Genomic DNA, 57,671 nt, shown 5'->3' on the forward strand with positions numbered 1-57,671 from the left:
GATCGTCTACAACTCGAATCCGCTGGCGGTGGCGCCCGATTCCTCGAAAGTGGCGCAGGGTTTTGCCCGCGAAGACTTGTTTACGGTCGTGCTCGAGCACTTCCAGACCGATACCGTCGACTACGCCGACATCGTGTTGCCCGCCACCACGCAGCTGGAGCACGTCGATACGCATGCCACCTATGGCCACCTGTACATGATGGCGAACAATGCGGCCGTGGCGCCGCTGGGTGAAGCGAAGGCGAATACGGAAATCTTCCGCCTGCTGGCCCAATACATGGGCTTTGACGACCCGTGCTTCCAGGAAAGCGACGATGCGCTGGCGGCCAAGGCATTCGATGCGACGGATGCGCGCGCCGTGCATTTCGACTGGGAATCGCTGAAACGCACGGGCTGGCAAAAGCTGGCCATGCCGGAAGCGCCATTTGCCGAGGGGCGTTTCCCCACGCCATCGGGCAAGTGCGAGTTGTATTCGGAAGCCATGGCGCTGGCGGGCCTCGATCCCTTGCCCACGTATATCGCGCCCCACGAATCGCTGGCCAGCAATCCCGCGCTGGCGGCCCGCTATCCGCTGGCCATGATTTCCCCGCCGGCGCGCAATTTCCTCAATTCCACCTTCGTGAACGTGAAAAGCCTGCGCGCGGCCGAAGGCGAGCCCCACCTCGATATCCATCCCGACGATGGCGCCGCGCGCGGCATCGTGGCCGGCGACATGGTGCGCATCTTCAATGACCGCGGCAGCTTTGTGGCCAAGGCCAGGGTGACGGACAAGGCGCGACGGGGCCTGGTGGTGGGCTTGTCCGTGTGGTGGAAGAAACTCGCCAGCGACGGCAAGAACGCCAACGAAGTGACCAGCCAGCGCCTGACGGACATGGGCCGCGCGCCGACCTTCTACGATACGCTGGTTGAAGTGGAAAAGGCTGCCTGACCATGGCGCGCTGGCCGGCCCGCTTGCTTGTCGGCACGGTGTGCCTGCTGCTGGGCGGCTGCACGCAATTGCGCTACTACACGCAAGCGGCGCAGGGGCAATATGCCCTGTGGTCCGGCGCGCGCCCTATCGGCGACTGGCTCGATGACCCGGCTACCGAGCCGCGCCTGAAAGTGCGCCTGGCTAAGGCGCAGCAAATCCGCCGCTTTGCCGTCAGCGAGCTGGACCTGCCAGACAATGGCAGCTACAAGAACTATGCGGCGCTGCGGCGCCCGTTCGTGCTGTGGAACGTGGTGGCCACGCCGGAATTGTCGCTGCAGCCGCTGCAATGGTGTTTTCCCATTGCCGGCTGCGTCAGCTATCGCGGCTATTACAGCAAGGAGGAGGCGCTCGCGTATGCCGACGAGTTGCGCGCCCAGCATTACGACGTCCAGGTGGGCGGCGTGCCCGCGTATTCCACCCTGGGCTGGTTCGACGATCCCCTGCTGTCGACCTTTATCAATTACAACGATGCGGAGCTGGCGCGCCTGATCTTTCATGAACTGGCGCACCAGGTGGTGTACGTGCCTGGCGACTCGGCCTTCAACGAGTCGTTTGCCAGTGCCGTGGAAGAGGCCGGCGTGCAGCGCTGGCTGGCGCGCGAGGGCAACGACAGCATGCGCACGGCGTACGCCCAGTATGCGGCGCGGCGGCAGGATTTCCTGGCCTTGCTATTGAAATACCGGGGCGAACTGGAGTCCGTGTATGCGAGCGACGCCAGCGATGCGGACAAGCGCGCGCGCAAGGCGCAGGTATTTGCGGCATTGCAAGAAGCGTATCAGGTCCTGAAGAAAAACTGGGGTGGTTTTGCCGGTTACGACCGCTGGTTCGAGCAGCCCTTGAGCAATGCGCACCTGGCTTCCGTGTCTACCTACAATGAATTTTTGCCTGCCTTCAAAAAATTGCTGGAAGAAAAAAAGAACTTTCGTGCTTTTTATGCTGCAGTGCACACAATGGCCCAGATCAAGAAGCCTGAGCGCAGGCAGGCGCTGGAACAATTGTCCAGCCCGTGACCCGTAAAGATTGTCCCGGACGTCAAGGCGAACGATCCTGCAACAGCGTATTTATCATGTTGCAGTGCAGCACAAAATACCCCTAGAGTTGCCGCTCGAATACTGTTGAAAGCGCTTGCATGGAAGCCCGGCGCCCGATAGCATCGCATTAGTAGCATAGAGCAATTGCTCGTCAGAATGCTCAAACTGACTGCAGGACGACAGAATCCGCAGCAATGATCCGCGCCGGCAGGGTGCGCCGGCTCCCCCACGATTATTCGAGACAAGAGGCACAGGATGGAAAAAATTTGGCTGAAGTCGTATCCTCCCGGCGTCCCCGCCGACATCGATCCTGATCAATATCGTTCGCTGGTGCATTTGCTGGAAGAAGCGTTTCAAAAATATGCGGATCGCAATGCCTATGTCTGCATGGACAAATTTCTCACCTATGCCGAACTCGACACCTATTCGCGCCAGCTGGGCGCCTGGCTGCAAAGCCGCGGCCTGAAGAAGGGCGCGCGCGTCGCCCTGATGATGCCGAACGTGCTGCAGTATCCGGTGGCGATCGCTGCCGTACTGCGCGCCGGCTACACGGTAGTCAACGTCAACCCTTTATATACGCCGCGCGAACTCGAGCATCAGCTCAATGATTCGGGCAGCGAAGCCATCATCGTGCTGGAAAACTTCGCCCATACCCTGGAACAGGTGCTGGGCAAGACGGCCGTCAAGCATGTCGTCGTCGCCAGCATGGGCGAAATGCTCGGCGGCTTGAAGGGCATGATCGTCAATTTTGTCGTGCGCAATGTCAAGAAGATGGTGCCCGCGTATTCCTTGCCGAACGCCATGCGCTTCAAGCAGGCGCTGGCGCTGGGCAGCCGCATGAAACTCACGCCCGTCGAGCTGAGCGTCCATGACGCTGCCTTCCTGCAATACACGGGCGGCACGACGGGCGTGTCGAAAGGCGCGACCTTGAGCCACCGCAATGTGATCGCCAATGTGCTGCAGAGCGAAGCGTGGTCGGGTGCGGCGCTCGACCAGAACAGCAAGGAACAGATGATCGTCGTCTGCGCCTTGCCGCTGTACCATATCTTTGCGCTGACGGCGTGCGCGATGTGGGGCACGCGCGTGGGCGCCCTGAATATCCTGATCCCGAATCCGCGCGATATTCCGGGCTTGATCAAGGAGCTGGGCAAGTACAAATTCAACCTGCTGCCAGCGGTCAATACTTTGTATAACGCGCTGGTGAACCACCCCGACTTTGCCAAGCTCGATTTCTCGGGCTTGAAGATCGCCAATGGCGGCGGCATGGCGGTGCAGCAAGCCGTCAACGACAAGTGGCTGCAAGTGACGGGCGTGTCCATCATCGAAGGCTATGGCTTGTCGGAAACGTCACCCGTCGCCACCTGCAACCGCGCCGACAGCACGGCGTTTTCCGGCACCATCGGCTTGCCCGTGCCCTCGACCGACATTGCCATCCTCGACGACGACGGCAAGGAAGTGCCGCTGGGCCAGACGGGCGAGATCGCCATCCGTGGGCCGCAAGTGATGAGCGGCTACTGGAACCGTCCCGACGAGACGGCCAAGGTGATGACACCCGATGGCTACTTCAAGTCGGGCGACGTGGGCATCATGGACGAGCGCGGCTACGTGAAGATCGTGGACCGCAAGAAAGACATGATTCTCGTCTCCGGCTTCAATGTGTATCCGAACGAAGTCGAAGCCGTCATCGCGGCCCATCCTGGCGTGCTCGAGTGCGCCTGCGTGGGCGTGCCGGACGAACACTCGGGCGAAGCCGTGAAAGTGTTTGTCGTGCGCAAGGATCCGAACCTGACCCAGGCAGTGCTGGCCGCGTACTGCAAGGAACAATTCACGGGTTACAAGCGGCCGAAATACATCGAGTTCCGCGATGAACTGCCGAAGACCAACGTCGGCAAGATTTTGCGTCGCGCCCTGCGTGACGAAACAAAGATAGCAGCATAAACAGTGTGGGATGCGCCAGGAGGCGCGTCCCTTTTACAGATAAAGATGAGGCGAGATGGACAAGATTTGGTTGAAGTCGTACCCGGACAGCGTTCCCGCAGAGATTGATTGCATGCAATACCGTTCCGTCACGCATTTGCTGGAAGAGTCGTTCCAGAAATATGCGGACCGCAACGCCTTCGTGTGCATGGATAAATTCCTCACCTACCGCGAGCTTGACCAGCTGTCGCAGCAGATGGGTGCCTGGCTGCAAAGCAAGGGCCTGCAAGCGGGCGCGCGCGTGGCGATCATGTTGCCGAACGTGTTGCAGTATCCGGTGGCCATGGCGGCGATCTTGCGCGCCGGCTACACCGTGGTGAACGTCAATCCGCTGTACACGCCGCGCGAATTGCAGCACCAGCTGATCGATTCGGGCAGCGAAGCGATCATCGTGCTGGAAAACTTCGCCACCACGGTGGAACAGGTGCTGCCGCACACCCAGGTCAAGCATGTCATCGTCGCCACCATGGGCGACTTGCTCGGTGGCTTGAAGGGCACCATCGTCAACTTCGTCGTGCGCAAGATCAAAAAAATGGTGCCCGCGTTTTCCTTGCCGGGCGCCATCAGCTTCAACAAGATGCTGGCCGAGGGCTCCCGTTTGACCCTGACGCCGGTGCAGCAGGGACATGACGATATCGTCTTCCTGCAGTACACGGGCGGCACGACGGGCGTGTCGAAAGGCGCGATGTTGTTGCACCGTAACGTGATCGCCAACGTGCTGCAAAACGAGGCGTGGATGTCGCCCGTGATGACCAAGGAAATGCGCGCCACCTCGATGGGCTTCATGTGCGCCTTGCCCCTGTATCACATCTATTCGCTGACGGTCAGCGCCCTGATGGGCATGCGCCTGGGCGGCATGAGCGTGCTGATCCCCAACCCGCGCGATATTCCCGGTTTCGTCAAGGAATTGTCCAAGCACAAGATCGTCGTCTTCCCGGCAGTTAATACTCTGTACAACGCGCTGCTGAACAATGCCGACTTCGCCAAGCTCGATTTTTCCAGCTATAAAGTGTGCAATGGCGGCGGCATGGCCTTGCAGCGCAATGTGGCCGAGCGCTGGCTGAAATTGACGGGCTGCCCGCTGATCGAAGGCTATGGCATGTCGGAAACGTCGCCTGTGGTGACGGGTAACCGCGTCGATATCACGGAATTCACGGGCACCATCGGCTTGCCTTTCCCATCGACGGAAGTGGCGATTTTGAACGACGATGGCGTGGAAGTGCCGCTGGGCGAACCGGGCGAGATCGCCGTGCGCGGCCCGCAAGTGATGGCGGGCTACTGGCAGCGTCCGGACGAGACGGCCAAGTCGATGACGGCCGACGGCTATTTCAAGACGGGCGACGTGGGCGTCATGGACGAGCGCGGCTACGTGAAGATCGTGGACCGCAAGAAAGACATGATCATCGTTTCCGGCTTCAATGTGTATCCGAACGAAGTGGAAGACGTGGTTGCGTCGTGCCCGGGCGTGCTGGAATGCGCCTGCATCGGCGTGCCGGACGCCAACTCGGGCGAAGCCGTGAAAGTGTTTGTCGTGCGCAAGGATCCGAACTTGACGGTAGAACAGATCCGCGAGCATTGCAAGCATGAGTTGACGGCGTACAAGAAGCCGAAATACATCGAGTTCCGCGATGAATTGCCGAAAACCAATGTCGGCAAGATCTTGCGCCGTCAATTGCGCGACGAAAAGAAAGCGGCTTAACTCGCCGCCAAGGCTGTGTCCGCCGCCACGGCTTGCCGTGGCTGGGCGGGCAAGCCGAAGCAGGGACGCAGCCAGCTCACCTTGCTGATCAGCAGCGACGTCCCCAGCCAGCAGATGGCCACCGTGCCCGCAAGTACCAGCAGCGGCTCGAGCACGGGACCCAGTTTTAACGGCACCACCCAGTAGGCCAGCAGTACGATTGCGCTCTGGTGCAGTATGTACCAGGGAAAGACGGCCTGGCGCGCCCATGGCAGCCAGGCAAACGGTTTATTCAGCAAGGTGTGCGACCAGCCCAAGATGGCGCAGATGGCCAGCCACATGTACAGGTTGCGCATGGGCCAGGAACCAAACGAGGCCCAGGTCAGCAGGTTTTCCGAAGCCACCAGGTCAAAACCCAGATACACGGCAAACGCGCAGGGCGCCAGCAGCAGCGCCTGCCAGCGCAAGCGGGCCAGTTCCTGCCACACTCCCTTGTCATTGCCCAGCCACCAGCCATACAGATACATGGTGAAATAGATGGCGTGCGCGTACCAATCCTTGAGCAGCGCATGGGTTTCCGGATAGCGCAGCTTCAGGAAGGCCGTTGCCGCCAGCGTTGGCAGGGCGGGCAGGACCAGCAGGCGCCAGCCGCGCAGGCCCGCAAACAGCGGTCTTGCCTTGGCCAGCAGCGGCTGCAAGGCCACCAGCACGATGGTGTACAGCAACAGGTACACCAGATACCACAGATGGTTCCACGTAAAACTGGTCTTCCAGCCCGTAAATGCGCCGGCCGGCCAGGCATGGCCGCCAAAGTAATGCAGCAGGAATGGTCCATAGCCAGGCTCGACCAGGCCGTTGCTGACGCCCTCGCAATACGGTTGCACGGGGATCACTACCAGCATGCCAAACAGCAAGGGCAGCAACAGGCGCTTGATCCGGCGCCGCAGGAACGCACCGCTGGACGGGTGCGTCATCATGGCGCAGGACACGCCGGAAATCAGGAACACGATTTCCATTCGCCACCGGTTGATAAAGACCATGGGAAAGTTCAATGTTTCCGTCAGGTAAGTACTTTTTATGTGGAAGGCGGCGCCATCCAGGTACAGCATGGCCGTGTGGTAGACGATCAGCAGGCTGAAGACAAGAAAGCGCAAGGCATCGATATCGTAACGGCGGGAATCTGTGGTCATGGTCGTGGGGTCCGTCGGTCAGGGAATGCCCTAGCATAGGCAGGCCGCACGGGGCGAACCAGCGAAAAGTGATCAATCGCTGTCTGTTTGTGACGAGCGGTGGCGCTGGGACGGCTTTGGGACCTTACAATCATGCAACTTATTCACTGTCCGCCGCCATGCGCCTGTCTTCCACCGATTTGTTGCAACGATATCAACGCTGGCGCCAGATCGCCGAGCCAGCTTTTTGGATCGTCCTGTATCTGCTGCAAACGTCGCTCAACTGCTGGATTAGCTGGGCCGACCGCGTGCGCGCCGGGCTCGATACGCCCTTCTGGGAAGTGGCCGTGTGGGAGTGGAGCAGCAACCTGGTGCTGCTGGCGCTGGTACCGGTGGTGATCCTGGCTAACCAGTTTCGCCCCTTGCACCTGGTTTTCCAGCGCCAGAACCTGCGCTGGCACCTGGCCGCGTCGCTCGTCTACAGCCTCGTGCATGTGCTGGCCATGGTGGCCTTGCGCAAACTGGCTTACTGGAGTCAGGGCAGCGACTACGATTTCGGTAACTGGTGGCGCGAGTTGCCGTATGAATATATCAAGGATGTACGTACTTACTTCTCCATTTTATTGTTCACGGGCTTTTACCAGTTGCTGCTGATGCGCTGGCAAGGCGAGGCGACCCTGCTGGGCGAACCCGACGAAGGGCCTGCCGTGGAACCGGTGCAGCAGCCGGAGCGCTTTCTGGTGCGCAAGCTGGGCAAGGATTTTCTGCTGCCGGCCTTTGAAATCGAGTGGATACAGGCGTGGGGCAATTATGTGAATCTACATGTGCGCGGCCACGACTATCCGCTGCGCTCGACCATGGCCGCCATCGAGCGCCGCCTCGACGGCAAGCGCTTCCTGCGCGTGCACCGCAGTTACATCGTCAACCTCGATTTTGTGCGGAGCATCGTGCCGCTGGAATCGGGCGATGCGCGCGCGGTGCTGTCCACGGGCGGCGAAGTGCCCGTCAGCCGGCGCTACCGCGACGCCTTGAAAAGCATAGGCTAGACGCGTTGTACGCCAGCCTTGCCGTCCTGGACGGTGAAACTGGCCAGTGTCGCGATGGCCGACGCGCTGTCGCGCACATTCTCCAGGCCCTGGAACAGGGCCGTGGTTTTCTCCGGTGTGATGTCCAGCAACATATAGCCGCGCTTGTCGCTGCGTCCGTAGCGGATGTGCGGGTTCATCGCCACGTACTGTTCCGTGCGTGCTTGCGGGCGGGAACTCGACGTGATTGAGGTACCGCAAAACTCGGTGGCCAGCACGGGATTATCCTTGCCGGCAGGGCGCATGGCGTTGCGGCTCAGTTCGGTGGCATAAAAGGTGTGCACGTCGCCCGACAGTACCAGCGGGTTGCTGGCCTTGCTGCTGCGCAAGGCGTCGAGCAAGTGCTGGCGCGCCATCGGATAGCCATCCCAGCCATCGGTCCAGATGCGTTCGTCGCCGGGCCGCAGGATGGGCACCTGGCTCGATTGCGCCATCAGGGTTTGCTGGGCCAAAATGTTCCAGCGCGCAGGCGAATTGTCGAGGCCGGCTTGCAGCCAGCGCTGCTGTTCCTCGCCCAGCATCGTGCGGTCGGGCTTGCGCAAGTCGGGACAGTTACGCGTGGTAACGGAATTCGAGCCGCCGCGGCCCGGCTTGGCGCACGCATGGTAGGCGCGGTATTGCCGGTCGTCCAGCACGTGAAAGCGCGCCAGGCGGCCCCAGTCATAGCGCTGGTAGATGCGCATGTCGACAAAACCCCGCCCGCCCAGCGGCAGCAGGCGCAGCGGCATGTGTTCATAGAATGCCTGGTAGGCGGCCGCGCGGCGCTGCAAAAAGGCAGGCGTGAGCAATTCGTCGCGGTCATTGCCGTAATCGTTGGCCACTTCATGGTCGTCCCAGGTGACGATCCACGGCGCGGCCAGGTGTGCACCCTGCAAGTCGCGGTCGCTCTTGTATTGCGCGTAGCGGGCGCGGTAGTCGTCCAGAGTAAAACTTTCATGCGTGCGCACGGCCCGGCTCGGGTGCTGCAGCTGGTATGGACCCCATTCGTAGATGTAGTCGCCAAGGAAGGCTACCAGGTCGGGCGCGGCGGCGGCGATGTGCCGGTGCGCCGCGTAGGCGCCGAATTCCCAGTGCTGGCACGAGGCGACGGCCAGTTTCAGCGAAGAAGGCATGGCGCCGGGCTCGGGCGCCGTGCGCGTGCGGCCCACGGGGCTGACGGCGTCGCCCAGCATGAAGCGGTACCAGTACCAGCGTCCGGGCGCCAGGCCGCCCACATCGACGTGCACGCTATGCGCGAGGGCGGGCGTGGCCGTGGCCTGGCCCTTGGCGGCGATGCGCCGGAACGCCTCGTCGTCCGCCACTTCCCAGCGCACGTTCAGGACGATGGCGGGCGTGGCGCTGGCATGCAGCGGGTCGTAGCAGATGCGCGTCCACAGCACGACGGCGTCCGGCAAGGGCGAGCCGGAAGCGACGCCGAGCGCAAACGGGTAGCCGGCGCCATTCAGGCGCGTGGCGGCGCTCGCGCTGGAGCCGGACAGCACGCTGCCGGCGGCGGCCAGCGCACCGATGCGGGCGGCGCTCTGCAGGAAAATGCGGCGCTGGCTATCCATGCCGTCTGAAAATAAAACGTGGGATTAATGTAACAGCGACAATCAAGGCGACAGCAAGGTCTCGATCGGCGGCACTTTGCGCGGTTTGCGGTCGGAGTCCGTCGCCACGTAGATCAGGGTGGCTTCCGTGACTTTCACGATGCACGCCTGCAGGCGGTTGCGCTCGGCATACACCTCGACATTGACGGTGATCGAGGTATTGCCAACCTTGACGATGTCGGCGTAGAAGGAGAGTAGATCGCCGACGAAGACGGGGTTTTTGAAGACGAAGGAGTTGACGGCGATGGTGGCGACACGGCCGTTGGCGCGCCGCGTGGCCGGCAGGGAACCGGCGATATCGACCTGCGCCATGATCCAGCCGCCGAAGACGTCGCCGTACACATTGGCGTCGGACGGCGCGGGCATCATGCGCAATTCCGGCATTTTTCCGGCGGGCAGGCCGGAGGCGAGGCAGTTGTCGGGACGGTCGGGGGAGGTGCTCATCTTTTATTCTCATGAAAGGCTACAATTGCCCCGATTGAACCATAAAAAGCCGACCTTCGCCATGCGCCGTTCCCAGACTCCCCCTCCGCCCCGCTCGCCAGCCTCCGCCAGCCACAGCGATTTCGCCACCATCAAGACCTTGCTGCCGTATCTCTGGGTCTACAAATGGCGAGTGCTGCTGGCGCTGCTATGCCTGGTGGGCGCCAAGCTGGCCAACGTGGGCGTGCCCCTGATCCTGAAAAAACTCGTCGACGCCATGACGATCACGGCGGCCCATCCGCAAGCGCTGCTGGTGTTGCCGGTCGGCTTGCTGGTGGCGTATGGCTTGCTGCGCCTGTCGACCACCCTGTTTACGGAGTTGCGCGAATTCCTGTTTGCCCGCGTCACGCAGCGGGCCGTGCGCACCATCGCCCTGCAAGTGTTCCGCCACCTGCATGCCTTGTCCCTGCGCTTTCACTTGAACCGCCAGACGGGCGGCATGACGCGCGACATCGAGCGGGGCACGCGCAGCGTCGGCTCGCTCATTTCCTATACCCTGTTCAACATCCTGCCGACCCTGGTGGAAATCACCCTCGTGCTCGGCTACCTGGTCTTGCATTACGACATCTGGTTCACCGTGATCACGGCGGTGGCGCTGGTGTCCTACATCGCGTTTACCGTGCTGGTGACGAACTGGCGCACGCATTTTCGCCGCACCATGAACGACCTCGATTCCAAGGCGAATACCAAGGCCATCGATTCGCTGATCAACTATGAAACCGTCAAGTATTTCGGCAACGAGGATTACGAGGCGAAGCGCTACGACGAAGGCTTGCAGCGCTATGAATCGGCCGCCGTGAAATCGCAGACTTCCTTGTCCCTGCTCAATACGGGTCAGTCGCTGATCATCGCCACGGCCGTTACCCTGATCCTGTGGCGCGCCACCGTGGGCGTCATCAACGGCACGATGACTTTGGGCGACCTGGTGCTGGTGAACGCCTTCATGATCCAGCTGTACATTCCCCTCAATTTCCTCGGGGTGATTTACCGCGAAATCAAGCAAAGCCTGGCCGACATGGAACGCCTGTTTTCGCTGCTGAACGAGAACCGCGAAATCGCCGATACGCCGGAAGCCAAGCCGCTCGTCACGCGGGGCGCGGCCGTGCGCTTTGCGCATGTGGATTTCAGCTATGAAGCCAAGCGGCAAATCCTGTTCGACGTGGATTTCCAGATTCCCGCCGGCACCACGACGGCCGTGGTGGGGCATAGCGGCTCGGGCAAGTCGACCCTGTCGCGTTTGCTGTTCCGCTTCTATGAAGTCGATGGCGGCGGCATCACCATCGATGGCCAGGACTTGCGCGCCATCTCGCAGGATTCCCTGCGCGCGGCCATCGGCATCGTGCCGCAGGATACAGTGCTGTTCAACGACACCATCGAATACAACATCGCCTACGGCAAGCCGGGTGCCAGCAAGGAAGCCATCGTGGCGGCGGCGAAAGCGGCGTCGATCCATGATTTTATTGAAAGCTTGCCAGATGGCTACAACTCCATGGTGGGTGAGCGAGGGCTAAAACTGTCGGGCGGCGAAAAGCAGCGCGTGGCCATCGCCCGCACCTTGCTGAAAGACCCGGCCATCCTGATCTTCGACGAAGCCACGTCGGCGCTCGATTCCAAGGCCGAGCAGGCGATCCAGTCGCAGCTGAAGGACATCGCCAAAAACCGCACCACCCTGGTCATTGCGCACCGCCTGTCGACGGTGGCGGATGCCCAGCAAATCCTGGTGCTCGACCATGGCCGCATCGTCGAGCGGGGCACGCATCCGCAATTACTGGCGCTTGATGGCTTGTACGCGCAGATGTGGCAACGCCAGCAGGCAAATATGGACGACGAGGTGCAAGAGGACGAGTTGGCGGGGCTGGCGCCGGCAAAATAAATCGGGAAGGCGAAATCAGTAGGAAAAATGCTACAGCCGCGCCGATTCAGGCGCGCGTATAGCGCCTATTTGCGGGCAATCGCAGAAAACGGCTAGTCCAGCGCTGAAAATGAAATAAAATTAATTCCATTGGTGGCGTCTGCACCACAGTTGTTTCGTTCGGAGTCCATCCGGTTTGTCCGCCCAGGAGAATTTATGAAATTGACCAAAATCATCGCCACGCTGCTCAGCGTCGGTGTCATCAGCAGCATGTCGCCAGTCCAGGCTCAGGAATTGACCGGCACCTTGGCCAAGATCAAGAAAGCCGGCTCCGTCACCCTCGGCGTGCGCGACGGCTCCGTGCCTTTCTCCTATCTCGATGACAAGCAGCAATACCAGGGTTATTCGATCGACCTGTGCATGAAAGTCGTCACGGCCCTGCAAAAGCACCTGGGCCTGAGCGAACTGAAAGTGGTGATGAGCCCCGTCACGTCGGCCAACCGCATCCCGCTGATGGCCAACGGCACCATCGACCTCGAATGCGGCTCGACGACGAACAACCTGGAACGCCAGCAGCAGGTGGCATTCGCCCCTACCATGTTCGTCATCGGCAACCGCGTGCTGTCGAAAAAAACCTCGAATATCAAGACCCTGGAAGACTTGCGCGGCAAGACCCTGGTCGCCACGGCCGGCACGTCGACCATCAAGCAGATGACCATCCTGAACAAGGAAAAAAACCTGGGCATGACGATTGCCGTCGGCAAGGACCACCCTGAATCGTTCCTGATGCTGGAAACGGGCCGCGCGGTTGCCGAAGCCAATGACGATATCCTGCTGGCGTCGCAAGTGGCCAACTCGAAAAACCCGAACGACTACGAAATCACCAAGGAAGCGCTGTCGGTCGAGCCGTACGGCATCATGCTGCGCAAGGGCGATCCAGCCTTCAAGAAAGTGGTCGATGACGCGCTGATCCGCCTGTACAAGAGCGACGACATCAACCGCATCTACGCGAAATGGTTTACCTCGCCGATCCCGCCGAAAAACATCAACCTGAAATTCCCCATGCCGCCGCAATTGAAGGCGGTCTTCACGAATCCGACCGATTCGGGCGACCCGGCTGCTTATGCGGCCGTACCGGAAGCGCAGAAGACCTCGGACAAACGGAAAAAATAACAAGAGTGCGTAACAAATCGGGGGGCGCAAGCCTCCCGTTTTATTTACGGGACGGGTGGCGGACAAGCCGCTTTCCTTGAGCTGCATGGAAGGATGATCATGAATTACAACTGGAATTGGCGCATTTTCTGGGAGATTTCTCCCGATGGCGTGGGCACGTACATGGACACCCTGTGGTCCGGCCTCGTCTGGACCCTGGCCACGGCCGGTGCGGCGTGGATCATGGCGCTGATATTGGGCCTGGTGATCGGCACCATCCGCACCCTGCCGAACAAATGGCTGGTGGGCGTGGCCAATGCCTACGTCGAATTGTTCCGCAACGTGCCGCTGCTGGTGCAGATGTTCCTCTGGTATTTCGTCATGCCGGAGCTGCTGCCGCCTGACCTGGGCGCCTGGGTCAAGTCGCTGCCGAATGCGCCGTTCGTCACGGCCGTGCTGTGCCTGGGATTTTTTACGTCCTCGCGCGTGGCCGTGCAGGTAACGACGGGCATCGAGGCGCTGCCGCGCGGGCAAAAACTGGCCGGCACGGCGCTGGGCCTGACGCTGCCGCAAACCTACCGCTTCATTTTGCTGCCGATGGCCGCGCGCGTCATCATGCCGCCGCTGACCAGCGAATTTTTGAACATCATCAAGAACAGTTCCGTGGCGCTGACCATCGGCCTGATCGAACTGACGGCCAGCGCGCGCGCCATCCAGGAGTTTTCCTTCCAGGTGTTCGAGGCGTTTTCGGCCGCCACCATCATCTATGTCGTCGTCAACCTGCTGGTGGTGGTGCTGATGCACCTGATCGAAAAAAAGGTCGCCATCCCGGGCTTCATCGTCGCCGGCGCCAAGACGGGAGGACATTGACATGTTCGGTAATTTCGACTTCGATGTCATCTCCCGCTCGTGGGTCTACCTGTTCCAGACCGGCATGGTCTTCACCCTGAAACTGACGGCGCTGGCCATGGTCGGCGGCATCGTGCTGGGCACCCTGCTGGCGCTGATGCGCCTGTCCGGTAACCGCATCGTCTCGGGGGTGGCATCGAGCTACGTCAACCTGATACGCTCGATCCCGCTGGTGCTGGTGATCTTCTGGTTCTACTTCCTGGTGCCGTACATCGCCGCCTGGGTCATCGGCGCGAACGAACCCGTGAAAGTGGGCGCGTTTCCTTCCGCGCTGATCACCTTCATCATGTTCGAGGCAGCCTACTATTGCGAGATCATGCGCAGCGGCATACAGTCGATTCCGCGTGGCCAGGTGTGGGCCGGCCAGGCGCTGGGCATGAATTACCGGCAAACCATGGGCAGCATCGTGCTGCCGCAAGCGTTCCGCAACATGATCCCCGTGCTGCTGACGCAGACCATCGTGCTGTTCCAGGACGTGTCGCTCGTGTACGTGCTGTCGATTCCCGATTTTGTCGGCGCCGCCTCGAAGATCGCCCAGCGCGACGGCCGCCTGGTGGAGATGTACGTGTTTGTCGCCGTCGTGTATTTCGTGCTGTGCTATGCCTTGTCGTTCCTGGTAAAACGCCTGCAGAAACGCGTCGCCATCATTCGCTAACCGTAAAAGAAAGAACAAGATGATTGAACTCAATAACGTCAGCAAATGGTATGGCCAGTTCCAGGTACTCACCGACTGCACCACCAATGTCGCCAAGGGCGACGTGATGGTCATTTGCGGCCCTTCCGGCTCGGGCAAGTCGACCCTGATCAAGACCGTCAACGGCCTTGAGCCGATCCAGCAGGGGCAGATCATCGTCGACGGCATCAGCGTCAACGATCCGAAAACGAATTTGTCGAAACTGCGCGCGCGCATCGGCATGGTGTTCCAGAATTTCGAGCTGTTCCCGCATTTGTCGATCCGCGAAAACCTCACCATCGGCCAGATCAAGGTGCTGGGCCGCAGCGCCGACGAAGCCAATGCCAAGGGCTTGAAATACCTGGACCGCGTGGGCCTGCTGTCGCAGCAGGATAAATTCCCGGGCCAGCTGTCGGGCGGCCAGCAGCAGCGCGTGGCGATCGCCCGCGCGCTGTCGATGGACCCGATCGCCATGCTGTTCGACGAACCGACATCGGCGCTGGACCCGGAAATGATCAACGAAGTGCTCGACGTGATGGTGGGCCTGGCGCAGGAAGGCATGACGATGATGGTCGTCACCCACGAAATGGGCTTTGCCAAGCGCGTGGCCAACCGCATCGTCTTCATGGATCAGGGCAAGATCATCGAAGATTGCAGCAAGGATGACTTCTTCAACACGACGCGCTCGGACCGCGCGCGCGATTTCCTCGCCAAGATCATCCACTAAATTTCCATCACTTTGAAGTAGAGTACCAATGCATGTCATGAAAAAAATAGCCGGCGCCATGCTGGCGCTGGGTTTGCTCGCCCAAGCCCACGCGGCGGACAAGATCGCCGTCGACATCGTCCTGCGCGACGCCACCCTGATCGATGTTGCCGGCGGTCGCGCCGTCAACGGCAAGACCGTGCTGCTCAAGGGCGACAGCATCGTCGCCGTCGTCGACGACGCGCAGTTGCGCAGCTACGCGCCGAAGCAGACCATCCGCCTGCCCGGCAAATACCTGATGCCGGGCCTGTGGGACACGCATGTGCACTTTGGCGGCGGTCCCGAGCTGATCGACGAGAACAAGCAGTTGCTGCCCCTGTACCTGGCGCACGGCATCACCACGGTGCGCGACTGCTCGGGCGACTTGCCCGATACGGTGCTGGCATGGCGCCGGCAGATCAACGCAGGCCAGTTGCAAGGCCCGACTATCTTCACGTCGGGCGCCAAGCTGGAAGGCATCAAGCCGCTGTGGAAGGGCACCATCGAAGTGGGCACGCCGCAGGAAGTCACGCGCGCGCTCGACGGCCTGCAGGCGCAGCAAGTGGACTTCGTGAAGATCACGGAAAACACGCTGAAGCCTGAGTTGTACCTGGAAGCGCTACGCCAGGCGCGCGAACGGGGCATGCGCACCTCGGGCCATATCCCTGTGCAGCTCACACTGGAGCAGATGGCCGATGCGGGCCTGGGCACGATCGAACATCAATCGTATTTGCTGCGCGCCACCACGCCGCGCGAGCAGGAGCTGACGGACAAAGTGGCCGCCGGCGCGATGACGGGCAAGGAGGCCATGCACGCAAGCGTGCAAAGCTACGACGAACCGACGGCGCGCAAGGCCTTCAGCTATCTGGCCGCGCGCGGCACGGCCATCGTGCCTACCCTGTGGGGTTCGCGCGTGACGGCTTACCTGGACCGCGAAGATCACACGCACGATCCGGCCCTGCAATACATCGGCAAGGGCTTGCGCGCCACCTACGACTGGCGCGTGCAGCGCGCCGCCAAGGATGGCCCGGAAGCCATCGCCCAGCGCCACGCGCAGTTCGAGCAATCGGCAAAGCTGCTGCCGATCTTGCAGCAGCAGGGCATGAGCATCATCGCGGGCACGGATGCGGGCTTTTTGAATTCCTTCGACTACCCGGGCCAGGCCTTGCACGATGAAATCGGCCTGTACGTGCAGTATGGCTTGACGCCGCAGCAGGCCTTGCAGTCTGCCGTCATCAACGGTCCCCGCTTCCTGGGCAAGCTGGATCGCTATGGCAGCGTGGCGGCGGGCAAGGCGGCCGATCTGCTGGTGCTCGACGCGAATCCGCTGCAGGACATCGGCGCCACGCGCCAGATCCGCCTGGTGGTCAGTCGTGGCCAGGTGTACGACCGCGCCGCGCTGGACCGGATGCTGGCCGATATCCGCGCCTGGGTGGCGAAGCAGGAAGAGCCGCAGGCCAAATCCTGATTCGCGTGTACTCTTGATATTGAAAACGGCCGGCGCATACCGGCCGTTTTGTCGTCCGGGAGGCCGCGCATACAGGTGATCCTGGCCGGCGGGTCGGCCCCGCGGCTGGTAAAATGGCGCTATCCGCAATGACCGCCTGAGAGCAGCCGCCATGTCCACACTCGATCACACCCCCGCTTCCATCACCATCACCCGTCCGGATGACTGGCATTTGCACCTGCGCGACGGCGCCGTCATGGCCAGCGTGCTGCCGCACAGCGCGCGCCAGTTCGGCCGTGCCATCGTCATGCCGAACCTGAAGCCGCCCGTCACCACCACGGCCGATGCCGCCGCTTATCGCGAGCGCATCCTGGCCGCCGTGCCGCAAGGCGTGAACTTCGATCCGCTGATGGTGCTGTACCTGACGAACAACACCTCGCCCGACGAAATCCGCCGCGCGCAGGATAGCGGCATCGTGCAGGCCGTCAAATTGTATCCGGCCGGCGCCACGACGAATTCCGACCTGGGCGTGACGGATTTGAAAAATTGCTACAAGGTGCTCGAAGTGATGCAGGAAGTGGGCATGCCCTTCCTCGTGCACGGCGAAGTGACGGATCCGGAAATCGATATTTTCGACCGCGAAGCCGTCTTCATCGAGCGCGTGATGCGCCCGCTGCGCAGCGCCTTCCCGGCCCTGTCCGTCGTGTTCGAACACATCACCACCAAGGATGCGGCGCAGTATGTGGCCGAAGCGGAAGGCCCCATCGCCGCCACCATCACGGCGCACCATCTGTTGTACAACCGCAACGAGATTTTCAAGGGCGGCATCCGCCCGCATTACTACTGCCTGCCCATCCTCAAGCGCGAAGAGCATCGCCTGGCGCTGATGACGGCGGCCGCCAGCGGCGACGAGCGCTTCTTCCTCGGCACGGATTCTGCACCGCACGCGCAAGGCGCCAAGGAAATGGCCTGCGGCTGCGCCGGCTGCTACACGGCCCTGCATGCGATGGAAATGTATGCGGAAGCGTTCGAACGGGCCGGCGCGCTCGACAAGCTGGAAGCGTTCGCCAGCTTCCACGGCCCCGCCTTCTACGGCGTGCCGCGCAACACGGACACCATCACCCTGAAGCGCGAAAGCTGGACCTTGCCAGCTTCGCTGCCGCTGGGTGACAGCCATGTGATTCCGCTCAATGCGGGCGAGCAGATTAACTGGAAAATGGTGTAATTACTCCATGCTGCCATCGATAGACTGGACCCGCCCCTGGTTTGCCACGGTGCTGCCAGCGCGACGGCAGCTGGACCTGCAGCGCGACACGGTGATCGCCGCGCTGAACGGACGGGCGCGGGCGCTGGACTTGCGCAATCCCTCCGGCCTGCCGCTGGCTTTCGTGCCGCAAGCGGACCTGCCCGAAGGCGTCGCCTACGAGGAGTTCATCGGCGCGACGGGCGGCGTACCCACGCGCGACAATCTGCACGATTTTTTCAACGCGCTCGTGTGGCTCACCTTCCCGCGCATCAAGCGGCAATTGAACGCACTGCAGGCGGCGCAGATCGCCCTGTCCGGCGTCGGCAAATCGCGCGGTCCCGCACGCGATGGCGCGACGATTTTTGACGAAAATTCCGCCTTGCTGGTGCTGCGCGACAGCGATGCGGGGCGCGCGCTGGAAGCGGCGTTGCGCGGGCATGACTGGCGCAGCGCGTTCATTGCGCAGCGCGACAAGTTTGACGCGGGCGGCGACGCCGAGGTCTGGCTGTTCGGCCACGCGCTGATGGAAAAACTGGTGGCGCCGCGCAAGGCCATCACGGCGCATACGCGCGTGATCTTTGCCGGCGACGCCTACTTTGCGCTCGATGATGCGGCACGCCGCGCCTGGCTCGACGAGCGGGTGGCGCAGGACCTGGCGCAGCAAGGCCTCACCACGGCGGACTTCACGCCGCTACCCGTGCTCGGTTTGCCCGGCTGGTGCGAGGGCCAGGACGACGATTTTTACAATGACGCGGCGGTGTTCCGCCCGAAGCGCAAGGTGGCTGGCGCAGAAAGAGAGCAATAGCATGGAAAATACCGTCCGCTGGGGCATCCTCGGCACCGGCAAGATCGCCCGCGCGATGGCCAATGGCCTGCGCGATGCGCCCGGTGCGCAACTGGTGGCGGTAGCTTCGCGCAGCGAGGTTGGCGCACAAGCCTTCGGCGCCGAATTCGGCATCGAGCGTTGCCACGGTTCCTACCAGGCCCTGGCCCTTGACCCCGACGTGGACGTGATCTACATCGCCACGCCGCACACCCTGCATGCGGAAAATGCCATGCTGTGCCTGGCCGCTGGCAAGCACGTCGTGTGCGAAAAACCGTTCACCATGAATGCGCGCGAAGCGCAGGCCGTGGTCGATATGGCACGCGACAAAAAACTGTTCTTGATGGAAGCCATGTGGAGCCGTTTCCTGCCCGCCGTGCAGGAAGCGCAGCGCATCATCGCCAGCGGCGAAATCGGTGTGCAGCAGCAGGTGCAGGCCGACATCGGCTTTGTCGCCAATTTCCCGCCCGAGCACCGCATGTTCAATCCCGAACTCGGCGGCGGCGCGCTGCTCGACGTGGGCATCTATCCGCTGTCGATGGCGGCCTTCTTCCTCGGCCCCGTATCGCAGGTACAGGCGCTGGCCGAGATGGGCGCCACCGGCGTCGATGAACAGGTCGTGTTTTCGCTGTTGCACGCGGGCGGCGGCACCTCGTCCTGCGCCTGCAGCCTGCGCGCGCAAACGCCGACGGAAATGACCATTTCCGGCAGCCTGGGGCGGATTCGCCTGCCCAACCGTTTTTATAAGCCCGACCACCTGATCGTCGAAGCGATGGATGGCGCACGCCGCGTCGTCGCCGCGCCCCATCTGGGCAATGGCTATGCGCACGAGGCGATCGAAGCGATGCGATGCATCCGCGCCGGCTTGCTGGAAAGTCCCGTCATGCCGCATGCGGACAGCGTGGCGCTGATGCACAACCTTGACACCATGCGTGGCCAGATCGGCCTCGTGTACCGAGCCGACCAGGCGTGAACAGGAACCCCATGACATTGCACCCATCCCGTCCCAGCCTGAAAACCGTCCTCATCGCCAGCGGCGTCGTGCTGACCCTGGCGATGGGCGTGCGCCATGGCCTGGGTTTCTGGATGCAGCCGATCTCGCAAGCGAATGGCTGGACGCGCGAAACGTATTCGCTGGCGCTGGCCATGCAAAACCTGATGTGGGGCGTCTTCGGCCCGTTCGCCGGCATGGCGGCCGACCGTTTCGGCACCATGCGCGTCGTCATCGTCGGCGCCATCAGCTACATGGCGGGCCTGGTGTGGATGGCGCTCGTGACGCAGCCCACGCTGTTCATCATCGGTTCCGGCATCTTCATCGGCCTGGCGCTGGCCTGCACTGCCTTTGGCGCCATCAGCGGCATCATCGGCCGCAGCGCGCCGCCCGAGCAGCGCTCGTGGGCCTTCGGCATCTCGTCGGCCGCCGGCTCGTTCGGCCAGTTCCTCATGATGCCGGTCGAGCAGCAACTGATTTCCGCCGTGGGCTGGCAAAACGCCTTTTATGTGCTGGCCGCGCTGGTGCTGCTGGCCATGATCCCGATGGCCTTCTACTTGCGTGAGCCGCCCGTGTCGCACGCCGGCGGCCCGCAGCAAAGCGTGGGTGCCGCTTTCCGCGAAGCCGTTGCCAGCCGTTCGTTCTGGCTGCTGCTGGCAGGGTATTTCGTGTGCGGCTTCCAGCTGGTGTTCATCGGCGTGCACTTGCCGGCCTACCTGAAGGACCAGGGCCTGATGAATCCGAATATCGCCGTCACGGCGCTGGCGCTGATCGGCCTGTTCAACATCATCGGCTCCTACTATGCGGGCAAACTCGGTGGCAAGATCGCCAAGCGCTACCTGCTGTCTGCCATCTACGTGACGCGCGCCGTGGTCATCACCGTGTTCCTGCTGGCGCCTTTGTCGGCGTGGTCCGTGTACCTGTTCGCCGCCGGCATGGGTGTGCTGTGGCTGTCGACCGTGCCGCTGACGAACGGCATCATCGCCGGCATCTTCGGCGTGAAGCATCTGTCGATGCTGGCGGGGATGGTGTTCTTCTCGCACCAGGTGGGCAGTTTCCTTGGCGCGTGGCTGGGCGGCTATCTGTACGAGCACCAGGGCAGTTACCACATCGTGTGGATGATCACCATCGGCCTGGGCTTGCTGGCCGCGCTGATCAACCTGCCCATCGACGAGCGCGCCGTCAAGCGCGTGGCGGTGGCCGCGTAATGGCCAGCTGGCGCACCTGGCTATGGCGCCTGGCTGGCGCCGCGCTGCTGGCTCTCGTCTTCCTGGCCTATCTGCGTCCCGATTTCATGCTGGACCTGGCGAACCGCTTCTGGATGTGCATGTAGGGCGCTCCTAGACTTTCAGGAACTCCTCTTTGCCGCCCAACCAGCGGGCCAGGTGCGCTTCCACGGTGGTCGCGGCGGCCGTCGTGGTGGCGTGCAGCAGGTCGTGCGCCACGTCGCGCGCCTGATCGACCAGCCATTGATCCGTTTCCAGGTCGGCGAAGCGCAGCATGGCCTGGCCGGACTGGCGCGCGCCGAGGAATTCGCCGGGGCCGCGGATTTCCAGGTCGCGGCGGGCAATTTCAAAACCGTCCGTCGTTTCGCGCATGGTCATCAAGCGCTGGCGTGCCACGCCGCCTAGCGGACCCTGGTACAGCAGCAGGCAGACGCTGGCCGCCGAGCCGCGGCCCACGCGCCCGCGCAGCTGGTGCAGCTGCGACAAGCCGAAGCGCTCGGCATGCTCGATCACCATCAGCGAGGCGTTCGGCACGTCGACGCCCACTTCGATGACGGTGGTGGCCACCAGCACGTGGATATGCCCGGCGATGAAGGCGTCCATCACTTCCTGCTTTTCCGCCGGCTTCAGGCGGCCGTGCACGAGGCCCACCTGCAGCGCGGGCAGGGCTTCGGCCAGCATCATGTAGGTGTCGGTGGCCGTCTGCAGCTGCAGCGCTTCCGATTCCTCGATCAACGGGCAGACCCAGTACACCTGCCGGCCTTCCAGCGCGGCCGCATACACGCGGGCGATGACTTCGTCACGCCGGTTCTGGTCGATGGCGCGCGTGACGATGGGACTGCGTCCGGGCGGCAGCTCGTCGATCACCGATACTTCCAGGTCGGCGTAATACGTCATGGCCAGGGTGCGCGGAATCGGCGTGGCCGACATCATCAGCTGGTGCGGCACGGCTGCGCTGTCGCCCTTGTTGCGCAGGGTCAGGCGCTGGCCCACGCCGAAGCGGTGCTGCTCGTCGACGATCACCAGGCCCAGTTTGGCAAACAGCACATTGTCCTGGATCAGCGCATGCGTGCCGATCACCAGCTGCGCTTCGCCCGATTCGATCAGGGCCAGCGCCGCCGTCTTTTCTTTTTTCTTCAGGCTGCCCGTCAGCCAGGCCACCTTCACGCCCAGCGGCTCCATCCAGGCGGCGATCTTGCGGAAGTGCTGCTCCGCCAGGATTTCCGTGGGCGCCATCAGCGCGGCCTGGTAGCCGCTGTCGATGGCTTGCGTGGCTGACAGGGCGGCGACGACCGTCTTGCCGCTGCCGACGTCGCCCTGCAGCAGGCGCTGCATCGGGTAGGGCTGGCGCAGGTCGGCGCGGATTTCCTCGAGCACGCGCGCCTGCGCACCCGTCAGCTTGAAGGGCAGGGCGGCGCCGAAGGCGTTCGATAAAGTCCCGACGACGGGCAGCGAGGCGGCGCCTTTCGAGCGGCGCGCGCGCTGGGCGCGTTTGAGCGACAGCTGCTGCGCCAGCAGTTCATCGAACTTCATGCGCACCCAGGCCGGGTGCGAGCGGTCCATCAGCGCGCTTTCATCGATATCCTGCGGCGGATAGTGCAGCAGGTGCACGGCGGCGCGGAACGGCGACAGCTGCATGTCGCGCAGCAGATGATCGGGCAAGGTGTCTTGCCAGTCGATGCGGCGCATGGCGTCGGCGATTTCGCGCCGCAGCACGTGCTGCGACAGGCCTTCGCCGGACGGGTACACGGGCGTCAGGGCCGTGGGCAGCGGCGCGCCTTCGTTGACCACCTTATACGTCGGGTGCACCATCTCGGCGCCGAAGAAGCCGTGTTTGAGTTCTGCGCGCGCGCGTACCCGCGTGCCTTCGGCCAGTTGCTTGACCTGGCTGCCATAAAAATTCATGAAGCGCAGCAACAAATTGCCCGTTTCATCGGCGATCGTCACCAGCAATTGCTTGCGCGGCTTGAAATTGACTTCGCACTTGGTGACGACGCCCTCGACTTGCCACGACTCGCCGCCGCGCAGGCAGGCGTCGCGTATCGTGTAGACCTTGGTTTCGTCCTCGTAGCGCATCGGCAGGTGCAGCACCAGGTCCATATCCGTGCGCAAGCCCAGTTTGGCCAGCCGGCTTTCCGTGCTGACCACTTTTTTGGCGGCTTTCGGCTTCGCGGCGGGCTTGGCTGCGGGAGGAAGATCGGGCTTTGGATCGGACATATGCAAGGTTTTGGTGCCGCTAGCGTAAAATAGAGGGTTGTCCGGCACACCCTGTGCGTACCGCAGTCGTAGTTGTTGCGGCGGATTATTGTAATGCCTGTATAGGCGCACAGTATAGTGCCAGATGTTCCATTGCGCACTCCTAATCATTTTTGACGTACTTTTGAAGCAAAACGCATGTATTCGCTTTCCGATTTCGATTTTAATTTGCCGCAAGAAAACATTGCGCAAACTCCGTTGGCCGAGCGCAGCGCCTCGCGCCTGTTGCATCTGGACGGCGACGCCCTGGTTGACCGCAGCTTTGCCGATATCGTCGGGCTGTTGCAGGCGGGCGACCTGCTGGTGATGAACGATACGCGCGTGCTCAAAGCGCGCTTCTTCGGCGTCAAGGAAAGCGGCGGCAAGATTGAGGCGCTCGTCGAGCGCGTGCTGGACGACCGCACCGTGCTGGCCCAGGTGCGCGCCTCGAAGTCGCCGCCGCCCGGCTGCCGCATCCGCCTGGCCGATGCCTTCGACGTGACCGTCGGCCAGCGCGCCGGCGAATTCTTTACGCTGCACTTCGACGCCGACGTGTTCGAGCTGATCGAGGCGCATGGCCGTTTGCCGCTGCCGCCCTATATCGAGCACGATGCGGACGAATTTGACGAAACGCGCTACCAGACCGTGTTCAACAAGGTGCCCGGCGCCGTGGCGGCACCGACGGCCGGCCTGCATTTCGACCAGGCCCTGCTCGACCAGCTGAAAGCGAAGGGCGTCAACTTTGCCTATGTGACCCTGCACGTGGGCGCCGGCACCTTCCAGCCCGTGCGCACGGAGGTGCTGGCCGAACACAAGATGCATACCGAGTGGTACACCATGCCGCAGGAAACCGTCGACGCCGTGCGCGCCGCCCAACTTGCCGGGCGCGACGTGGTGGCCGTCGGCACGACCAGCCTGCGCGCGCTGGAATCGGCCTCGCAAAGCGGCCAGCTGGTGGCGGGCAGCGCCGATACGGCCCTGTTCATCACGCCCGGCTATGCATTTAAAACGGTAACGCGCCTGATCACCAACTTCCATTTGCCGAAATCGACCCTGCTGATGCTGGTGTCGGCCTTTGCCGGTTATGAGCCGATCCGCAGCGCCTACGTGCATGCGATCGCGCAGAATTACCGTTTCTTCAGCTATGGCGACGCGATGCTGCTCACCACGCAATCGCGCGCTGCGCTGAACCTTGATACTCCCGTGAAAGACTGACATGCTGGAATTTAAACTACTCAAGACCGACACGAGCGGCCTGACCAAGGCACGCCGCGGCACCTTGAAACTCAACCATGGCATCGTGCAGACGCCGATCTTCATGCCAGTGGGCACTTACGGTTCCGTGAAGGCCATGTCGCCGCTGGAACTCAACGAGATCGACGCGCAGATCATCCTGGGTAACACGTTTCACCTGTGGTTGCGTCCAGGCAACACCGTCATGGAGAAATTCGGCGGCTTGCATGGCTTCATGGGCTGGAACAAGCCGATCTTGACGGATTCGGGCGGCTTCCAGGTGTTTTCGCTGGGCGCCATGCGCAAGATCACGGAAGAGGGCGTGCATTTCAATTCGCCCATCAATGGCGATAAACTGTTCCTGTCGCCAGAAGTGTCGATGCAGGTGCAGCGCGTCTTGAATTCCGACATCGTCATGCAGTTCGACGAATGCACGCCGTACGAAATCCAGGGCCGTCCGGCCACCATCGAGGAAGCGGCCAAGTCCATGCGCATGTCGCTGCGCTGGGCGCAGCGCTCGAAGGATGAGTTCCACCGCGGCGAAAACCCGAATGCGCTGTTTGGCATCGTGCAGGGCGGCATGTTCGAAATGCTGCGCGATGAGTCGCTGGCCAAGCTGGAAGAGATCGATTTCCCCGGCATCGCCATCGGCGGCCTGTCCGTCGGCGAGCCGAAGGAAGACATGATGCGCATGCTGGCCCACGTGGGACCGCGCTTGCCGGCCAACAAGCCGCATTATCTGATGGGCGTGGGTACGCCGGAAGACCTGGTCGCGGGCGTGTCGAACGGCATCGACATGTTCGACTGCGTCATGCCGACGCGTAACGCCCGCAATGGCTGGCTGTTTACCCGTTTTGGCGACATCAAGATCAAGAACGCCAAGTACAAGGAAGACCAGGCGCCGCTGGACGAGACCTGCAGCTGCTACGCCTGCCGCAATTTCTCGCGCGCGTACCTGCACCATTTGCACCGTTCCAAGGAAATCCTCGGCGCGCGCCTGAACACCATCCACAACCTGCATTACTACCTGGACTTGATGCGCCAGATGCGCGAGGCGCTGGACGAAGACCGTTTCCACGCGTTTACCCTGCAATTCCATGCGGAACGCGCACGCGGAACTTAAGAAAAGCTTAGCTTGAGCCCTGGCTGCGGCATGGCCGGAAGTTTTGTGTATTGGTGCTTGGACTGGGGCGATAAAGCATTGCATAATGCTTTTTTAGCCCCATTTAAAGTTGCCATGGCTGCAATTCGGGTTATGACGTATAGCCAATGCTAGAATACAGCGCTATTTTTTCAAACTGATTAGAACTGGAGTCACCGTGTTTTTCATTTCCAACGCTTATGCGCAAGCCCCAACCGAAGCCCTGGGCCTCGGCGGCAACCTGACCAGCTTCCTGCCGCTGGTATTGATGTTCGTGGTCATGTATTTCCTGATGATCCGCCCACAGCAAAAACGCGCCAAAGAACAACGGGCGATGATGGACGCGCTGGCCAAGGGTGACGAAGTCGTCACCGCCGGCGGCATGCTGGGCCGTGTTTCCAAGGTAGTGGACGCTTACGTCACCATCGAAGTGGCGGCCGGCACCGAAATCACGGTGCAAAAGAGTTCCATCACCACCTTGCTGCCTAAAGGCACCCTGAAGGCGCTGTAATTCCTCGCTGTCATTGCCTTGGCAATGATAGATCCGGGGCGGCTATCCGCCGCCCCTCGCGACGCCTCCGACGCTCAACACTGAACGCTGAATCACTATGAATCGCTATCCTGCCTGGAAATACATCATCATCGTCGTCGCCTTATTGCTGGGCGCACTCTATACGGCGCCCAACTATTTCGGTGAGTCACCGGCGCTGCAAGTAACCAGCGGCAAGTCGACCGTCAAAGTGACGGGCGAGCTGATGACGCAAGTCGAGCAAATATTGACGAAAGAGAACGTCAAGTCGGAAGGTGTCACCATGGATGGCGCCGGCAATCTCGCCTCCGTGCGCGTGCGTTTTGCCGATCCCGATACCCAGTTCAAGGCAAAACTGGTGCTGGAAAAGGATCTGAACCCCGATTCCACCGATCCCGCGTTCATCGTGACGGTCAACCTGCAAGCCAATACACCGATGTGGATGCAAAAATTGCATGCCTTGCCCATGTTCCTGGGCCTGGATTTGCGCGGTGGCGTGCACTTCCTGATGCAGGTCGATGCGAAAGCCGTACTGAACAAGAAAGTCCAAGGCGTCCAGTCCGCCGCGCGTAGCGTGTTGCGCGACAAGAATATCCGCCATGCCGGCATCGAGCGCGTGGGCGACAGCGTGCAAATCAACTTCCGCGACGCCGAGACGCGCCTGAAGGCAAAAAATGTCCTGTCCGACCAGATGACGGAACTGGCGTTCGCCGATGCGGGCGAAGGCAGTGATTTGAAACTGAACATCACCCTGAAACCGGCGGCCCTGAAGGCAACCATCGACGAAGGCGTCAAACAGAATATCTCCACCCTGTCCAAGCGCGTCAACGAGCTGGGCGTGGCCGAGCCGCTGATCCAGCAGCAAGGTCCTGACCGCATCGTGGTGCAATTGCCTGGTGTGCAGGACGTGGCCCGCGCGAAGGCCATCATCGGCCGCACGGCGACCCTGGAAGTGCGCCTGGTCGATGAAACCATCGTGCCTGGTACAGAACTGTCGAGCGCCATCCCGTTCAACTCGGAACTGTTCACCGTCGGCAAGGGCGTCCCTGTCGTGCTGGCGAAAGACGTGATCCTGACGGGCGACTATATCTCCAGCGCCACGGCCAGCTTCGACCAGAACCAGCAAGCGGCCGTGTCGATCGACCTGAATGGCGACGGCGGACGCAAGATGCGCGAAGCGACGCGCGAACGCGTCGGCAAGCGCATGGCCATCGTGCTGTTTGAAAAAGGCAAGCCGGAAGTGCTGTCGGTTGCGACGATCCAGCAGGAACTCGGTTCGCGCTTCCAGATCACAGGCATGGGCGGCGCGGAAAACGCGAATGAACTGGCGCTGCTGCTGCGCTCGGGCGCCCTGTCCGCACCGATGACCGTCATCGAAGAACGCACGATCGGACCGCAGCTGGGCGCGGAAAACATCGCCAAGGGCTTCCACTCGACCCTGTACGGCTTCATTGCCATCGCCATCTTCATGATCGCCTACTACATGCTGTTCGGCGCCTTCAGCGTACTGGCCTTGGCCACCAACCTGCTGCTGCTGGTCGGCTTGCTGTCGATGATACAGGTGACGCTGACCTTGCCAGGTATCGCCGCTATCGCGCTGGCGCTGGGCATGGCGATTGACGCCAACGTGCTGATCAATGAACGTATCCGCGAAGAGCTGCGCGCCGGCAATACGCCGCAAGCGGCGATCGCCGCCGGCTTCGACCGCGCCTGGGCCACGATTCTCGATTCGAACGTGACCACCCTGATCGTCGGCCTGGCGCTGCTGGCCTTCGGCAGCGGCCCGGTGCGCGGCTTTGCCGTCGTACATTGCCTGGGGATCCTGACCTCGATGTTCTCCTCCGTTTTCGTCTCGCGCGGCGTGGTCAACCTCTGGTATGGCCGCAAGAAAAAGCTGACGACCTTGTCGATCGGCACGGTCTGGGTACCGGGCACCAGCAAATAAGCCAGGGCTCCGACTTACCGAATAGCGTCAACAGCGATAGCGTCCGGCGGCCCAGCCGCCGGACGCACAGAACAGAACTCAGAGGATTTCATGGAATTTTTCCGGATCAAAAAAGATATTCCCTTCATGCGCCATGCGTTGATTTTCAACGTCATTTCGGCCGTGACCTTCATTGCCGCCGTCTTCTTCTTGTTCCACAAGGGCTTGCACCTGTCCGTGGAATTCAAGGGCGGCACCCTGATGGAGGTCAAATACCCGAAAGCGGCCAACCTTGAAGGCATACGCGGCACCCTGATCGGCCTCGGCTATGAAGAGCCGGGCGTGACCAGCTTCGATACGGCGCGCGACGTGATGATACGCCTGCCGGTGGAAAAGGGCGTGACTGCCGCGAATACCTCGCAGCGCGTGTTTGAAACGCTGTGCAAGGCCGAGCAAGGCACGACCAAGGGCATCGATACCGTCACCGACAAGGGCGAGCACGTCATCAAGACCGCCTGCGTGGACCCTGCCGGCAACGAAGCGCTGGTGCTGCAGAAAGTCGAATTCGTCGGCCCGCAAGTGGGCGAGGAACTGACGCAGAACGGCTTGAACGCGCTGGTGATGGTTGTCGTGTTTGTGATGATCTACCTGGCCGTGCGCTTCGAATGGAAATACGCCGTGTCGGCGATTATCGCCAACTTGCATGACGTGGTCATCATCCTGGGCTTCTTTGCCTTCTTCCAGTGGGAATTCTCACTGACGGTGCTGGCGGCCATCCTGGCGGTGCTCGGTTATTCCGTCAACGAATCGGTGGTGATCTTTGACCGTATCCGCGAAAACTTCCGCAAGCAGCGCAAGGCTTCCGTGCATGAAGTGATCGACAACGCGATCACCAGCACCATTTCGCGTACCATCATCACCCACGGCTCGACCCAGATGATGGTGCTGTCGATGCTGGTCTTCGGCGGCCAGACCCTGCACCATTTCGCGCTGGCGCTGACCATCGGTATCTGCTTCGGTATTTACTCCTCCGTGTTCGTCGCGGCCTCGATCGCCATGTGGCTGGGCGTCAAGCGCGAAGACTTGATCAAGCCGGTCAAGGAAAAAGACGAAACCGACGGCGCCGTGGTGTAAGCGCAGGGTTTTTTGCAGGTCGAATGAAGAACGATCACCGTTTGCGGTGGTCGTTTTTTTTATGGCGGATGACGATGAAGCGTTTTTTATGGGTAGGTTTGATGGCGGGCATGACGGCGCTGGCCGGCGCCGCCGATTTCAGCCGCACTGGCAGCGATAGCATCGCCATGCGCGGCCCGATCGCCGCGGGCGACGTGGCCAAGCTGCAAGGGTTGGCAGCGCCAGGCACCATGCTGTTGCGCGTCAATAGCGATGCAGGCGACCCGCAGGCGGCCATGCAACTGGGCCGCTATCTGCGCCAGCAGCAATGGCGTCTCACCATCGACACCGTCTGCGCGGGCAGCTGCGCGCTGTACGTCTTCCCGGCCGCGCGCCATGTGCATATCCCCGCCGGTGCCGTGCTGGCGCTGCAGGAATCGGCGTTCCTGCGCGCGCAGGCTGGCCCGGAGCGCATGCGCCGCAGCCTGGTCGAGGCGGGCGTGCCTGCCGATGCGCTTGACCGTGAAACGGCGGCGCTGGCGGCCCAATTGGCAGAGACGGCAGCGCTGGAAACGGCGTTTGCCGCGGAGCTGGGCATCGCACCCGCCTTTTACCGCGATTTCCGGCAAGTGGCGGTGCAGGCCGAGAGCGTGCGCCAGCGCTTTCCCGACCAGGAGGCGGCTGTCTACTGGTGGCCAGCCGCCGCCCGGCTGCAGCGCTGCTACGGCATCGCCGGCGTGCAAGAGGGGACGCGCGCGGCGCGCCTGGCGTCCGACGGCTATCTGTACGTGCCGGCCCTGTCGGCCCTGGTCATGGGCGACCAGGCTTTGCAGGCCTGTCCATGAGCCGCAGCGGCCGCCTGTTCCTGCTGATGGACGCCATGCGCGCCAGGCGCGTGCCCGTCACGGCGGCCCAGCTGGCGCAGCAGCTGGGCGTTTCCGAGCGCACGATTTATCGCGATATCCAGACCCTGGCCGAATTGGGCGCCCCCCTGCAGGGCGAGGCCGGCATCGGTTATGTGCTGCGCCGTGGCGCCTTCTTGCCGCCGCTGATGTTTGGCGCCGATGAACTGGAGGCGCTGGTGCTGGGCGCGCGCTGGGTGCGCCGGCAGGGCGATGCCGGCCTGGCGCAGGCGGCCAGCAATGCCCTGGCGAAGATCGCGGCCGCCTCGCCGCGCGACCTGCGCGACAGCATGGCCGAGACCAGCTTGTGGGTGCCGCTGGGGCGCCCCGCCGATGGCACGCAGCCGGCCGACCGCTACGTGCAGCCCGTGCGCGAGGCCATCCGCTACGAACAGAAGCTCACCCTGGGCTACCAGGATGAGCATGGCAGCGCCACCTCGCGCACGGTGTGGCCGTTTGCCCTGGCGTTTTTCGAAGGCAAGCGCCTGCTGGCCGCGTGGTGCGAGCTGCGCGGCGATTACCGGCATTTCCGCATCGACCGCATCGCCAGCGTGCAGCAGCATGACGAACGCTATCCCACGCGGCGCCATGTGCTGCTGGATGCCTGGCGCAAGGCGCACGAGATTGATCCGGAAAGCTAGCGCCCCGGAATCCTGACATCCGCTCCTGACAAAAACTGTCAGTGACGGCGACTACGATGGTGGCTTCTTCACTCACCGGAGCCATCTGCCATGCGCCTGTACCACCACCCCATGTCCTCGAATGCCCGCCGTGCCCTGATGACGGCGATCCACCTCGGCTTGCCGCTGGAACTGGCGGAAGTCGACCTGATGAATGCGGATGACCGCCGCCGTCTGTCCGAGCTGAACCCGAACGGCAAGGTCCCCGTGCTGGCCGATGGCGCTTTCCTGCTGTGGGAATCGTGCGCCATCATGCAATACCTGGCCGAGCAGATGCCGGGCCAGACGATTTATCCGCAGGCGCCGCAAGCCCGCGCCGACGTCAACCGGTGGCTGTTCTGGGCCGCGCAGCACTTCGCGCCCGCCATCAGCGTGCTGGCCTGGGAACGCGCCTGGAAGGGCATGACGGGCAATGGTCCGGCGGATCCGCTGGAAGAGGCGCGCGGCGAGCGCGATCTGCATGAATGCGCCGTGGTGCTGGATGCGCATCTGGCGGGACGCGGCTGGCTCAGCGGAGAAGATGTGACCCTGGCCGATTTCGCCGTGGCCGCGCCGCTCATGTACAGCGAGGCCGTGCGGCTGCCGCTGGCGCAGTACCAGCATATCCAGGCGTGGTTTGCCCGCGTGCGGCAACTGCGCGCCTGGCAGGAAACGGACGTGCAGCTATCGCCGGGATAATCTGCGCGCTAAGTGTGCCAGCGCACGGAGCTGGCGCGGCGCACGGCATAAGATAGGGCTGTCTCTTTCAGGACATCCCTAGCTTTGGACTTTACCCGCTTTCGAGCGGGTTTTTTTTGTCCGGTGTTTGAGGGTGGCTTGATAATTTGATACTTGCTGCACATGTGGGGCCTCTCCCACTGCCAGCAGGTACGCCATGTTCATGCCACGCCACCCGAAACCCCTGTTGAGTACCAAGGCGGTTGCCACGCAAGTCGTCCAGCAAAAGCAGGAAATGAAGGCCATGGACAAGCATGTGCTGATCGTCGACACGGTCAAGCCGGCAGCAGCACCGCCAGCGGGCAAGAAGCCTGCTGTTTGATGGACGAGCACCTTCAGCAGCGACGGCACCGCATCGTCCCATTCTTGATTTTTTCCCAGACCAGGGGGATGGTCCGGGCGCAGCCATGCAGGGATGCGCAATTACCCAATTCGAAACGGAAGTCATTTTTGAACCTGGTGGGGTATTTAAAATAAAATCCTGGTGATTTTTAAATTTACCATTCTGTGATAATTTGATAGATTTCTTTGGTGGGATTAATGTAGAATTTTCTTTTGATTGTCAAATTTTCAAAGATGTTTTTCGTGACATGAAAAAGAGGTAAATTTCAAATGGCCTGAAAATCAGGATATTTTTCGCATATTTTTTTAAAAAGATATGGTTTGCTTATGCATGAGACCTTTCTTGATTTTTGGATTCCATTTTGATAAATTTTAATATTTTATGCCAATGAAAATAATCATCGTATTGCATTCTGAAAGACAGGGGCATATGGTTTTGGAATGCGAGGTCACGGTCTGATTTGTAAAGTGCAGCACTCTTGCATAACAAGGTTCAGTTTTGGCTGATTAAAACTATTTTTCGAAAAGCAAATCATCTTGCGTGATCAACCCAGCGCCCCGGCTATCGAGACCAGCCCCGTCCAGCCAGTCCAGCAACTGTTCCGCCAGCAAGCCATCGAGCATCTGGGCAATAAACAATACGGCACCGTATTGCTGGCGCGGCCCGTCAGCCATGTATTCCTGACCTGGCTGTTCCTCGCTCTCGCGCTGGCCATCGTCGCTTTCTTCATCTTCTTCAGCACCACCCGCAAGGCGCAGTCGCAGGGCGTGCTGCTGCCGACCAGCGGCGTGATCCGCGTCATGCCGGGCCAGGCGGGCGTCATCGCCGGGGTGCGCGTCAAGGAAGGGCAGGCCGTGCGCGCGGGCGAAGTGTTGTTCGTGCTGTCGGGCGAGCGCAGCAGCGCCAATGCGGGGGCGCCCCAGCAAGTTGTCTCGACCCTGCTGAAAAGCCGGCGCGACAGCTATGACGCGGAATTGCAGCAGTCGCGCCTGCAATCGCGCCAGCGCATGGCGGCGGGACAGCGCCGTGCCAGCGACCTGGCGGCGGAAATCGCCCGCATGGACGACCAGATCACGCTGCAGCAACGCCGCATTACCTTGGCGGAACAGTCCTACCAGCGCTACGGCGACCTGCACGCCACCCATTACATTTCGTCAGCGCAACTGCAGGATAAGCAAGCCGAGCTGCTGGACCAGCACCAGCGCCTGGCGGAATTGCAGCGCATCAAGTCGGCCAGCCAGCGCGACCTGGCCACCACGGAAGCGGACGTGCGTGACTTGCAGGTGCAAGCCCAGCGCGACACGGAAGGCTTGCAGCGCAATGTCTCCGCCATCGAGCAAGACCTGACGGAGAACGAGGCGCGCCGCGAAATCCTCGTGCGCGCGGCGCAGGATGGCATGGTCACGGCCATCACCACCGAACTGGGGCAAACCGTGGCGGCCAACAGCGTGCTCGCCTCCGTGCTGCCGCAAGGCGCCCAGCTGGAGGCGGAAATCTACGCGCCGTCGCGCTCGGTCGGCTTCATCAAGCCGGGCATGACGGTGTTGCTGCGCTACCAGGCGTATCCGTACCAGAAATTCGGCCAGTATCCGGCGCTGGTGCGCGAAGTGGCCAGCACCTCGCTGCGACCCGAAGAGCTGGCGGTGCCGGGCGCCGTCAGCGGCACGAATGGCGAACCCTTGTACCGCATCCGCTTGAGCTTGCAGCGCCAGAGCGTGCAGGCGTATGGCGAAACCCTGCCCCTGAAGTCGGGCATGCTGGTCGATGCCAGCGTGCTGCTGGAACAGCGCCGCCTGTTTGAATGGGTGCTCGAACCCCTGTTCAGCATTTCCGGGCGCCTGTAAGCCCACCCGCTCTCTTTTCACTTTTTACGTCTGCGCCGCATGCATTTTCCTGATCTCGCCCACCTGTCCTTCTGGCGCAGCCAGCGCCTGCCCGTCCTGCTGCAAACGGAAGCGGCCGAATGCGGCCTGGCCTGTTTGTCCATGGTGGCCAGCTACTGGGGCCACCAGACCGACATTTCCAGCATGCGCCGGCGCTTTTCCGTGTCATTGAAAGGCGTGACTTTAAAAGGGCTGATGGCGATGGCGCAGGGCCTGGCCCTGCATACGCGCCCCTTGAAACTCGACATGCAGCATTTGCCCGAGCTGAAACTGCCCGCCATCCTGCATTGGGATTTGAACCATTTCGTCGTGCTCAAGTCCGTCTCCGGCAGCCATGTGGTGATTCACGACCCGGCCGTGGGCGAGCGCCGCCTGCCGCTGGCTGAAGTGGCGAAACATTTTACGGGCGTGGCGCTGGAGCTGACGCCCACCGCCGAGTTCAAGAAGGCCGAGGAAAAGCAGCAGTTTTCCCTGCTGTCGCTGATGGGGCGCGTGGTGGGCCTGAAGCGCGGCTTGCTGCAATTGCTGGTGCTGGGCCTGGCCTTGCAGGTGTGCGCGCTGGTGGCGCCGTTCTACATGCAATGGCTGGTCGATGAGGCCTTGCTTGCCGCCGACCGCGACCTGATCACCGTGCTCGGTTGCGGCTTCCTGTTGCTGGTGCTGGTGCAGACGGCCATCGGCGCCGTGCGTTCCTGGATCACCACGGTGCTGGCCACGAATTTGAATCTGCAATGGCTGGGGAATGCCTTTGCCCATCTGCTCAAGTTGCCGCTGCCGTACTTCGAGAAGCGCCACACGGGCGACATCGTTTCGCGCTTCAATTCCATCCAGACCATGCAGCGCAGCCTGACGACGCAATTTGTCGAGGGCGCCATCGATGGCGTGCTGGTGCTGGCCACCCTGGGCATGATGCTGGTCTACAGCCCGCTGCTGGCGGGCGTGGCCTGCATCGCCGTGCTGCTGTATGTGTTGCTGCGCTGGATCTTGTTCAAGGCCATGCGCGAAGCGACGGCCGAACAGATCATCCATGCGGCCCGGCAGCAGACGCACTTCCTGGAATCCGTGCGCGGCATCCAGAGCATCCGCCTGTTCGGCCGCGCCACGGAGCGCCGCGCCAGCTGGACCAACGCGCTGGCCGACCAGTTCAATGCCGACCTGCGCATCGCCAAGCTGTCCGTGTCTTACCAGACGGCCAATACTTTGCTGTTCAGCGCCGAACGGGTGATCGTCATCTGGATGGCGGCGCTGGCCGTGCTGGACAACCGCTTCTCGGTGGGCATGCTGTTCGCGTTCATCAGCTACAAGGACCAGTTCAGCCAGCGCATGGCCAGCCTGGTCGATAAATTATTTGAGCTGCGCATGCTGCGCCTGCATGGTGAGCGCGTGGCCGACATCGTCCTGACCGATGCGGAAACCGATGGCAGCGACGTCGAGGTCGACATGGACGATATCTCGCCATCGATCGAGATCCGCAACCTCACCTTCCGCTATGCCGCCAGCGAACCGAATGTCTTGAGCGGCCTCAATCTGAGCATTCCCGCCGGCCAGTGCATCGCCGTCACGGGCCCGTCCGGCTGCGGCAAGACGACGCTCATGAAGTTGTTGCTGGGTTTGCTGGAACCGACGGAAGGCGAAATCCTCATCGGCGGCATCCAGCTGGGCAGCCTGGGCTTGACGAACTACCGGCAATTGCTGGGTACGGTCATGCAGGAAGACACCTTGTTTGCCGGCTCGATCGCCGACAACATCAGCTTTTTTTCCCCGTCGCCGAACGACCAGCAAATCCAGGTCTGCGCGCACCTGGCCGCCGTGCATGCGGAAATCGCCGCCATGCCGATGGCCTTCAATACCCTGGTGGGCGACATTGGCAGCGGCCTGTCCGGTGGCCAGAAACAGCGCATCCTGCTGGCGCGCGCCCTGTATAAGAATCCAAAGCTGCTGGTGCTCGACGAAGCGACCAGCCATCTGGACGTGTGGAACGAGCAAGCTGTCAATGCCGCGATCCAGAAAATCCAGCTCACGCGCGTGATCGTTGCACACCGCCCGGAAACCATCGCCATGGCGCAGCGGGTGGTGATATTACAGCAAGGAGTAATCGTTCAGGATGTGATGCAACAGGTTCAAGAAGCTGCATAGCGTACGCTGCCGGATAAAACATGAGACTGGCATTCCATTATAGTCAAGTACAGCTTACGCTATGTATTGGGATGAAACTGATGTATTTGTTGTGTGTCTTGCTTGCAACGTGAATTTTTTATTGAAAAAAATAACATATTCATTGAGATTGATGGCTATTTTTCAGGATGCCAGGTGCGCAGCCACTTCAGCATGGCCTGCTGGGTGGGATCGATGAAAGTCTTGGTCAATATGTCTAATTAAAAAATTTCCAATGAGGATTGAGTGGCCAATATCCTCCAATTTTATATTCTACTTTCTATATTATATTTAAAAAAGAAAAGTTAAATATTTTTTCATCATTGCTTAAAAATATTCTTTTTATGCTACTATTATTCTGCCTTGAGAATACTTCCATGGCATATAACCTTAGACAAAAGGAAATAGAATCATGCAAGAAATGAATATCAGTGAAGTTGAAGCTGTATCTGGTGGCTTGGGTCCTCTTGCTGCATTGGCAGTTGTTTGTGTTGTATTCGCTGTTGCAAAAATGATACTCGATTAATTGGTTTTTTCAAGGGATTCAAGTATGGATCCCTTGAATAGAGAATTTTCTATCCAATAAGTTACATGTTATCCATAGGCTATGGTTTATCTATGGTTCGGATTTTTATATTCAATATCAGATAAGCCACCAAGAATTAACGATGCCAAGAGCTGGTTTGGTAATCTGGTAAAAATGTGATGTGGTAGATGACGCATTGCCAGAGTCATGCATCCCTCATGAAGCAATGAGATGCGCCAAGCGTCGATACGTTCAATGAGCAGGCGTCTACCGTGAGCGCGAGAAATAAGGCTATGCCCGTGAGCTGCATGAGCCAAGTATGGGCAGCCAGATGGGGCAGGAACTCAGCCGGCAGGCATCCGCCATGCCCGCTGAACCATGCCTAGTGCACGAGCACCTTCAGCAGCGACTGCACTTCATCGTCCGATTCTTCCATGATGCTCGACAAGGTCGCATCGTCGCCGATCAGGCAATCGATGCTGCGCGCGGCGCGGGCGGCGCGCACGGCGATGGCGGCCGGGCTTTCGTTGAGGGGCGACGAGACGGGCGCCAGGTCATTCGCCAGCAGCAGGGTATCGCCCAGCGATTCGGGCGGGATGGCGCGCAAGCCTTCCCACAGCGCATCGATGGCGCCCATCACCGCTTCCGGCACCTTCAGTTTGGTCAGGACGCCATGGCCGATCGCTTGTTCGCCATGTTCGACCCAGTCTTCCGGTTCGCCGTCGAGGATGCCGGGGAATTCGGCCGCGCGCGACAGCAGATAAAAGCCGCCCACTTCATGCATGATGCCGGCAAACAGGGCCGTATCGGGGTCCACCTTGGTGACGCGGCGGGCCAGTACCTGCGACAGGGCCGCCACGTGGGCCGTATGCTCCCACAACTGGTTGGCCTTCGCTTGCAGCACGGGATCAGTGATGGTGCTGCCCAGCTGGCGCACGATCAGCGATGCCACCACCGACTGCAGGGTACGCACGCCGAGCCGTTGCACGGCGTTGCGCACGCTGGTGATTTCATTGCCGGACCGGTTGAACGCCACGGAATTGGCGATGGCCACCGTGCGCGCCGCCAGCAGCGGGTCAGCCTGCACCAGCTTGGCTGCGGCTTCGATATGGCAGTCGGGATCGGCCAGCGCCTCTTGCAGCTTGAGCGAAGCGTCCACATTGGCAGGAAAGGTCAGCTCGCCACGAGCGGCTTGTGCGGCGATGCTTTTAAAGGCGTCGAGTCTGTTCATTGAAAAAATTATACTCGCAATATTTCCGTGCGGAACTTTTTAACCATGATCTTTTCGCAAACAGCTTGGCAAAAGGCAAGCAAATGCCCCGGAAGCGAAAAAAGGCATGCCCCTGTATCGGTGGCATGCCTTTTTTCTAACGACAGCGTTCGTCACGGCGCTGGACCGGACCATCGCGAGCGGATGGGATTTGTGGCCGAGAAGCGCAACCGTACTTTAGTACGGGGGCGCCGAGCCGGTGAGCATCGCCGGCCGCAAAGCGCACCGCGCAGCAGGTCCTGTTTAGCGCTACTACAGAGCTTCGCTGAAGATGGCGTCACAGCCTTCAACCAGCTCGTCGCTGTCTTCCAGTTCATCCGTCAGGCCCAGGTCGAACAATTCCTCGACGGCGTTCATGAAGCTGTTGTGCTTGGTGGCGCCGATCAGGCGGTAGATTTCGCCGTCTTCGTTGCGCACGCCGATGATCAGTTTTTCCTGGCGCACCAGTTCCGGCGTGCTGGCGTTGAGCAGCAGGTTGCCGATGATGTGTTTATCGAAATGAGCTGGCTTTTTGCCTTCGAGCAGTGTGGTTTTCAACTTGGTTTCCTTTGTCTTGTTTGAATGTCTGTGCTTGGTGTATGGTCAGCCGTGGCCGTTGGCGATGGCGTGCTTCAAGCCCGCCAGGGTGGTTTCCAGGCGCATGAAATCGTCTTCGGTATAGCCGTCGAACAGGCGCTGGCCCTGCTTTGTCAGCTTGGGGAACACGTCATGGAACACGTGTTCGCCCTCGCAGCTCAGGCGCACGTAATAGGAACGCTTGTCGCGTGGACAACGTTCGCGGATCACCAGCCCCTTTTGTTCCAGCCGGTCCACCACGCCCGTCAAGGTACCCTTGGTGATCAGGGTTTTCTGGCCCAGTTCCTTGTAGGACATGCCACAGGTGTTGCCGAGCGTGGCGATGATGTCGAATTGCGCATGCGTCAAGCCGTACTGGCGCACGAAGTCGCCAGAAAACCGCTCGAAGCCTTGCATGCATTCGGCCAGCAGCCGGATACTTTTTAAATATCGTTCACCCATGGGGGGGATTATATCCTTCCGCCCCGCTTTTTTCCGCCGCGCCAGGATGTGCCCTTGCATGAGGGGCTCGATGGGGCGGAAGTCCGGTATCATGTGGGCAACTCAGCCCTTGCCCCTGGCCCGCCTCGCCGATGTCCTTCGCTAATCTTTCCCGTATCGGCCTCGACAAACCGCTGCGTTTGCTGCTGGTCCATGCCGGCGATGCCGAATCGATTACCTGGGCAGGCCTGGTGCAGCCGCTGCGCCTGTGCGCGCGGGCGCTGGGACCGGAAGCCCTTCAGCTGGACGTGCGCACGCCGGAACAGGTGGCCGCGCAGGGCGGCAACTGGCATATCGCACTGCTGGTGGCCGATGAAACGGAGGCGCCGCTGCGCGTCGAGCTGTGCCGGGCCGTGATCGAACGCTGTCGCTCGGCGCCATTCTGGGGCGGCGTGGGCGCTGCCGTGCTGTGGCTGGCCGACGCGGGCGTCATGGATGGCGTGCGCATCGCCTTGCCGTGGGCCTTGTATGCCGATGCGGAAGCGAAGGCGGAACGGGCCATCCTGACGCCGCACCTGTTCGACATCGACGGTCCGCACGTTACCTGCTGCGGCGGCGCGGCCAGCATCGACTTTTCGCTGACCCTGATCGAGACCATCTTTGGCGCCGACGTGCAGGCGCTCGTCAAGGAGGCGTTGTGCGTGGACAAGGTGCGCGGCAAGGAAGAGCGCCAGCGCGTGGCCCTGCAGGCGCGCTTTGGCGTGCTGCAGCCGAAATTGTCCGAAGCGGTGACCTTGATGGAGGCCAATATCGAGGAACCGCTGTCGACCGACGACATCGCCAGCCTGGTGGGCCTGTCGCGGCGCCAGCTCGAGCGCCTGTTCAAGCAATACCTGGGCAGCCTGCCGTCGCGCTACTACCTGGAGCTGCGCCTGCAGCGCTCGCGGCAATTATTGCTTGATACACATTATTCCATCGTGCAAGTTGGCCTGATGTGCGGCTTTTCCTCCGGTTCGCACTTTTCCACGGCTTTCGGCACCCTGTTTGGCAATACCCCGCGCGAAGAGCGGCAGCGCAAGCTGATGCCGCCGGCCTAGCCCCGCGTCAAGGCAGCTGTGATGAATTGTGAAAATCCTTGTCGCAGATTCAAAAGAGTTTTAGCATCCCGCTTTTTATAATGCAGTACACACGTAGCTGTCGTAGCTGCGGAGTACCTAACATATTGATGGGGAAATGCTATGAATGCCAAGCTTGATTCGACCGTAACGGCTCGTCCAGTCACCCGGGAAACCTTTGACCAGGTCCTCGTTCCTACCTACGCCCCTGCTGCCATGGTGCCCGTGCGCGGTTCCGGTTTGGATCTGTGGGACCAGTCAGGCAAGCATTACCTCGATTTCACCTCCGGCATCGCCGTCAACAGCCTGGGCCATTGCCATCCGGCCCTGGTCGATGTGCTGACCAAGCAAATCAATAATTTGTGGCATTTGGGCAACGGCTACACCAATGAGCCTGTCCTGCGCCTGGCGCTGGCCCTGACGGAAGCGACCTTCGCCGACCGCGCCTTCTTCTGCAACTCCGGCGCGGAAGCCAACGAAGCGGCCCTGAAACTGGCGCGCAAGTATGCGCACACCAAGTTTGGCGCGCACAAGTCGCGCATCATCTCGTGCTTCAGCTCCTTCCACGGCCGCACCCTGTTTACGGTCTCCGTCGGCGGCCAGGCCAAGTACACGGAAGGCTTCGAGCCGCTGCCGCCGTCGATCGACCACATCGCCTACAACGACATCGAAGCGGCGCGCGCCGCCATCGGCGATGACGTGTGCGCCGTGATCGTCGAGCCGGTACAAGGCGAAGGCGGCGTGGTGCCAGGCAATCCGGAATTCCTCAAGGAGCTGCGCGCCCTGTGCGACAAGACGGGCGCCCTGCTGATTTTCGACGAAGTCCAGAGCGGTATGGGCCGCACTGGCGCGTTGTTCGCCTACATGGGCTACGGCGTCACGCCGGACATCCTGACGGCCGCCAAGGCGCTGGGCAACGGCTACCCGATCGGCGCCATGCTGACCACGAATGAACTGGCGCAAACCCTGGCCGTCGGCACCCACGGCACCACCTACGGCGGCAACCCGCTGGCCGCCACCGTGGCCCTGACCGTGCTGGAAACGATCAACACGCCGGCGTTCCTGGCGCGCGTGAAAGAAGCGAGCGTCAACACCATCGCCATGCTGCAAGGCTTGATCACGGATTACCCGCAAGTGTTCTCCGTCGTGCGCGGCAGCGGTTTGCTGCTGGGGCTGGTAGTTACCGATGCCTTCAAGGGCCGCGCGAAAGACATCCAGAAAGCGGCCGAAGCGCAAGGCTTGATGGTGCTGATCGCCGGCATGGACGTGGTGCGCCTGGCGCCGGCCCTGATCGTCTCGGACGAACAGATCGCCGAAGCGGGCCGTCTACTGCGCGTCGCCATCGACGGCATGCTGAAAGCCTGAGGCTAGCCTCGCTCCCTGTTTGATCACCGGCCCGCCGCTTTGCTGCGGGCCGGCTTGGTTCTACCCGGGTTTTCAGCCCATGTATCGTCAGCATTGAAGGAGTACCCATGTATGTTGTCCGTCCGGTAGAAATCGCGGATATTGCAGCCCTCGAAGCGCTGGCCGCGGTAACCATGCCGGGTGTCCATACCCTGCCGAAGACGCGCGAAAAAATCGCCGCCTCCGTCGAGCGCTCCATCGCCTCGTTTGCCGCCCATGTCGACATCCCCAGCGAAGAATCGTATCTCTTCGTGCTTGAATCCCTGCTCGACAAGAGCATCGCCGGCACGGCCGCCATCTTCGCCTCGGCCGGCTCGAACGGCACCTATTTTTCCTTTCGCAACGACGTCATCCAGCAAGTCTCGCGCGACCTGAATATCAGCCACAGCGTGCATGCGCTGACCCTGTGTTCGGAGCTGACGGCGTATTCGCAGCTATCCGGTTTCTATGTGCGCAACATGGAGCAGGCGGGCCTGGAAGCGGCCCTGCTGTCGCGCGCGCGGCTGCTGTTCGCCGTGCTGGCGCCGCACCGCTTCGGCGACCGCTTCTTCGTGCCGCTGGCCGGCATCACGGACGCCAACGGCCAGTCGCCGTTCTGGGATGCGCTGGGCCGCAAGTTCTTCCAGATGGATTTCCTCGATGCCGAAAAAGTCATCGGCGGTGCCCGCAACCGCACCCTGATCGTCGAACTGATGCCGCACTACCCTGTCTACGTGCCGTTGCTGCCTGGCGATGCGCAGGCGGCCATGGGCCAGATCCACCCGAGCGGCGAACTGGCTTTCAATCTGCTGACGGAAGAAGGTTTTGAAGCCGACGATTACATCGACATCTTCGATGGCGGCCCGATCCTGCAGGCGCACAAGCATGCGCTGCGTTCGTTTACGGGCTCGCTCACGCGCCGCGTCGTCGCTGGCGTCACGCCCAGCCGCACGGGCCTGAAAGTCAATTATGCGGTCGCTTCCGGCGCCGAGCGCAATTTCCGCGCAGTCACCTTTGCCTGCGATGCGCTCGAAGCGCAGGACAGCGTCGGCTTGCCGGCCGATCTGCTCGAGGCGCTGGCCGTGGCCGAAGGCGACAGCGTCATTTGCGTGCGCATTTAACCGAGAGAACATTATGCTAGTAGTACGCGCCATCAACGCTTCTGACCTGGACGCCCTGTACGGCTTGGCCAGCCAGGTCGGCACCGGCATGACCACCCTCAAGCCGGACATGAAAATGCTGGGCGACCGCCTGGCCATCGCCTGCGCATCGTTCGCCGAAACCATCCCGCCCGAAAAGCGCGACTACATGTTCGTCATGGAGGATACGGATACAGGCCGCCTGGCTGGCGTGTGCGCCATCAAGGGCGCCGTGGGCCTGGAAGAACCGTTCTATAACTACCGCATCGGCACCCTGGTCCATTCCAGTCGCGAACTCGACGTGTTTACGCGCATGGAAACCTTGTACCTGTCGAACGACCTGACGGGCAGCACGGAACTGTGCTCGCTGTTTTTGCACCCCGATTACCGCAGCGGCAACAACGGCAAGCTGCTGTCGAAAAGCCGCTTCCTGTTCATCGCCCAGTTCCCCCACCTGTTCACGGAAAAACTGATCGCGGAGATGCGCGGCTACCAGGCGCCGGACGGCAGCTCGCCATTCTACGAGGGCCTGGGGCGCCACTTCTTCAAGATGGATTTCCACCACGTCGACGACTTGACGAGCCTCGGTAAAAAATCCTTCATCGCCGAGCTGATGCCGCGCCAGCCCATGTACGTGGCTTACCTGCCCGACGAAGCGCAGGAAGTCATCGGCAAGGTGCATCTGAGCACGGCGCCCGCGCGCCGCCTGCTGGAGCAGGAAGGCTTGCACTTCGAAGGCTATGTCGACATTTTCGACGCCGGTCCCGTGCTGCAGGCGCGCGTGTCCGAGTTGCGCGCCATGCGCGACAGCATGCCGGCCGTGCTCGACGCCGAGGCTGCGCCTGAAGTGTGCGGCGACGCCGTGCAGGCAGAGCCTTACCTGGTGTCGAACACCGACCTGAAAGATTTCCGCATGATCGTCACCAGCGCCAATCCGCACAGCGGCAAGATCGCGCTGGACGACGATGAACTGCATTTGCTGCGCTGCCATCACGGCGACACCGTGCGCACCTTGTCACTCAACCCGAGGAAGCATTCCCATGTCTAACGTATTTAATTCGTCTACCGCAGCATCGAACTTCATCAACGGCACCTGGCTGCCGGGCACGGGCCGCGAACTGGTCACCATCGACCCGTCGAACGGCAAGCAGACCTGGGCCAGCCTGGAAGCGACGGAAAACGAAGTGGAGCAGGCTTGCCAGTCCGCCCGCGCAGCGTTCGAAGCGTGGGCCGATACGCCCGTCGAAGAACGCATCGCCATCTGCGTGCGCTTCCGCGAGTTGCTGAAGGAGCACGCCGAAGTGCTGGCGCTGCTGATCTCGGAAGAAGTGGGCAAACCGCTGTGGGAATCGCGCACGGAAGTGGCCACCATGGCCAACAAGATCGATATCTCGGTGCAGTCGTACAACGCGCGCACGGGCATCACGCAAAGCAAGATCGCCGACGGCGACGCCGTGCTGCGCCACCGTCCGCATGGCGTGTTCGGTGTCTTCGGCCCATATAACTTCCCCGGCCACCTGCCGAACGGCCATATCGTGCCGGCCCTGATCGCCGGTAACACCATCGTCTTCAAGCCCAGCGAATATGCGCCGCGCACGGCCGTCAAAACCGTGCAGCTGTGGCAGCAGGCTGGCTTGCCGGGTGGCGTCGTCAACCTCGTCAACGGCGGGCGCGATACGGGCGTGGCCCTGGGTGCCAATGCGCACCTTGACGGCGTGCTGTTTACGGGCTCCTGCCAGACGGGCATCAGCCTGCACCGCCAGTTCGGCGGCCAGCCGGGCAAGATGCTGGCGCTGGAAATGGGCGGCAACAACGCCCTCGTCGTGTGGGACGTGAAGGACGTGGACGCGGCCGTGCACCACGCGATTTTCTCCGCCTTTGTCTCCGCCGGCCAGCGCTGCACCTGCGCGCGCCGCCTGGTGGTGCAGGACAACGCTGCCGGTGCCGCGTTTGTCACGCGCCTGGTGGAAGTGGCCGCGAAACTGGGCATCGGCGCGTCCGACGCCCAGCCGCAGCCCTTCATGGGTCCAGTGGTGTCCAGTGCCGTGGCCGCGCGCCTGGTGCAGGCGCAGGCGGATATGGTCGCCAGGGGCGGCACCACCTTGCTGCAGATGCGCCAGCTCAATCCGCAGGCGGGTTTTGTCACGGCAGGTATCGTCGACGTCACCGATGCCGCCGGCATCCCCGACGAAGAATGGTTCGGTCCACTGCTGCAGGTGATCCGCGTGGCCGATTTCGATGCGGCCCTGAAGGTGGCCAACGCCACCGAATTCGGCCTGGCCGCGGCGCTCTTGTCCGACGACCCGGCCCTGTGGCAAACTTTTCAAACGCGCGCTCGCGCCGGCATCATCAACTGGAACCGTCCGACGACGGGAGCGGCCAGCACGGCGCCGTTCGGCGGCATCGGCAAGTCGGGCAACCACCGTCCGAGCGCGTATTACGCGGCCGATTACTGCGCCTACCCGGTCGCTTCGATCGAGAACAGCGCGCTGGAAATGCCAGCCAAGCTGTCGCCCGGCCTGAATTTTTAAGGAAATCCCATGCACAGCACGCGCGAATACAACTTTGACGGCCTGGTCGGGCCATCGCATAACTATGCCGGACTATCGTTCGGCAACGTGGCCTCGTTCAGCAATGTGAAAAGCGCTTCGAATCCGAAGCAGGCCGCCTTGCAGGGCCTGGCCAAGATGCGCGCCCTGGCCGCGCGCGGCTTTGCGCAAGCCTTGCTGCCGCCGCAGGACCGGCCGAATTTCCGCCTGCTGCGCTCCATCGGTTTCACGGGGACGGACGCCGAAGTGCTGGCGCGCGCCTACAAGGAGTCGCCCGTCATCCTGGCTTGCGCATATTCCGCCTCGCCCATGTGGACGGCGAATGCCGCCACGGTCAGTCCGTCGGCCGACACGCAGGATGGCCGCGTGCATTTCACGGCCGCCAACCTGAATAACAAGCTGCACCGCGCCTTCGAGCACGCGCAGTCGGCGCGCAGCCTGCGCGCCATTTTCAGCGACGACAGGCACTTCGCCGTGCACGAGGCGCTGCCCTCGACGCCGGCCTTTGGCGACGAGGGCGCGGCCAACCACACGCGCCTGGGCGCAAGCCACGGTGCGCCATCGGTTGAACTGTTTGTGTATGGTCGCGTGGAGTTCGACCCATCGGCGCCGTCGCCGAAGCGCTATCCGGCGCGCCAGACCCTGGAAGCGTCGCAAGCCGTGGCGCGCCTGCATGGCCTGGACACCAAACGCACCGTGTACGTGCAGCAGAATCCTGACGTGATCGACCAGGGCGTGTTCCATAACGACGTCATCGCCGTCGGCAATGGCAATGTGCTGTTCTATCACGAGCAGGCGTTTGCCGATGAAGAGGCAAGCCTGTCGCAGCTGCACCGCGCCGTCGCCGCCACGGGGGCCGATTTGCAGGCGCTGCGCGTGGACACGGGCCAGGTGCCGATCGCGGACGCCGTCAGCAGCTATCTGTTCAACAGCCAGCTATTGACGAAAGAGGGCGGCAAGATGGCGCTGGTGATACCGCAGGAATGCCAGGAAAACCGCGCCGTGTCGCGCTACCTGGACGGCCTGGTGGCCAGCGGTGGAGCCATCGATGAACTGATACATTTCGATCTGCGCCAGAGCATGCGCAACGGCGGCGGGCCCGCCTGCCTGCGTTTGCGCGTGGCCCTGACGGAAACCGAGGCGCGCGCCATGCACCAGGGCGTGATCATGACGGAAACGCTGTACCATCGGCTGGTGCAGTGGGTGGAAAAACACTACCGCGACCATCTGGAACCGGGCGACCTGGCCGATCCGCAACTGGCGCTGGAAGTGCATGCGGCGCTTGAAGAATTGACGATCATCCTCAACTTACCGGGATTGTACGACTTGTAGGCGATAGAAAATACACAGAAAAAATCCGAGACAGACTATCCGTAGCACAGACAGAATTGGACGGGCGACCCCCGTCTCTTGACACCGCTGCCGCCCAGCCACAAGCCCGAACGACAGCGTTGGACATTCACATTACCGTAATGGAGATGCAAGATGAATCACACGCCACAAGATTTGCGTACACAAACGCTGGAGTTGATTAACGCGGCTGGCAAGGCAGGCAAGGCGGCAGCGCCTGTCGTGCAACTGGTGCAGGCATGGCTCGACTCGCTCGACGCCGAAGACCTGGCCGACATCGCGCCGGACAGTCTGGCGCCCGTGCTGGTCGACGGCTTCACGCAAGCGGCCAAACGTACCGGCAATGGCTGCCAGATCGCCACCCTGCGCTATGCGGATGGCCGTGGCGGCATGGCGAGCGCCTTGCTGATCCTGAACGAAGACATGCCCTATCTGGTCGACTCCATCGTCATGGCCATGCGCCGCCAGCACCTGGCCGTGCGCGGCGTGATGAACACCGTGCTGCCCGTGCGCCGCGCCGCCGACGGCAGCGTGGAAGCGGTGCGCCAGCCGGGCGACCCGCTCGAATCGTATGTGCTGGTGCTGCTCGACGAAGAGCTGGCGCCGGAAGCCCTGGCCGCGCTGGTCGCCGCCCTGGAGACGGTCGCGCGTGACGCCGCGGTGGTGCGCCGCGATAGCGCCGCCATGAGCGAGCGCCTGGCCGCCGTCGCCACGACTGCCGCCCAGCATGGCGAAGAAGGCGCGGAAGTGGCCGCCTTCCTGGAGTGGGCACGCAGCGGCGGCTTTGAAGTGTTCGGCTACGCCTACTACCGCGTCAAGCCGGGCGTGCGCGAACTCGAACGCGACATCCCGAGCCGCGTCGGCGTGCTGCAGGATACGGCGCACCCGGTCTACGGCACCTGCCTGGCGAATATCCCGGGCGACTTCGACACCCTGGCCAAGCGCGACTCGGCGCTGTCCATCGTCAAGGCTGACGTGGCAGGCACTTTGCATCGCGACCAGCAGCTCGACTTCATCGGCGTGCGCGACATGGATGCGCAAGGCGCGATCCTGGGCGAGCATTGCTTCGTCGGCCTGTTCACCCGCGCCGGCAATTCCACTCCGCTGGCGGCACTGCCATTTGCGCGCGGCCGCGTGGCCAAGGTATTGAGCCTGGCCGGCGTGCGCCAGCAAGGCTTCCGTGCCGAGAAATTCCGCGAAATCCTCGAATCCCTGCCGCGCACGGAAGCGCTGGAAGCGGACCTCGACTGGCTGGCGCAAGTGTGCGGCGCCGTCGTCTCGCTGTACAAGCAGCCGCGCACCAAGGTCTTCGCGCGCCGCGACGTGTACGCGCGCCACCTGAACGTGCTGGTCTATCTGCCGCGCGAGCGCTACAGCGCCAGCGTGGCATCGAGCCTGGCAAAGGCCCTGCAAGCCAGTTCCGGCGCCACGCATGTGAGCACGCAGACCCTGGTGGCCGACGGCCCGCTGGCGCGCGTCTACCTGATCGCCCACGCCGCGCGCTACCCGCTGGACCTGGAAACGGACATCGAACAGCCGTTGCTGGGCGTGCTCGATGGCTGGCATAACGGTTTTGCCGCCGTGGCCGACGCCGTGCCCGACGTGGCCCTGCGCACCAGCCTGCGTAAACTGTGCGCTACTTTGCCGCTCGATTACGTGGCCGCCACCGCGCCGGCCATCGCCTTCCGCGACCTCGACACCATCCTGCGCAATACCGACCCGGCGCACGTGGCCGTGCGCATCGAGACCGGTGCCGTTACCACCATTCGTTTGTACTCGGCCAACAAGGTGCCGCCGCTGTCGACCATCCTGCCGGCTCTGCACAATGCGGGCGTGGCGATCGACCGCGAACAGGCGTATTCGGTTTCGCTGTCCGATGGCACGCGCTATTTCGTCACCAGCCTGACGGTCGATGCCGCCAGCGCGGCGAAACTGGCGCAGCCATCCGTCGTCGCCGTGGCGCAGGAGCTGTTTGCGGCCCTGTTCAACGACACGGCCGAAGATGGCCGCCTGAATGGCCTCGTCATCGAAGGCGGCTTGTCGACGCGCGAAGTGCAACTGGTGCGCGCCTACACCAGCTACTGGCGCCAGACGGGCAGCCGCTTCTCGGTGCGCTACATTGCCGAAAGCCTGCGCAAGCAGCCGGCCCAGGTCAAAGCCCTGGTAGAAGCCTTCCTGCAGCGCTTCGATCCAGCGCTGTCCGACGCGCAGCACGCGGCCGCCCTGGAAAGCATCGCCGCCATCAAGGCCGGCCTGCCCTCCGTGAACCATGCCGATACCGAGGAAATCCTCGGCGCGCTGGCCGACCTGATGGCCGCCACCCTGCGCACCAGCTACTTCCAGAACAATCAAGCCGGCGACAAGATCATCTTCAAGTTCGACACCAGCAGCCTGGCGCTGGTGCCGGAACCGCGTCCTTACCGCGAGATTTTCGTCTTCTCGCGCCGCTTCGAAGGCGTGCACCTGCGCGGCGGCCCTGTCGCCCGTGGCGGCTTGCGCTGGTCCGACCGCATGGAAGACTACCGCACCGAAGTGCTGGGCCTGGTCAAGGCGCAGATGGTGAAAAACGCCGTCATCGTGCCGGCTGGCGCGAAGGGTGGTTTTGTCTGCAAGATGATGCCGAAGGACGCCGTGCGCGAAACCATCGCGGCCGAAGGCGAAGCCGTCTACCGCCTGTTCATTTCCAGCCTGCTGGAAGTGACGGACAACCGCTCGCTGGGCAATATCGTGCCGCCAGTCGACACCGTGTGCTTCGACGACGCCGACCCGTATCTGGTGGTGGCCGCCGACAAGGGCACGGCCACGTTCTCGGACATCGCCAACGGCATCGCCGTGCAGCGCGGTTTCTGGCTGGGCGACGCGTTCGCTTCGGGCGGTTCGAACGGCTACGACCACAAGAAACTGGGCATCACGGCCAAGGGCGCATTCGAAGCCGTGAAGCGCCACTTCTATGAAATGGACCACGACCTCAATACCACCCCGATCACCATGGTCGGCGTGGGCGACATGTCGGGCGACGTGTTCGGCAATGGCGTGCTGCTGTCGCGCCAGCTGAAGCTGGTGGCCGCGTTCGACCACCGTCACATCTTCCTCGACCCGACACCGGACGTCGCCGTCTCGTTCGATGAACGCGCGCGCCTGTTCGCCTTGCCGCGCTCCTCGTGGGACGACTACAACAAGGACTTGATCTCGGCAGGCGGCGGCGTGTATCCGCGCTCCGCCCGCACGATCGAACTGTCGCCGCAGATCCGCGCCGCGCTCGATATTCAAGAGACCTCGCTGGCGCCGGAAGAACTGATGCACCGCATCCTGAAGTCGCCCGTGGACCTGTTCTACAACGGCGGCATCGGCACCTACATCAAGGCCTCGACCGAGACGCACGCGCAAGTGAAGGACCGCGCGAATGACCATATCCGCGTCAGCGGCAATGAGCTGCGCGTGAAGGTCGTGGCCGAAGGCGGGAATCTGGGCGCGACGCAGGCCGGCCGTATCGAATTCGCGCTGGCGGGCGGACGCATCTTCACCGATGCGATCGACAACTCGGCCGGCGTGGATTGCTCGGACCATGAAGTCAACGTGAAAATCTGGCTGGACGTGGAAGTCAATGCGGGCAAGCTGACGGAAGCGGACCGCAATCGCGAGCTGTATGCGATGACGGACGACGTCGAGCGCCTGGTCTTGCGCGACAACACGCAGCAGACGCATTTGCTGGTGCGCGAGTTGCAGGCGCAAAGCGAAAGCGCCGTGCAGGATGGCTATGCCGCCCTGATTGCCAGCTTGGAAGAAGAGGGCGCCCTGTCGCGCGAACTGGAGCAATTGCCGTCGGTGGCCGAACTGGCACGCCGCAAGGCCGACGGCCGTGGCTTGACCACGCCGGAACTGGCCGTGGTGATCGCCAACGTGAAGAACCGCTTCAAGCGCATCCTCTCAAGCCTGCCGTTGACCGGTGAAACCTGGGCCGAGCCGGTCCTGAAGCCTTACTTCCCGTCCTTGCTGGTGGAAACCCGTTCGGCGCTCGACCACCCGCTGGCCAACGCCATCCTGGCGACCGTGCTGGCCAATGAAGTGATCAACCGCTGCGGTCCGCTGATGATCCGCAACCTGGCGGCGGAGCACGGCGTGGACGAATCGACCGTGATCCTGGCCTGGGGCCAGGCATGGGTGGCGCTGAACCTGGCGCCCGTGTTCGACGCGCTCGATGCGGACGCGCTGACGATCCCACGCGACGTGTCGATCAAGGTCGACGCGCAAACGCGCGTGCTGCAGCAAACGATGATCGCCGGCGTGCTGTCGGTGCCTGCCGAACAGTTGCGCGGCGCCGGCCTGGCGGAACTCACGCGCCTGTTTGGCGCGGAATCGAAGCGCGACCTGCTGAAAGCCGTCGGCATCAAGTCGGAAGCCGCACTGGTGCCGGGCTTGACGCCAGCCTTCGTGCAGGCGTGGGATGCAGTCGATGCGCTGGAAGTCGTCGCCGGCTTCCTGTTCCCGGCCCTGTCCGTGCCGCGTCCTGCTTCGATGGACCTGGCGGCCTTCCTGCAAGTGGGCCTGGCCCTGCGCAGCCAGGCGGGTATTGGCACGCTGGAGCGTGGCCTGAAGCTGGCCGCGCAAGGCAAGTCGCAGGAGCAGTTGCGCAACTACGCGCAGCAAGCGCTGCGCCGCACGCAACAGCGTCTGCTGACGCAGGTGCTGGCGCGCGCCGAGCAAGGCAATGCAGGCCAGGCCGTCGATGCCGTGACGGGCGCGCTGGGTCTGTCGGCCTATGTGGCGGCGACGGAACTGGAGCAAGCCATGCTGGACGTGTGGACCTTGTCGGAAGCCGTGAATAAAATCACGGCGAAACCCACAGCGGAAGCGGCGGTGTAATGACGCAAGCAGTAACGCAGGTAGTAACCCAGGTAGTACCAGGCGCTGGCGGCTTGCCGCCAGCCGTGCAGGCGCTGGCGCAGGCCGATTTCAGCGGCGTGGCGCAGCTGTTCGCCAACGCCGGTTTCACGGTGGCCTTGCCGGCGCCCGGCATGCTGCAAGTCGTCAAGCCGCAGGCCGATGCGGGACGCGCCAGCGTGGCCGTCTCGGTGGGCGTGCATGGCGACGAGACGGGGCCGATCGAAGTGCTGGCGCATCTGCTCGACGCACTGTCGCGCGATGCGTCGAAGCTGGCCGTCGACCTGCTCGTTTGCGTGGGCAATGTCGATGCGATCCGGGCCGGCAAGCGTTTCATCGACGCCGACCTGAATCGCATGTTCCGTCCCGTGCGGGGGAGTTTGGCGCAAGCGGCGGAAAGCGCGCGCGCCGATGAAATGATCGCTGCGACAGCAGCGTTCTTTGACGCGGCGGGCCCCGTGCGCTGGCACCTGGACTTGCACACGGCCATCCGGCCTTCCGTGTACCCCACGTTTGCCATCGTGCCCGACCTGGTGGCCGACGACGCCAAGGCACAGCTGATCGATTGGCTGGGCCAGGCGGCCATCGGCGCCATCATCATGAACCCGCAGTCGGCCGGCACCTACAGTTATTACTCGGCCGAGCATTTCGGCGCGGCCGCCAGCACGGTGGAGCTGGGCCGCGTGGGCACCTTGGGGCAGAACGATTTGTCCCTGTTCGACGACGTGTCGCGGGCGCTCGATGGCTTGCTGCGCGGCTTGCCTGCGCAGCCCATCAAGGCGCAACCGCACGTGTTCAAGGTGGCGCAGGAAATCATCAAGCACAGCGATGAATTCCGCATGGCGTTTGATCGCAGCACGCAGAATTTCACCTCCCTGCCGCAGCACGCCGTGATCGCCAGCGATGGCGACCATGTCTACACGGTGCAGCATGCGGAAGAGCTGGTGGTGTTTCCGAACCCGGACGTGCGCGTGGGCTTGCGCGCGGGCTTGATGGTGGTGCGTACCTCCTGATCGTCCCGCCATCACGCAGCATCAGGCGCCAGCCGGGGAAACCCGCCTGGCGCTTTTTTGCTAAAAAGATGCTGCACAGAAATAATTATCCATTAGGCAATCAACTGGTTTAAAATATTTTCCCTTTTGCAATTTATTGGACCGTTCATGTTGAAACGCCTGCTGACAGCCCTGCTGTGCCTGACCCTCTCCGGCCTGACGGCTGCCGCCCCCGCCGATGAGAAGGCTTCTGCGCCGGAAATGACGGCCGAGCAATTCCTCGCCCAGTTGCACTTGCAGCGCGGCAAGATCACCTTGCCGGGCGGTATCGCCACCCTGGACTTGCCCGCCAACTTCCGTTATCTGTCGCCGACGGACGCCGAGCGCGTGCTGGTCGATGCCTGGGGCAATCCACCGGGCATGGTATCGCTGGGCATGATCGTGCCCGCCAAGACCAGCGTGCTCGAGCGCGACAGCTGGGGTGTCATCGTCACGTATGAAAAGGAAGGGCATATCAAGGATGACGATGCGGACAGCATCAAGTACGACGAATTGCTCAAGGATATGCAGGCGTCCGTGCTGGAAAACAATGCGGAGCGCAAGAAGCAGGGCTATCCCGGCATCCATTTGATGGGCTGGGCGGAAAAACCCAGCTATGCCAAGGATACGCACAAGCTGTACTGGGCCAAGGATCTGATGGTCGATGGCGGCGAGCATTCACTGAACTACAACGTGCGCGTGCTGGGCCGCGAAGGCGTGCTGAACCTGAACGCGATCGCCAGCATGCAGCAGATCGAGGCGATCAAGAAAGAGATGCAGCAAGTGACGGCGTTCACGGAATTTACCGAGGGTAACCGCTACACGGATTTCGACAGCAAGACGGACAAGGTAGCCGAATATGGCCTGGCGGCGCTGGTGGCAGGTGGCGTGGCCAGCAAGCTGGGCCTGTTTGGCAAACTGCTGGCGCTGTTGCTGGCCTTCAAGAAAGTGCTGATCCTGGCCGTGGTGGGCGGCGGTGCGGCCATCGTCAAGTTTTTCGGCGGCAAGCGCAAGGATAAGCAGGCGCCGCAGCCGCAGCCAGTACCGCAGCCGGAAGCGGCGGAACAGCCCGGCCATGCGCCGGATGGCAAGGTAAACCTGGACAAGTAATAGCAACTGGGCCGCTCGGTGCGCTGGCGCACAGGAGTGGCGTTGCGCGCGCTGCCGGAAGACGGCGCCTCGGGTACACTGGCTCATCGTTCATTCTCAGGAGTTCGCCATGTCCGTGTCCATGTATCAGGCAACCATTCCCGTCTTCATCCGTGGCTTGCGGGTCGTCTCGGCCTTGCTGGAAAAAGCGCAAGCCCATGTGGAAGAGGATGGCATCGTGCCCGAGATTTTATTGGGCGCGCAGCTGGCGCCCGACATGCTGGATCTGACGGCGCAGGTGCAGCGCGCCAGCGATACGTCGAAGATGTCGGTCGAGCGCCTGAGCGGCGTGCCGGCGCCGAAGTTCGAGGATAACGAAGCGTCGTTCGAGCAGCTGCAGGAACGTATCGCCAACACCATCGCCTACATCGACAGCGTGAATGCGGGCCAGATGGCGGGCAGTGCGCAAAAGGAAGTCGTGCTGAACTGGACCGACGAGGGCAAGAAATTCTCGGGCGACAATTACCTGCTCAGCTTTGCCTTGCCGAATTTTTATTTCCACGTCTCGATGGTCCACGCCATCCTCAGAAACAATGGCGTGGCCGTGGGCAAGCTCGATTATCTGGGACCGTACGATTAACGCTGTGGCTGCTGTTGGACCTGATTCTGCACCGCATTGCCCAGCATGCCGCCGCCGATCACGCCGGCCACCGTCGCCAGCGCCTTGCCGCGGCCGCCACCGACCTGATTGCCGATCAAGCCGCCGATGACGGCGCCCGTGCCGATGCCCACGTAGTTCGGTTGTGCTGGCGCCGGTGCAGGCACTGGCTGCGGCTGGCGTACGGGTTCGCGGTAAGCCGTGTCGCGGTAGCCATCATTGTTATCGTTGTAGGCAGGACGCGCCTGCGCCACTTGCGTGTGGTGCACGACGCGCTTGTGCACGACGGGAGCCGGGGCTGGTGCCGGGGCGGCTTGCGCCACGACAGGCGCGGCGAGCGGGGCCGTCACGGGCGCTGCCAGGGACGCGGCGCTGGCCGGCGTCATGGCGGCCACGTCGGCAGGGATGGCTGGCGTGGCAGGCACGTTCGCCCGCGAATTGGGCAGGATGCCGGCAATGGACGCCGCGCCCACCAGGCACAGGACGGTCACGGAAATGGCGGCGCCGGCCATCAAGGGGTGGATGCGGCTGGCGGTAGTCGTCGTGTTCATGTGTTCTCCTGGGGGGCAAGGTGTTGCGCTGTTGTTGATGTGTCCAGATTAACGGTCGCGCCGGCCCAAGGCTAGCCCTTGCGCTGTATCAAACGTAAGCAGGTGTAAGCCGCGCTTTCCAAAGCACAGTAGAATCGGTGCATTCCCCTTTCCGGAGTCCGCCATGAGCCAGTTATTCACGCCATATGCACTGGGGCCGCTGCTCGTGGCCAACCGTATCGCCATCGCACCCATGTGCCAGTACTCGGCCGACAACGGCAACGCCACCGACTGGCACATGATCCACCTGGGCCACCTGGCCCTCTCCGGGGCGGGCTTGCTGATGACGGAAGCGACGGCCGTCTCGCCCGAGGGACGCATCTCGGCCGAAGACCTGGGCCTGTGGTCGGACGCGAACCAGGCGGCGCTGGCCAACGTGGTGCAGGCGATCCGCCGCCACGCGCCGATTCCACTGGTGGTGCAGCTGGGCCACGCGGGACGCAAGGCGTCGAGCCGCGCGCCCTGGCAGGGCGGCGCCTGCGTGCACCTGGCCGAGGGCGGCTGGCAAACGGTGGCGCCGTCCGCCATCGCCCATGCACCCGGCGAAACCGTGCCGATCGCCCTCGATGAAATGGGTTTGTTGCAGATCAAGGGCGCGTTTGTCGCGGCCGCCCAGCGCGTGCATGCGCTCGGCATCGAAGGCATCGAACTGCATGCGGCGCACGGTTATCTGCTGCACCAGTTCCTCTCGCCCCTGTCCAATCACCGTACCGACGCGTATGGCGGCAGCCTGGAAAACCGCATGCGCTTTCCGCTGGAAGTGTATGAAGCCGTGCGCGCCGCCGTGCCCGACAGCGTGGCCGTGGGCGTGCGCCTTTCCGCCACCGACTGGGTCGATGGGGGTTGGGAAATCGAACAAAGCGTGCGCTTCGCGCAGGAACTCAAGCAGCTGGGCGCCGACTTCATCCACGTTTCCAGCGGTGGCATTTCGCCACAGCAGCAAATTCCCGTGAGTCCCGGCTATCAGGTGGCGTTTGCCGAGCGCATCAAGCGCGACAGCGGCTTGCCCACCATCAGCGTGGGCTTGATCACGGAAGCGCAGCAGGCGGAAGACATCGTTGCGCAAGGTCAATCCGACATGGTGGCGCTGGCGCGCGCCATCCTGTTCGACCCGCGCTGGCCCTGGCATGCGGCGGCCCAGCTGGGCGCACAGGTGGAGGCGCCACCGCAGTACTGGCGTTCGCAGCCGCGCGAGTACAAGCACCTGTTCGGCGACACGACCCTGGGCCAGCGCTAACAGGCTTGCTCTGCTACACTGACGCATCTTCCCCATTTCTCCAGGACGCTTCGACATGCGCCATTGATACTGCCGTGCTGTGCACGGCCTCGCCCTTCCCGCCACAGCGCCTTTGCGCCGCGCGGGTTCGCCAGCCCTGTCTGCACGTACAAGGAGTATCCATGCCCGCATTACTACAACTCGACCGTCTTTCCTTCGTGCTGCCCGATGGCCGCGCCCTTTTTTCCGATTTGCAATTCGCGTTTGCCCCGCAACGTATCGGCCTCGTCGGCGATAACGGTGTGGGTAAGAGCGTGTTGGCGCACCTGCTGGCATGCCAGGCGCAGCCGTCTTCTGGCGCCGTGCGCTGTGACGGCGCCGTGCATTACGTGGCACAGGAACTCGATCCGCAGCGCTATCCCACCGTGGCGGCCCTCGCTGGCGTGAGCAGCTTGCTGGCGGCGCTGGCGCGCATCGCCGAAGGCAGCATCGACGAGGCCGACTACACCCTGGTGGGAGACCGCTGGGATGCCCATGCGCGCTTGCGCCAGGCGCTCGACGCGCTTGATTTATCTCATGTCGATGCCGACACGCCGACGGCTGGCCTGAGCGGTGGCGAGCGCCAGCGCATCGCCCTGCAGGGCGCCTGGCTGTCGCAGGCGGACTGGCTGGTCTTCGATGAGCCGAGCAACCACCTTGATGTCCATCAACGTGCCCGCCTGGTGGCGCAGATGGCGCGCTGGCCAGGCGGCTTGCTGCTGATCAGCCATGACCGCGGCTTGCTGCAGCACGTCGATGAAATTGTCGAGCTGTCGCCGCAGGGCTTGCGCAGCTATGGCGGCAATTACGCCATGTTTGCGCAGCAGCGCGCGCTGGAACAGGCTGGCTACGCCGCCGCCCTGCAGGCGGAAAAGGCCGGCGCCAGGCGCGAACAGCGCGAGGCGCAGCAACAGGCAGAACGCCAGCAGAAACGGGTGACGCGCGGTGAGCGCGAGGGCCGCGAAGGCAATCAAAGCAAGCTGCTGCTGGACGCGAAAAAGGAGAAAAGCCAGGATAGCCAGGGCAGGCTGCGCGTGCGCGCGCAAGAGGCGCAGCAGGCGCGCCAGCAAAGGGTGATGGACGCCAGCGCCCGCTGCGCGCCCGAGGCCGAACGGCTGCTGCTGGCGCCCGACAGTGCCGTGCCGAACGGCAAAGTGATGCTGGAACTGCGGGAGCTGGTCTTGCCCCATGGCCAGGCCCAGCCCTTGAACCTGGTGCTGAGCGGGCCGCGCCGCCTGGCCGTGACGGGAAATAATGGCAGCGGCAAGTCGACCCTGCTGCGCGTGATCGCGGGACAGCTGGCGCCCGCCAGCGGCGCGCTGCGCTGCCATGCGCAGGTGGCGTGGCTGGACCAGCATGCTGGGCTGCAAGACGGCGAGTGGAGTGCCGTGCAACGCTTGCAGGAACGCAACAGCATTGTGCCGGAAGGCGAGTTGCGCACGCGGCTGGCGCTGCTGGGCATTGCCGGCGCGCGCGCCACCATGCCCAGCCGTTTGCTGAGCGGGGGCGAGCGCATGAAGGTGGCGCTGGCGGCCGAACTGTATGCGCAGACGCCGCCGCAATTGCTGCTGTTAGATGAACCCGACAATCATCTTGACCTGGCCAGCCTGCAGGCGCTCGAGCAGATGCTGCTGCAATATCAGGGGACGTTACTTGTGGTTTCGCACGACCAGGCATTTTTGCAGGCGATAAACCTTGACCCGGAGGGCTTGACATTGCACAAGTGACAATTGAATGAAAAAATACACGCTCGATGCCTGGAGAGCATGCTTCATGAACCGATGCTGAATTTTGTTTGATTGTCGGTATAATCCACTGAATAACCGGGCCTATTTGTGAACTAAAACTGCTGGTTCACCAATATGATGACGTTTAATCTGGCACTGTTGTCGGTCACTGCCGCGCTGCCAGGGCGTCATCCTCCGTGCCCTGCCGTGCA

At 62.3% G+C, this 57,671-nt stretch carries 48 protein-coding genes (1 of these 48 cut by a window edge); 40 read left to right on the top strand and 8 right to left on the bottom strand.

All coding sequences use genetic code 11. The features are described 5' to 3' along the window. The 4 genes from CLU94_RS15070 to CLU94_RS15085 all read left to right on the top strand — a co-directional run. Positions 1-928: the 3' portion of a molybdopterin-containing oxidoreductase family protein gene (locus CLU94_RS15070; RefSeq protein ID WP_099666192.1), read on the top strand. Its footprint begins 1,148 nt before the window's first position; the window shows 928 of its 2,076 coding nt (coding positions 1,149-2,076); its start codon lies off the left edge, out of view; it ends in the stop codon at positions 926-928. A 2-nt stretch (positions 929-930) separates the two neighbouring features. Then, positions 931-1,980, top strand: coding sequence for an aminopeptidase (locus CLU94_RS15075; protein ID WP_180278667.1), 1,050 nt, complete (start codon positions 931-933; stop codon positions 1,978-1,980). A 276-nt stretch (positions 1,981-2,256) separates the two neighbouring features. Next, complete coding sequence (locus CLU94_RS15080; protein WP_099666194.1) at positions 2,257-3,939, top strand: long-chain fatty acid--CoA ligase; 1,683 nt, start codon at positions 2,257-2,259, stop codon at positions 3,937-3,939. A gap of 55 nt (positions 3,940-3,994) precedes the next feature. Continuing rightward, positions 3,995-5,677: a long-chain fatty acid--CoA ligase gene (locus tag CLU94_RS15085; RefSeq protein ID WP_099666195.1), complete on the top strand. Its 1,683-nt coding sequence runs from the start codon at positions 3,995-3,997 to the stop codon at positions 5,675-5,677. Here the strand turns inward: CLU94_RS15085 and CLU94_RS15090 are convergent. Beyond that, positions 5,674-6,846 (bottom strand): acyltransferase family protein, encoded by a 1,173-nt coding sequence (locus tag CLU94_RS15090; RefSeq protein ID WP_099666196.1) that lies wholly within the window; start codon positions 6,844-6,846, stop codon positions 5,674-5,676. The two genes, CLU94_RS15085 and CLU94_RS15090, sit on opposite strands and share 4 nt — an antisense overlap. 158 nt (positions 6,847-7,004) lie before the next feature. On the opposite strand from CLU94_RS15090, the gene CLU94_RS15095 reads away from it, so the two are divergent. After that, positions 7,005-7,871 (top strand): LytTR family DNA-binding domain-containing protein, encoded by an 867-nt coding sequence (locus CLU94_RS15095; RefSeq protein WP_099666197.1) that lies wholly within the window; start codon positions 7,005-7,007, stop codon positions 7,869-7,871. Here CLU94_RS15095 and CLU94_RS15100 read toward each other — a convergent pair. After that, positions 7,868-9,460, bottom strand: a complete 1,593-nt coding sequence (locus tag CLU94_RS15100) for an alkaline phosphatase D family protein (RefSeq protein ID WP_099666198.1) — start codon at positions 9,458-9,460, stop codon at positions 7,868-7,870. The genes CLU94_RS15095 and CLU94_RS15100 overlap by 4 nt on opposite strands. 42 nt (positions 9,461-9,502) lie before the next feature. After that, a complete protein-coding gene (locus CLU94_RS15105; RefSeq protein ID WP_052139932.1) occupies positions 9,503-9,943 on the bottom strand; it encodes an acyl-CoA thioesterase in 441 nt (146 codons plus the stop codon). A 61-nt stretch (positions 9,944-10,004) separates the two neighbouring features. Between CLU94_RS15105 and CLU94_RS15110 the strand changes: the two genes are divergently transcribed. The 11 genes from CLU94_RS15110 (at position 10,005) to CLU94_RS28705 (ending at position 21,153) form a co-directional block, all read left to right on the top strand. Next, positions 10,005-11,855 carry an ABCB family ABC transporter ATP-binding protein/permease gene (locus CLU94_RS15110; protein ID WP_099668327.1) on the top strand — a complete coding sequence of 617 codons (1,851 nt, stop codon included), beginning with the start codon at positions 10,005-10,007 and terminating at the stop codon, positions 11,853-11,855. 195 nt (positions 11,856-12,050) lie between these two features. After that, the gene (locus tag CLU94_RS15115) at positions 12,051-13,007 is read left to right on the top strand and encodes an amino acid ABC transporter substrate-binding protein (protein ID WP_099666199.1); all 957 of its coding nucleotides are present in this window, start codon (positions 12,051-12,053) and stop codon (positions 13,005-13,007) included. Positions 13,008-13,106: 99 nt separating this feature from the next. Beyond that, positions 13,107-13,856 carry an amino acid ABC transporter permease gene (locus tag CLU94_RS15120; RefSeq protein WP_077409318.1) on the top strand — a complete coding sequence of 250 codons (750 nt, stop codon included), beginning with the start codon at positions 13,107-13,109 and terminating at the stop codon, positions 13,854-13,856. A 1-nt stretch (position 13,857) separates the two neighbouring features. Further along, positions 13,858-14,550 carry an amino acid ABC transporter permease gene (locus CLU94_RS15125; protein ID WP_099666200.1) on the top strand — a complete coding sequence of 231 codons (693 nt, stop codon included), beginning with the start codon at positions 13,858-13,860 and terminating at the stop codon, positions 14,548-14,550. Between the two features lie 19 nt (positions 14,551-14,569). Further along, positions 14,570-15,295: an amino acid ABC transporter ATP-binding protein gene (locus CLU94_RS15130; RefSeq protein WP_099666201.1), complete on the top strand. Its 726-nt coding sequence runs from the start codon at positions 14,570-14,572 to the stop codon at positions 15,293-15,295. 37 nt (positions 15,296-15,332) lie between these two features. Next, a complete protein-coding gene (locus CLU94_RS15135; protein ID WP_257218821.1) occupies positions 15,333-16,781 on the top strand; it encodes an amidohydrolase family protein in 1,449 nt (482 codons plus the stop codon). Between the two features lie 151 nt (positions 16,782-16,932). Beyond that, a complete protein-coding gene (pyrC, locus tag CLU94_RS15140) occupies positions 16,933-17,985 on the top strand; it encodes a dihydroorotase (protein WP_099666203.1) in 1,053 nt (350 codons plus the stop codon). 7 nt (positions 17,986-17,992) lie between these two features. Then, positions 17,993-18,811 (top strand): DUF3025 domain-containing protein, encoded by an 819-nt coding sequence (locus tag CLU94_RS15145; protein ID WP_099666204.1) that lies wholly within the window; start codon positions 17,993-17,995, stop codon positions 18,809-18,811. A gap of 1 nt (position 18,812) precedes the next feature. Further along, positions 18,813-19,802 carry a Gfo/Idh/MocA family protein gene (locus CLU94_RS15150; protein WP_099666205.1) on the top strand — a complete coding sequence of 330 codons (990 nt, stop codon included), beginning with the start codon at positions 18,813-18,815 and terminating at the stop codon, positions 19,800-19,802. An 11-nt stretch (positions 19,803-19,813) separates the two neighbouring features. Next, complete coding sequence (locus tag CLU94_RS15155; RefSeq protein ID WP_099666206.1) at positions 19,814-21,028, top strand: MFS transporter; 1,215 nt, start codon at positions 19,814-19,816, stop codon at positions 21,026-21,028. Beyond that, on the top strand, positions 21,028-21,153 hold the full coding sequence (locus tag CLU94_RS28705) for a hypothetical protein (RefSeq protein ID WP_255206293.1): 126 nt from the start codon (positions 21,028-21,030) through the stop codon (positions 21,151-21,153). The genes CLU94_RS15155 and CLU94_RS28705 overlap by 1 nt, the downstream gene beginning before the upstream one ends. A gap of 7 nt (positions 21,154-21,160) precedes the next feature. Here the strand turns inward: CLU94_RS28705 and recG are convergent, their stop codons facing one another. Then, positions 21,161-23,263 (bottom strand): ATP-dependent DNA helicase RecG, encoded by a 2,103-nt coding sequence (recG, locus tag CLU94_RS15160; protein WP_099666207.1) that lies wholly within the window; start codon positions 23,261-23,263, stop codon positions 21,161-21,163. 177 nt (positions 23,264-23,440) lie between these two features. On the opposite strand from recG, the gene queA reads away from it, so the two are divergent. From queA to CLU94_RS28060, 12 genes are all read left to right on the top strand, one after another. Then, positions 23,441-24,496 (top strand): tRNA preQ1(34) S-adenosylmethionine ribosyltransferase-isomerase QueA, encoded by a 1,056-nt coding sequence (queA, locus tag CLU94_RS15165; protein WP_099666208.1) that lies wholly within the window; start codon positions 23,441-23,443, stop codon positions 24,494-24,496. Between the two features lies 1 nt (position 24,497). Further along, positions 24,498-25,637, top strand: a complete 1,140-nt coding sequence (gene tgt, locus CLU94_RS15170) for a tRNA guanosine(34) transglycosylase Tgt (protein ID WP_077408846.1) — start codon at positions 24,498-24,500, stop codon at positions 25,635-25,637. Positions 25,638-25,833: 196 nt separating this feature from the next. Further along, complete coding sequence (yajC, locus tag CLU94_RS15175; RefSeq protein ID WP_077408845.1) at positions 25,834-26,166, top strand: preprotein translocase subunit YajC; 333 nt, start codon at positions 25,834-25,836, stop codon at positions 26,164-26,166. A 97-nt stretch (positions 26,167-26,263) separates the two neighbouring features. After that, a complete protein-coding gene (secD, locus tag CLU94_RS15180; protein WP_099666209.1) occupies positions 26,264-28,129 on the top strand; it encodes a protein translocase subunit SecD in 1,866 nt (621 codons plus the stop codon). A 90-nt stretch (positions 28,130-28,219) separates the two neighbouring features. After that, positions 28,220-29,242 carry a protein translocase subunit SecF gene (secF, locus tag CLU94_RS15185; RefSeq protein ID WP_099666210.1) on the top strand — a complete coding sequence of 341 codons (1,023 nt, stop codon included), beginning with the start codon at positions 28,220-28,222 and terminating at the stop codon, positions 29,240-29,242. Between the two features lie 74 nt (positions 29,243-29,316). Further along, the gene (locus CLU94_RS15190) at positions 29,317-30,066 is read left to right on the top strand and encodes a hypothetical protein (RefSeq protein ID WP_143451429.1); all 750 of its coding nucleotides are present in this window, start codon (positions 29,317-29,319) and stop codon (positions 30,064-30,066) included. Continuing rightward, a complete protein-coding gene (locus CLU94_RS15195; RefSeq protein WP_180278668.1) occupies positions 30,063-30,764 on the top strand; it encodes a helix-turn-helix transcriptional regulator in 702 nt (233 codons plus the stop codon). Before CLU94_RS15190 ends, CLU94_RS15195 begins: the two co-directional genes overlap by 4 nt. Positions 30,765-30,854: 90 nt before the next feature. Continuing rightward, positions 30,855-31,481 carry a glutathione S-transferase family protein gene (locus CLU94_RS15200; RefSeq protein WP_099666212.1) on the top strand — a complete coding sequence of 209 codons (627 nt, stop codon included), beginning with the start codon at positions 30,855-30,857 and terminating at the stop codon, positions 31,479-31,481. A 196-nt stretch (positions 31,482-31,677) separates the two neighbouring features. Continuing rightward, positions 31,678-31,842 carry a hypothetical protein gene (locus CLU94_RS28400; RefSeq protein WP_180278669.1) on the top strand — a complete coding sequence of 55 codons (165 nt, stop codon included), beginning with the start codon at positions 31,678-31,680 and terminating at the stop codon, positions 31,840-31,842. Positions 31,843-32,399: 557 nt separating this feature from the next. Next, positions 32,400-33,707 carry an HlyD family secretion protein gene (locus CLU94_RS15205; protein WP_099666213.1) on the top strand — a complete coding sequence of 436 codons (1,308 nt, stop codon included), beginning with the start codon at positions 32,400-32,402 and terminating at the stop codon, positions 33,705-33,707. A 39-nt stretch (positions 33,708-33,746) separates the two neighbouring features. Then, complete coding sequence (locus CLU94_RS15210; protein ID WP_099666214.1) at positions 33,747-35,882, top strand: peptidase domain-containing ABC transporter; 2,136 nt, start codon at positions 33,747-33,749, stop codon at positions 35,880-35,882. Between the two features lie 430 nt (positions 35,883-36,312). After that, entirely contained in the window at positions 36,313-36,426 is a 114-nt protein-coding gene (locus CLU94_RS28060; RefSeq protein WP_143451431.1) for a class IIb bacteriocin, lactobin A/cerein 7B family, read from the top strand. A 382-nt stretch (positions 36,427-36,808) separates the two neighbouring features. On the opposite strand, the gene CLU94_RS15215 is transcribed toward CLU94_RS28060, so the two are convergent. The 3 genes from CLU94_RS15215 to CLU94_RS15225 all read right to left on the bottom strand — a co-directional run bounded on the left by CLU94_RS15215 (position 36,809) and on the right by CLU94_RS15225 (position 38,713). Beyond that, on the bottom strand, positions 36,809-37,657 hold the full coding sequence (locus tag CLU94_RS15215; RefSeq protein WP_046684532.1) for an HDOD domain-containing protein: 849 nt from the start codon (positions 37,655-37,657) through the stop codon (positions 36,809-36,811). 291 nt (positions 37,658-37,948) lie between these two features. Next, positions 37,949-38,233: a hypothetical protein gene (locus CLU94_RS15220; protein ID WP_070220679.1), complete on the bottom strand. Its 285-nt coding sequence runs from the start codon at positions 38,231-38,233 to the stop codon at positions 37,949-37,951. Between the two features lie 45 nt (positions 38,234-38,278). Next, the gene (locus tag CLU94_RS15225; RefSeq protein WP_180278670.1) at positions 38,279-38,713 is read right to left on the bottom strand and encodes a MarR family transcriptional regulator; all 435 of its coding nucleotides are present in this window, start codon (positions 38,711-38,713) and stop codon (positions 38,279-38,281) included. A gap of 131 nt (positions 38,714-38,844) precedes the next feature. On the opposite strand from CLU94_RS15225, the gene CLU94_RS15230 reads away from it, so the two are divergent. The 10 genes from CLU94_RS15230 to CLU94_RS15275 all read left to right on the top strand — a co-directional run bounded on the left by CLU94_RS15230 (position 38,845) and on the right by CLU94_RS15275 (position 53,869). Continuing rightward, positions 38,845-39,789 (top strand): GlxA family transcriptional regulator, encoded by a 945-nt coding sequence (locus tag CLU94_RS15230; RefSeq protein WP_099666215.1) that lies wholly within the window; start codon positions 38,845-38,847, stop codon positions 39,787-39,789. Between the two features lie 141 nt (positions 39,790-39,930). Next, the gene (gene astC, locus CLU94_RS15235) at positions 39,931-41,172 is read left to right on the top strand and encodes an acetylornithine/succinylornithine family transaminase (RefSeq protein WP_099666216.1); all 1,242 of its coding nucleotides are present in this window, start codon (positions 39,931-39,933) and stop codon (positions 41,170-41,172) included. Positions 41,173-41,279: 107 nt separating this feature from the next. Further along, entirely contained in the window at positions 41,280-42,311 is a 1,032-nt protein-coding gene (locus CLU94_RS15240; protein ID WP_034778925.1) for an arginine N-succinyltransferase, read from the top strand. A gap of 13 nt (positions 42,312-42,324) precedes the next feature. Then, positions 42,325-43,377: an arginine N-succinyltransferase gene (gene astA / locus CLU94_RS15245; RefSeq protein ID WP_099666217.1), complete on the top strand. Its 1,053-nt coding sequence runs from the start codon at positions 42,325-42,327 to the stop codon at positions 43,375-43,377. Next, positions 43,370-44,860 carry a succinylglutamate-semialdehyde dehydrogenase gene (astD, locus tag CLU94_RS15250; RefSeq protein ID WP_099666218.1) on the top strand — a complete coding sequence of 497 codons (1,491 nt, stop codon included), beginning with the start codon at positions 43,370-43,372 and terminating at the stop codon, positions 44,858-44,860. The genes astA and astD overlap by 8 nt, the downstream gene beginning before the upstream one ends. Before the next feature lie 9 nt (positions 44,861-44,869). Further along, on the top strand, positions 44,870-46,210 hold the full coding sequence (gene astB, locus CLU94_RS15255) for an N-succinylarginine dihydrolase (protein ID WP_099666219.1): 1,341 nt from the start codon (positions 44,870-44,872) through the stop codon (positions 46,208-46,210). 153 nt (positions 46,211-46,363) lie between these two features. Further along, positions 46,364-51,091 (top strand): NAD-glutamate dehydrogenase domain-containing protein, encoded by a 4,728-nt coding sequence (locus CLU94_RS15260; RefSeq protein ID WP_099666220.1) that lies wholly within the window; start codon positions 46,364-46,366, stop codon positions 51,089-51,091. Further along, positions 51,091-52,122 carry a succinylglutamate desuccinylase gene (locus CLU94_RS15265; protein WP_099666221.1) on the top strand — a complete coding sequence of 344 codons (1,032 nt, stop codon included), beginning with the start codon at positions 51,091-51,093 and terminating at the stop codon, positions 52,120-52,122. Before CLU94_RS15260 ends, CLU94_RS15265 begins: the two co-directional genes overlap by 1 nt. A 147-nt stretch (positions 52,123-52,269) precedes the next feature. Beyond that, on the top strand, positions 52,270-53,250 hold the full coding sequence (locus CLU94_RS15270) for a DUF2167 domain-containing protein (RefSeq protein WP_099666222.1): 981 nt from the start codon (positions 52,270-52,272) through the stop codon (positions 53,248-53,250). 109 nt (positions 53,251-53,359) lie between these two features. Beyond that, a complete protein-coding gene (locus CLU94_RS15275; protein WP_086138669.1) occupies positions 53,360-53,869 on the top strand; it encodes a DUF1993 domain-containing protein in 510 nt (169 codons plus the stop codon). Here the strand turns inward: CLU94_RS15275 and CLU94_RS15280 are convergent. Beyond that, positions 53,866-54,438 (bottom strand): glycine zipper 2TM domain-containing protein, encoded by a 573-nt coding sequence (locus tag CLU94_RS15280; RefSeq protein WP_099666223.1) that lies wholly within the window; start codon positions 54,436-54,438, stop codon positions 53,866-53,868. The two genes, CLU94_RS15275 and CLU94_RS15280, sit on opposite strands and share 4 nt — an antisense overlap. 163 nt (positions 54,439-54,601) lie before the next feature. Between CLU94_RS15280 and CLU94_RS15285 the strand changes: the two genes are divergently transcribed. Both CLU94_RS15285 and CLU94_RS15290 read left to right on the top strand, forming a co-directional pair. Next, positions 54,602-55,714 (top strand): NADH:flavin oxidoreductase/NADH oxidase, encoded by a 1,113-nt coding sequence (locus CLU94_RS15285; protein ID WP_099666224.1) that lies wholly within the window; start codon positions 54,602-54,604, stop codon positions 55,712-55,714. Positions 55,715-55,875: 161 nt separating this feature from the next. Then, complete coding sequence (locus tag CLU94_RS15290; RefSeq protein WP_099666225.1) at positions 55,876-57,459, top strand: ATP-binding cassette domain-containing protein; 1,584 nt, start codon at positions 55,876-55,878, stop codon at positions 57,457-57,459. Positions 57,460-57,671 lie beyond the last annotated feature (212 nt).

It is taken from the genome of Janthinobacterium sp. 13 (genome assembly GCF_002749695.1).
GTDB lineage: Bacteria > Pseudomonadota > Gammaproteobacteria > Burkholderiales > Burkholderiaceae_D > Janthinobacterium > Janthinobacterium kumbetense.

Coding starts and splice junctions, on each gene's coding strand:
- CLU94_RS15075 (WP_180278667.1), top strand. CDS start 931: ATGGCGCGCTGGCCGGCCCGCTTGCTTGTCGGCACGGTGTGCCTGCTG.
- CLU94_RS15080 (WP_099666194.1), top strand. CDS start 2,257: ATGGAAAAAATTTGGCTGAAGTCGTATCCTCCCGGCGTCCCCGCCGAC.
- CLU94_RS15085 (WP_099666195.1), top strand. CDS start 3,995: ATGGACAAGATTTGGTTGAAGTCGTACCCGGACAGCGTTCCCGCAGAG.
- CLU94_RS15090 (WP_099666196.1), bottom strand. CDS start 6,846: ATGACCACAGATTCCCGCCGTTACGATATCGATGCCTTGCGCTTTCTT.
- CLU94_RS15095 (WP_099666197.1), top strand. CDS start 7,005: ATGCGCCTGTCTTCCACCGATTTGTTGCAACGATATCAACGCTGGCGC.
- CLU94_RS15100 (WP_099666198.1), bottom strand. CDS start 9,460: ATGGATAGCCAGCGCCGCATTTTCCTGCAGAGCGCCGCCCGCATCGGT.
- CLU94_RS15105 (WP_052139932.1), bottom strand. CDS start 9,943: ATGAGCACCTCCCCCGACCGTCCCGACAACTGCCTCGCCTCCGGCCTG.
- CLU94_RS15110 (WP_099668327.1), top strand. CDS start 10,005: ATGCGCCGTTCCCAGACTCCCCCTCCGCCCCGCTCGCCAGCCTCCGCC.
- CLU94_RS15115 (WP_099666199.1), top strand. CDS start 12,051: ATGAAATTGACCAAAATCATCGCCACGCTGCTCAGCGTCGGTGTCATC.
- CLU94_RS15120 (WP_077409318.1), top strand. CDS start 13,107: ATGAATTACAACTGGAATTGGCGCATTTTCTGGGAGATTTCTCCCGAT.
- CLU94_RS15125 (WP_099666200.1), top strand. CDS start 13,858: ATGTTCGGTAATTTCGACTTCGATGTCATCTCCCGCTCGTGGGTCTAC.
- CLU94_RS15130 (WP_099666201.1), top strand. CDS start 14,570: ATGATTGAACTCAATAACGTCAGCAAATGGTATGGCCAGTTCCAGGTA.
- CLU94_RS15135 (WP_257218821.1), top strand. CDS start 15,333: ATGAAAAAAATAGCCGGCGCCATGCTGGCGCTGGGTTTGCTCGCCCAA.
- pyrC (WP_099666203.1), top strand. CDS start 16,933: ATGTCCACACTCGATCACACCCCCGCTTCCATCACCATCACCCGTCCG.
- CLU94_RS15145 (WP_099666204.1), top strand. CDS start 17,993: ATGCTGCCATCGATAGACTGGACCCGCCCCTGGTTTGCCACGGTGCTG.
- CLU94_RS15150 (WP_099666205.1), top strand. CDS start 18,813: ATGGAAAATACCGTCCGCTGGGGCATCCTCGGCACCGGCAAGATCGCC.
- CLU94_RS15155 (WP_099666206.1), top strand. CDS start 19,814: ATGACATTGCACCCATCCCGTCCCAGCCTGAAAACCGTCCTCATCGCC.
- CLU94_RS28705 (WP_255206293.1), top strand. CDS start 21,028: ATGGCCAGCTGGCGCACCTGGCTATGGCGCCTGGCTGGCGCCGCGCTG.
- recG (WP_099666207.1), bottom strand. CDS start 23,263: ATGTCCGATCCAAAGCCCGATCTTCCTCCCGCAGCCAAGCCCGCCGCG.
- queA (WP_099666208.1), top strand. CDS start 23,441: ATGTATTCGCTTTCCGATTTCGATTTTAATTTGCCGCAAGAAAACATT.
- tgt (WP_077408846.1), top strand. CDS start 24,498: ATGCTGGAATTTAAACTACTCAAGACCGACACGAGCGGCCTGACCAAG.
- secD (WP_099666209.1), top strand. CDS start 26,264: ATGAATCGCTATCCTGCCTGGAAATACATCATCATCGTCGTCGCCTTA.
- secF (WP_099666210.1), top strand. CDS start 28,220: ATGGAATTTTTCCGGATCAAAAAAGATATTCCCTTCATGCGCCATGCG.
- CLU94_RS15190 (WP_143451429.1), top strand. CDS start 29,317: ATGAAGCGTTTTTTATGGGTAGGTTTGATGGCGGGCATGACGGCGCTG.
- CLU94_RS15195 (WP_180278668.1), top strand. CDS start 30,063: ATGAGCCGCAGCGGCCGCCTGTTCCTGCTGATGGACGCCATGCGCGCC.
- CLU94_RS15200 (WP_099666212.1), top strand. CDS start 30,855: ATGCGCCTGTACCACCACCCCATGTCCTCGAATGCCCGCCGTGCCCTG.
- CLU94_RS28400 (WP_180278669.1), top strand. CDS start 31,678: ATGTTCATGCCACGCCACCCGAAACCCCTGTTGAGTACCAAGGCGGTT.
- CLU94_RS15210 (WP_099666214.1), top strand. CDS start 33,747: ATGCATTTTCCTGATCTCGCCCACCTGTCCTTCTGGCGCAGCCAGCGC.
- CLU94_RS28060 (WP_143451431.1), top strand. CDS start 36,313: ATGCAAGAAATGAATATCAGTGAAGTTGAAGCTGTATCTGGTGGCTTG.
- CLU94_RS15215 (WP_046684532.1), bottom strand. CDS start 37,657: ATGAACAGACTCGACGCCTTTAAAAGCATCGCCGCACAAGCCGCTCGT.
- CLU94_RS15225 (WP_180278670.1), bottom strand. CDS start 38,713: ATGGGTGAACGATATTTAAAAAGTATCCGGCTGCTGGCCGAATGCATG.
- CLU94_RS15230 (WP_099666215.1), top strand. CDS start 38,845: ATGTCCTTCGCTAATCTTTCCCGTATCGGCCTCGACAAACCGCTGCGT.
- astC (WP_099666216.1), top strand. CDS start 39,931: ATGAATGCCAAGCTTGATTCGACCGTAACGGCTCGTCCAGTCACCCGG.
- CLU94_RS15240 (WP_034778925.1), top strand. CDS start 41,280: ATGTATGTTGTCCGTCCGGTAGAAATCGCGGATATTGCAGCCCTCGAA.
- astA (WP_099666217.1), top strand. CDS start 42,325: ATGCTAGTAGTACGCGCCATCAACGCTTCTGACCTGGACGCCCTGTAC.
- astD (WP_099666218.1), top strand. CDS start 43,370: ATGTCTAACGTATTTAATTCGTCTACCGCAGCATCGAACTTCATCAAC.
- astB (WP_099666219.1), top strand. CDS start 44,870: ATGCACAGCACGCGCGAATACAACTTTGACGGCCTGGTCGGGCCATCG.
- CLU94_RS15260 (WP_099666220.1), top strand. CDS start 46,364: ATGAATCACACGCCACAAGATTTGCGTACACAAACGCTGGAGTTGATT.
- CLU94_RS15265 (WP_099666221.1), top strand. CDS start 51,091: ATGACGCAAGCAGTAACGCAGGTAGTAACCCAGGTAGTACCAGGCGCT.
- CLU94_RS15270 (WP_099666222.1), top strand. CDS start 52,270: ATGTTGAAACGCCTGCTGACAGCCCTGCTGTGCCTGACCCTCTCCGGC.
- CLU94_RS15275 (WP_086138669.1), top strand. CDS start 53,360: ATGTCCGTGTCCATGTATCAGGCAACCATTCCCGTCTTCATCCGTGGC.
- CLU94_RS15280 (WP_099666223.1), bottom strand. CDS start 54,438: ATGAACACGACGACTACCGCCAGCCGCATCCACCCCTTGATGGCCGGC.
- CLU94_RS15285 (WP_099666224.1), top strand. CDS start 54,602: ATGAGCCAGTTATTCACGCCATATGCACTGGGGCCGCTGCTCGTGGCC.
- CLU94_RS15290 (WP_099666225.1), top strand. CDS start 55,876: ATGCCCGCATTACTACAACTCGACCGTCTTTCCTTCGTGCTGCCCGAT.